This is a genomic window from Streptomyces sp. NPDC045470 (genome assembly GCF_040646595.1).
Lineage (GTDB): Bacteria > Actinomycetota > Actinomycetes > Streptomycetales > Streptomycetaceae > Streptomyces.
Window position 1 is genome coordinate 55,640 of record NZ_JBEZAN010000004.1, and the last position, 56,680, is coordinate 112,319.

Sequence of the window (56,680 nt, forward strand, 5' to 3'; positions counted from 1 at the left end):
GGTCTCCTTCTTCTCGCCCTGCGTGCTGCCGCTGGTCCCCGGCTACATGTCCTACGTCACCGGCGTGACCGGTACGGACCTCGCCGACGCCAAGCGCGGCCGGATGCTCGCCGGCGCCTCCCTCTTCGTCCTCGGCTTCACCGCCGTCTTCGTCTCCACCGGCGCGCTCTTCGGGTTCTTCGGCAGCGTGCTCCAGGAACACCAGGACGTGCTCAACAAGGTCCTCGGCGTCCTGCTGATCCTGCTCGGCCTGGCCTTCGCCGGCATCCTGAAGAACTTCGGCCAGCGCGAGCTGCGCTTCCACAAGAAGCCCGCCATGGGCCTGGCCGGCGCGCCGGTCCTCGGCGTGCTCTTCGGCGTCGGCTGGACGCCGTGCCTGGGCCCGACCCTCACCGCGGTCAGCTCGCTCGCCATCGACCAGGCCAGTGCCGGACGCGGCGCCCTGCTGACCGTGGCCTACTGTCTGGGACTGGGCCTGCCCTTCATCGCCGTCGCGCTGGCCTTCCGCAAGGTGCTCGGCGCCTTCGGCTGGGTCAAGCGCCACTACGTGTGGGTGATGCGGCTGGGCGGCGGCATGATGGTCGTGCTCGGCGTCCTGCTCCTCACCGGCGCGTGGGCCGATCTGATGTCCGGCCTGCAGAGCTGGACCAACAGCTTCACCCCAGGGATCTGATCGATGACCACCAAGACCGACGCCGCCCGCGACGCCGACGACGCCGATGTCGGCGCCGCGGGCTCGCAGATGTCCACCGCGCCCGAGGAGGAGGCGTCCGGGGGAGTCACCCTCCCGTCCCTCGGGCCGATCGGCTGGGCCCGGTGGTTCTGGCGGCAGCTGACCTCGATGCGGGTCGCGCTGATCCTGCTGTTCCTGCTGTCCCTGGGGGCCATCCCCGGCTCGCTGGTCCCGCAGACCAGCATCGACCCGACCAAGGTCGAGCAGTTCCGGGCCGACCACACCACGCTGGCGCCGGTCTACGACAAGCTGGGACTCTTCCACGTCTACAGCTCGGTCTGGTTCTCCGCGATCTACCTGCTGCTGTTCATCTCGCTGATCGGCTGCATCGTGCCGCGTACGTGGCAGTTCGTCGGCCAGTTGCGCAGCCGCCCGCCGGGCGCCCCGCGCCGGCTGACCCGGCTGCCCGCGTACACCACGTGGCGTACGGACCGGGCGCCCGAGGAGGTGCTCGGCGCCGCGCAGCGGATGCTGAAGAAGCGCCGCTTCCGCGCGCACACGGTCGGCGACGCGGTCGCCGCCGAGAAGGGCTACCTGCGCGAGGCCGGCAACCTCGTCTTCCACATCTCACTGATCGTGATCCTGGTGGCGGTCGCCGTCGGCAGCCTGTGGAAGTCCGAGGGCGGCAAGCTGATCACCGAGGGCGACGGCTTCGCGAACAGCCTCACCCAGTACGACAACTTCAAGTCGGGCGCCTTCTACGACACCGACGACCTCGAACCCTTCGGCTTCTCCCTCAAGAGCTTCGACGCGTCCTACGAGCGCACCGGCCCCCAGAAGGGCACCCCGCGCGAGTTCCGCGCCAACATCACGTACTTCCGGGGTGCGGACGGCCAGGAGCACCAGGGCAAGATCGAGGTCAACCACCCGCTGGAGATCGCCGACTCCAAGATCTTCCTGCTCTCGCACGGCTACGCGCCGGTCGTCGAGGTCACCGACGGCCGCGGCAAGAAGGTCTACAGCGGCGCGGTGCCCTTCCTGCCGCAGGACATGCAGAACTACACCTCCACCGGTGTGGTCAAGGTGCCCAACGCGCTGACCCGGGACGGCAAGCGCAACCAGCTCGGCTTCTCGGGTTTCTTCGTGCCGACGTACGGCGGCAAGGGCTCGGGCTCGATGTTCTCCACGTTCCCCGCGCTGGACAATCCCCGGCTGACGCTGACCGCGTACCACGGCGACCTCGGCGTGGACTCCGGACTGCCGCAGAGCGTGTACCAGCTGGAGAAGAAGAACCTCAAGCAGTACAAGCAGGACGGCCGCGCCGTCGCCCAGATGATGCAGCCCGGCGAGACGATGAAGCTGCCCGGCGGCGACGGCAGCATCAAGTTCGTCGGCGTCAAGCAGTGGGCCACCTTCCAGGTCTCCCACCAGCCCGGCAACGGCCTCGCGCTGATCGGCGCGATCGCCGTGCTGCTCGGCCTGGCCGGCTCGCTGTTCATCCAGCGCCGCCGGGTGTGGGTACGGGCCGTCGAGGGCGCCGACGGGGTGACCGTCGTCGAACTCGCGGGCCTGGGCCGCAGCGAGTCCGCCCGCCTGCCGGAGGAACTGGCGGACCTGGCGGAAGCCCTGGGCCCGGACGCGCCGCAGGCCGCGGAACCCGCCCCCACTCCCACCCCCACCGAGCCCGAGAACGCGGCGAAGCCCTCCGACTCCGCCGATCCTGCTGATCCCTCCGAAGGAGCGCGCGCGTGAACCTCGCTGCCGCAGCCACCAACGAGAACCTGGCCAGTATCAGCAACGTGCTGATCTACTCGGCCATGGCCGTGTACACCCTCGCCTTCCTCGCGCACCTCGCCGAGTGGGCCTTCGGCAGCCGCAGCAAGGTCGGCCGTACGGCCGCGGCCCTGACCGCCACGGTGCCCGCCCCCGCCGGGGCGGCGGCCCGGACGGCGGAGCAGGGCGGCGGCACCGCCGTACTGGAGCGCCCCAAGGTCGTCACCCGCGCGGCCAACGGCAGCCGGGATGTCCCGGACGGCCCGGGCGCCGCGGGCGGCACCGAGAAGGGCGACCTGTACGGCCGGATCGCCATCTCGCTGACCACCCTCGCGTTCCTGATCCACCTCGGCGGGGTCCTCACCCGCGGCCTGTCCGTACAGCGCGCCCCCTGGGGCAACATGTACGAGTTCTCCACGACCTTCGGCATGGTCGCGGTGGCCGCGTACCTCGTCCTTCTCGCCCTGAAGAAGAACGTCCGCTGGATCGGCCTGCTGCTGACCGCCACCGTCCTGCTGGACCTGGGCGTGGCCGTCACCTGGCTCTACACCGACAGCTCCCAGCTGGTCCCGGCCCTGCACTCGTATTGGCTGTGGATCCACGTGAGCTGCGCGATCATCTCCGGCGCCTTCCTCTACCTCGGCGCCGTCTCCACGCTGCTCTACCTCTTCCGCGACCGCTACGAGAGCAAGCTGGCCGACCCGTCCGGCAAGCAGCCCGGCGCCTTCGCCACCTCCGTCATGGAGCGCCTGCCCGCGGCCGCCAGCCTGGACAAGTTCTCCTACCGGGTGAACGCCTCGATCTTCCCCCTGTGGACCTTCACGATCATCGCGGGCGCCGTCTGGGCCGGCGAGGCGTGGGGCCGCTACTGGGGCTGGGACTCCAAGGAGATCTGGTCCTTCGTCACCTGGGTCGCCTACGCCGCCTACCTCCACGCCCGCGCCACCGCCGGCTGGAAGGGCCGCAAGGCCGCCTACCTGGGCCTGTTCGCCTTCCTGACGTACATCTTCAATTACTACGTCGTGAATTACTTCTTCTCGGGGCTGCACTCCTACTCGGGGGTCTGACCCGGTCGGAGCAGTACCCCGGCGGAAACCCGTGCCGTACGCGACGGTGGCCTCATGGATCGTCTTGAGAGCCCCGTCCCGTACGGCACCGCCGTTTCCGTCGACGACGTCCACACCCTGCGGTACGAGCTGAACCTTCCCCAGGCTGTGGAGGAGGTCTGGTCCGCGGTGGCCACCCAGGAGGGCCTGCCGGGCTGGCTCGCTGCCGCCGATCCGTTCATCCGGCACGAGGGCGGCGCGATCACACTGCGCTGGCAGAACACCGACGAGCAGGGCGTCGCGACGGTGGCGCCCGGGCAGGTCACGGGCTGGGGGCCGACCCGGCTGGCCGAGTACACCGTCGATGTCCACGGCCGGATCCGTTTCGATCTCCAGTCGCGCGACGGTTCCGGCGCGCACGGCACCCGCCTCCGCTTCACCAACGAGTTCACCGGGCCGCCCGCCTTCCGCCTGGACTGCCTCGCGGGCTGGCACCAGCACTTTGAATTCCTCGTCGATGCCCTCGCCGGACGGCCCGAGGACTGGTCCACGTGGAACCTGGAACGGTGGCGGGAACTGCGCGCGGACTACGCGGCAGCCGGGCAGTAGAGGCCCGGGGTGCCGGCCGCAGCCGGGTAGGGACGTTCCTCGGGGAGGAGGGCGGCGGCGCTGGTCAGGTCGCCGCGGGCCACCAGGGCGTGGATCTCGTGGGCGAGTGGGGTGACGTCCCGGATGGCGACGGTCCACTCGTCGGCGTAACGGCGGGACGCCTCGCCGGACAGGCCGAGCTGGAGTGAGCGGTACGGGAGGGGCTTGAGGCACAGGTCGCGTTCGGGGTCCCACTGGATGCGGACGGGGGAGGCGTGCAACTGCCGCTTCCAGGCGTCCCGGTCGGAGTGGACGACGGGGTCGTAGTGGGACAGACAGGCGTGGCGCAGCGCCCAGTCGAAGCCCGTGCGGTCGATCTCGATGGCGAGGACACGCTCCTGGTCGGGCTTGGTGGCCCAGCCGCAGCGGTACATCATCCACAGGAACGACGGCTTGATCCACGTCATGCGCTCCCGTTTCCAGGCGGGCGGGAAGCGGCCGTCGCGGGCGGCGGGGAGGCCGAGGGACGGGCTGTACGCCTGGTAGACGGTGATGGTCGTGGCGGTGTGGACGGCCCGGACGCGGCGGAGCGGTTCGGGGTGGGCGGGCTCGGTGGTGTGGTTCAGACGGTTGTTCTCGCTGCTCATGGGCAGTCAGTCTGGGCGGGCGGCGGCTCGGGCGGCCACCGAATTCGGGCGGCGGCCCGGGGCGTCAGGAGGTGCCCTGCGTGTTGATGGCGTCGAGTTGGCCGCGTAGGTACGTGTGGGAGTCCGGCAGGTCGCCGACGCGGGTGCCGGGGTCGCACTCGTAGAAGTAGACCAGGGACATCAGCTCTTCGGTGGGGGCGTCCGGCGGGGGCGGCAGGACGCGGTGGCGGCCGGAGCGCCAGCGGCCGTCGGTCCAGTGGGCCATCAGGTCGCCGATGTTGACGGTGAGGGAGCCGGGTACGTACGGGGCGTCCTGCCAGCCGGTGCCGCCGTGCGCCGGGTCGGTCCAGATCTGGAGGCCGCCCTTGCCGTACTGCCGGTCCAGGACCGTGACCGTGCCGAAGTCGGTGTGCGGGCCGATGCGGAACTGGCCGGGCAGGGCCTCGCCCACCGTCTGCGTACCCGGATACCAGTTGATGTTGAAGCCCCAGGTGGGGTGGGTGGTGTGCCGGGTGAAACGGTCGGGGGCGGCGCCGAGGGCGGTGGCGAGGAGTTCCAGGAGCTGGTCGGAGAGGGCGCGCAGGGCGGTCAGGAGGTCCTGGACGTCGGTGCGGAGGGCGGGGACCTGGTGGGGCCAGACGTTGGGCAGGAACCACTCCGCGTCGACGGACGGGACGCCGGTCGGCTCCTCGGAGGCGAAGGACAGCGACTCCTTCAGGTCCGGCGGGGTCGTGGTGCCTTCGGCGGCGCCGTTGGCCTCGGCGCCGGGGCCGAGCCAGCCGCGGCCGCCGACCTCGGTGGCGTACGGCTGCTTCGCCGTGGCGGGCAGGGTGAAGAACGTGCGGGCGGTGCGGCGGATACGGGTCCGCAGCTCCTGGTCGATGCCGTGGCCGGTGACGAGGAGGAAGCCGGCGGCGCGCAGTCCGGTGTCGACGGCCTCGGCGATGCTGCGACGGGTGTCCGCATCGCCGGTCCGCCAGCGGGTGAGGTCGATGGTGGGGACGGGGGAGGCTGGAGAGGGGGAGGTGGTGGGGGAGGCTGGAGAGGTGGGCGTGGGGCGCGGGGGGTCACTCATGGCCGATGTCCTCGTTCCATACCTCGGGCCGGGCCGCGATGTACTCCCGCATGAGGGTGCGGCACTCCACGTCGTCCAGCAGCACGATCCGTATGCCGCTCTGCGCCAGCCAGTCGTGTCCGCCGTGGAAGGTGCGGGTCTCGCCGATCAGGACGCGCGGGATGCCGAACTGACGGATCAGGCCGCTGCAGAACCAGCAGGGGGACAGGGTGGTGACCATCGTCGTGCCGCGGTAGCCGCGCTGCCGGCCGGCGGCCCGGAAGGCGGTGGTCTCGGCGTGCGCGGACGGGTCGCCGTCCTGGACGCGCCGGTTGCGGCCCCGTCCGAGGACGGTGCCGTCGGGCCCGTACAGCGCGGCGCCGATGGGGATGCCGCCCTCCGCCAGTCCGGCCCGTGCCTCGGCGACCGCCGTCGCCAGCATCTTCCGCTCCCGGTCCCTCACGACGGCCACTCTCCTCGCCTCGGGACGGCCGGGCAACGCGTGGGACGTGATCAGGCCGGGGTGTCCGGTGGCGGGGCGTGCGGGGAGGGCGTGCGGGTACGGGGGCACGCGCCGGGGCCCGGGGTGGAGCGCCGGTAGACGGGCGGGGCTGGCCGGTAAGGCGGGCAGAGGCGTGCCGGTAGGCGGGCCGGGCGGCCCGTAAGGCGGGCGGGGCGCGCCGGTACGCGGCGGGGCGTCAGCCCTTCGGCGGCGGGGTGCCGCCCTCGCCGTCCGCCGAACCGTTTTCCTTGCGCCGCAGTTCCTCCTCGCGGCGCCGCAGGTCGGCCTCCCAGTCCTTCAGGAGCGCCTCGTCCCGCTTGCCCTCGTCCTTCTTGTCCTCGTCCTTCTTGCCGTCCTCCTTCTTGCCCTCGTCCTTGAGCGAGCGCAGGAAGTCGGGGTTGTCGTCCGGTGCGACCCACTTCCGGGCCGCGCCGCGCCCGCCGCGCGGCCACGGCGACGCGGCGCCGCCCCCGGCGTGCTCACGGCGGGGCCGGCCGGCCACCAGCCACGCGACCGGCCCGATCAGCACCTCGCCGAAGAGCAGGATGATGAAGACCCAGGCGATCTTCGGCAGGCCGCGGACCTGGTTCTCCGGCGTGTTCAGGCAGTCGATGAACGCATAGATCCACAGCGCCAGGATCACGAGGAACGGCAGATACCTGAGCATTGCGGAAGCAGCCCCCCAGAGCTGACGGGCGGGCCTCGGCGGGGCCCGGTGACCCGTCCAGGGTAGTGCGTACCGGATACTGGAACGCATGGCTTATGACGACCTTCGCTCGTTCCTGCGCGCGCTCGACCGGGAGGGCGACCTCAAGCGGATCAAGGCCGAGGTCGACCCGCACCTGGAAGTCGGCGAGATCGTGGACCGGGTGCAGAAGTCCGGCGGTCCCGCGCTGCTCTTCGAGAACGTCAAGGGCTCGTCGATGCCGCTGGCGATGAACGTGTACGGCACCGACCGCCGGCTGCTCAAGGCGCTCGGCCTGACGTCGTACGACGACATCAGCGACAAGATCGGCGGACTGCTCCGGCCCGAGCTGCCGCAGGGCTTCGTCGGGGTGCGGGAGGCGTTCGGCAAGCTCGCCAACATGACGCACGTACCGCCGAAGAAGGTCAAGGGCGACAGCGCCCCGGTCCAGGAGGTCGTGCTCCAGGGCGACGACGTCGACCTGGACACGCTCCCCGCGCTGTTCACCTGGCCGCAGGACGGCGGGTCGTTCTTCAATCTGGGCCTGACCCACACCAAGGACCCGGAGAGCGGCGTACGCAACCTGGGCCTGTACCGCCTCCAGCGCCACGACAAGCGCACCATCGGCATGCACTGGCAGATCCACAAGGACAGCCGCAACCACTACCAGGTGGCCGCCAAGCGCGGCGAGAAGCTGCCGGTCGCCATCGCCTTCGGCTGCCCGCCGGCCGTGACGTACGCCTCCACCGCGCCGCTGCCCGGCGACATCGACGAATACCTCTTCGCCGGGTTCGTCCAGGGCAAGCGGATCGAGATGGTGGACTGCAAGACCGTGCCGCTCCAGGTCCCGGCCAACGCCGAGGTCGTGCTGGAGGGCTGGCTGGAGCCGGGCGAGATGCTGCCGGAGGGCCCCTTCGGCGACCACACCGGCTTCTACACGCCGCAGGAGCCGTTCCCCGCGCTGACCATCGACTGCGTCACGATGCGCAGGCGGCCGCTGCTCCAGTCGATCGTCGTCGGCCGGCCGCCGACGGAGGACGGGCCGCTGGGCCGGGCAACGGAACGGTTCTTCCTGCCGCTGCTGAAGATCATCGTGCCGGACATCGTGGACTACCACCTGCCCGAGTCGGGCGGCTTCCACAACTGCGCGATCGTCTCGATCGACAAGAAGTACCCCAAGCACGCCCAGAAGGTGATGCACGCCATCTGGGGCGCGCACATGATGTCGCTGACCAAGCTGATCATCGTGGTCGACGCCGACTGCGACGTGCACAACCTGCACGAGGTGTCCTGGCGGGCCCTCGGCAACACGGACTACGCGCGCGACCTGACCGTCGTCGAGGGGCCGGTCGACCACCTCGACCACGCCTCCTACCAGCAGTTCTGGGGCGGCAAGGCGGGCATCGACGCGACGCGCAAGCTGCCCGAGGAGGGCTACACGAGGGACGGCGGCTGGCCGGAGATGGTCGAGTCGGACCGCGAGACGGCGGCGAAGGTCGACCGCCGCTGGAAGGAGTACGGGTTCTAGACATGAGCGCCGATTCAGCCACACCGGATCTCTTCGCCCCCGAACCCGCACCGCCCGGCAAGATCAAAGCCTTCCTCCGCCTGGTGATGATCGAGCACTCGGTCTTCGCGCTGCCCTTCGCCTACATCGCCTCGCTGACCGCGATGCACGGGACGGACCGGAGCGTCCACTGGGTCGAGATGCTGCTGGTCACGGTCGCGATGGTGGGCCTGCGGACGTTCGCGATGGCCGCCAACCGCATCATCGACCGGGAGATCGACGCCCGTAATCCGCGCACCGCGGGCCGCGAGCTGGTCACCGGCGCGGTGAGCGTGCGTTCGGCGTGGACCGGCGCGCTGATCGCCGTGGTGTTCTTCCTGGGCGCCGCGGCGCTGCTCAACCCGCTGTGCCTGGCGCTGGCCCCGATCGCCGTGATCCCGATGGTGGTCTATCCGTACGGGAAGCGGTTCACGAACTTCCCGCACGCGATCCTGGGCCTCGCCCAGGCGATCGGTCCGATCGGCGCCTGGATAGCCGTCACGGGGTCCTGGTCCTGGGACGCGGTGATCCTCGGGGTCGCCGTCGGCGTCTGGATCGGCGGCTTCGACCTGATCTTCGCCTGCCAGGACGTGCAGGCCGACCGGGCGCACGGCGTGAAGTCCGTCCCGGCCCGCTTCGGCATCCCGGGAGCGCTGCACGGCGCCCGCGCCTGCCACGCCGTCACCACGGCCCTGCTGGTCTGGTACGCGCTCGCGACCCACGCCGGAGCGTTCTTCTGGGTCGGTCTGGTGATCGTCGTCGGTGCCTTCCTCTACGAGCACACGATCGTGCGGCCGCACGACCTCTCCCGGCTCAACCGGGCCTTCTTCCAGGTCAACGGGTTCATCGGGATAGCGCTGTTCGTCTGCGCGCTGCTCGACCTGTTCGTCCGCGGCCTGACGGTCTGACGGTCCGAGCCGTAGCGCTCCGGGGGGACGGCTGCCTCCGGAGCGCCGTACGCCGTGACCATCACCGCCACCGGCCACCGCTCAGCCGCCCGGACGCCGGGCCGCCACGGTCCGCCTACGGGACCGCCCGCGTGCCCACGCCGGATATCCGCTCGGCCGGGCGCTGCCGGAAGGCGCATGCCGCCAGGACGCCGCCCACCAGCCCGAAGAGGTGGCCCTGCCAGCTGATGCCGCTGTCGGTGGGCAGCGCGCCCCACAGGATCGAGCCGTACACCACGGCGACCAGCACGCCGAGGCCGATGTCCAGCGGCTTGCGGTCGATGAAGCCGCGTATCAGGAGATAGCCGAAGAGGCCGAAGACGACGCCGGAGGCGCCGGCCGTGTTGCTCCCGGCGGGGGCGGTCAGCCAGACGCCCAGGCCGCTGGTCAGGGCTATCAGCAGGGCCACCCCGGCGAAGCGGCGCAGCCCGACGCGGAACGCGGCGAGGAAACCGAGGAGCAGCAGCGGCAGGGTGTTGGCCGTCAGGTGGTCGAAGCCGAAGTGGATGAAGGCGGCGGGCAGCACGTCGGCCAGCTCGCTCATCTCACGCGGCCGCACGCCGAAGGCGTCCAGCGCGTTGCCGGACGCGGCGTCGGCGATCTCCAGGACCCACAGCAGGGCGACCCAGCCGAGCATCAGTACGGCGGCGGGCCTGGCCCGCTCCAGCGCTCGCGTCATCATCCGCGGCACCTCCCCTTCCCCGTTCACTGGAACAAACGGCCGTGCGGGGTCCGATGGTTCCGCCGGATAGGCTCGAACCGTGGAACCGCAGGACAACAACCCCAGTCAGCCCGGTGTCACAAGGCCCGGCGGTCACTCCGCCCGCCCGGCCGCCGGGTCCGCCGACGTGCCCCGCCGCCCTTGGGTGGTGGGCGTCTCCGGCGCGTCCGGCACGCCGTACGCGGCGTCCGTGGTGCGCGGCCTGCTCGCGGCGGGCGAGGCGGTGGACCTGATCGTCAGCCGGGCCTCGCGGCTGACGCTGCTGGACGAGACGGGCATCTCCTTCCGGGACGCGCACTGGCGCGCGGACCTGCGGGAGTGGCTGGCGCGCGGCGCGGACGGCAAGCCGGGGACGTTCGGCGTCACGGACGCCGATCTGGACCTGGTGCGGTACTGGCCGGCCGGTGATCTGGCCGCGGGGCCGTCGTCGGGTTCGTACCCGGTCAAGGGGATGCTGATCGTGCCGGCCAGCACGGCGTGTGTGGCGGGTGTGGCGCTGGGCCTGTCGAAGGACCTGCTCCAGCGGGTGGCGAGCGTGACGCTCAAGGAACGCAGGAAGCTGGTGGTCGCGGTGCGGGAGACCCCGCTGAACGGGCAGACCCTCAGGCATCTGGTGACGCTGGACGAGGCGGGCGCCGTCGTGGTGCCCGCCTCGCCGGCGTTCTACGCGGGAGCGACGCACATCCAGGATCTGGTGGACTTCGTCGCGGGCCGGGTGCTGGACGCGGCGGATGTGCCGCACCGGCTCTACCGGCGGTGGGAAGGGGAGCTCGGATCGGGCTCCAAGGAGGGGAACTAGCGCTGCTTGGCGATGGAGCCGTTACGGCCGAAGCGGCGCTTGCCCTGGGCGGTGGCGGCGGGACGGTGAGCACGTGAACGATTGGCCAGCTCCTGCAGCTCGCGCATGCGGGCGTAGGCCATCTCGATCGAGTACACGGTGACATCTCCTGGGAAAGATCGTCTTTGATCAACTGGGATTGACGGTTCTACAGGGTCGCATCCCCTGTATGCCTTAGATTCTACATGTAAAAGCCGGGATTGCAGAGTGAATGGAAGGTCAGGGGCGTATGGATGCCGTAGATAGGCAGCTCATCCAGGCACTGCGGGAGAACGGCAGGGCCTCGTACGCGGAGCTGGGCCGGCTCGTGGGCCTGTCCGGGCCCAGCGTCACCGACCGGATCAACCGCCTGGAAGCGGCCGGCGTGATCACCGGTTACCGCGCGACCGTCGACGCGGCCTCGCTCGGCCTGGGCGTCACCGCCCTGGTCGGCATCTCCCTGTCGGACGCGGCCGACCACGAGGACGTGGCGATGCGGCTGCGCGACCTCGCGGAGATCGAGGACGCCTGGTTCATCGCGGGCGACGACTCGTACATGCTCAAGGTCCGGGTCGGCGACGTGGACGGGCTGGAGCGCACCATCCGCAGACTCTCGGGCACCAAGGGCGTCTCCCGGACGCGCACCACCATCGTGCTCTCCACCAAGTGGGAGAACCGCGTGGGCGAGCTGCCCGAGGACGCGTAGGCGGCCCGCCGCGCGACACGCGGAACACCGCCCCCGGGCCTGTACGGCGGGCTCCCGGCCGTACAGGCATGGGGGCCCGGCCGGGCCGGAAAACGGGGGAGTACGCTCGGTGAAGCCCGATTTTGGCAGAGATATGGGAGGCGGCCGGATGACTGCATCCATGGATGTGGGTCTCAAGCGCGAGCTGGAGGACAAGGTCCGGTCCGGGGAGCGGCTGACCCGTGAGGACGGCATCGCCCTCTACGCGTGCGACGACCTGGCGTGGCTGGGCGGTCTCGCCCACGAGGTGCGCACCCGCAAGAACGGCGACGTGGTGCACTTCAACGTCAACCGTCACCTCAACATGACCAACGTGTGCACCGCCTCGTGCGCGTACTGCTCCTTCCAGCGCAAGCCGGGCGAGAAGGACGCGTACACGATGCGCATCGAGGAGGCCGTCCGCCTCGCCAAGGCGATGGAGGGCGACAAGCTCACCGAGCTGCACATCGTCAACGGCCTGCACCCGACCCTGCCGTGGCGCTACTACCCGCGCTCGCTCAGCGCCCTCAAGGAGGCGCTGCCCGACACGGTCTCCCTCAAGGCGTTCACCGCCACCGAGATCCACCACTTCGAGAAGATCTCCGGGCTGCCCGCCTCCGAGATCCTCGACGAGCTGATCGACGCCGGCCTGGAGTCGCTGACCGGCGGCGGCGCGGAGATCTTCGACTGGGAGGTGCGCCAGCACATCGTCGACCACGACACCCACTGGGAGGACTGGTCGCGCATCCACCGCCTGGCGCACGAGAAGGGCCTGAAGACCCCGGCGACGATGCTGTACGGGCACATCGAGGAGCCCCGGCACCGCGTCGACCACGTCCTGCGGCTGCGGGAGCTGCAGGACGAGACCAACGGCTTCCAGGTCTTCATCCCGCTGCGCTACCAGCACGACTTCGTGGACATGAAGGACGGCAAGGTCCGCAACAAGCTCCAGGCGCGCACCACGATGGCGACCGGCGCCGAGGCGCTGAAGACCTTCGCGGTCTCCCGGCTGCTGTTCGACAACGTCCCGCACGTGAAGGTCTTCTGGGTCATGCACGGTGTGCAGACCGCGCAGCTCGCGCTCCAGCACGGAGCCGACGACATGGACGGCTCGGTCGTCGAGTACAAGATCACGCACGACGCGGACAACTACGGCACGCCGAACAAGCTCACCCGCGACGACCTGCTGGAACTGATCCGCGACGCGGGCTTCCGGCCGGTCGAGCGCAACACCCGCTACGAGATCATCCGGGAGTACCCGGGCCCGGACGCGGAGCGCCGCGAGGCACCGCAGCCGATGCGGGTGTGACACCAGGGGCAGAAGGGGCGCCGGAGTCGGCCGAGGCGGCAGACTCCGGCGATACGGCAGGCTCGGGCGAGACAGCAAGGGCGGGCGAGAGGGCGGAGACGGGCGAGACGGGTGTCACCCGAGGCGATTAGGGTCCGCACCATGGATCTCCGCTTCGACCTGGACCCCGCCGTCACCCCCGAACTGTCCGACGGCATCCGCACGCTGTGGGCCGAGGTGTCCAACGCGGGCGGCGCCGTCGGGTTCGTCCCGCCGGTGACGGCCGAGGACGTCCGCCCCGACCTGCTGACCCACCTGGTGGCGATGTCCGAGGGACGCGCCCGCCTGGTCGCGGGCCGCGACCCGCACGACGGCCGGGTGCTCGCCACCGCGTTCCTCCACCTCAACCAGCACCGCCTGATGAAGCACTGGCTGTGGGTCTACACCGTGATGGTGCACCCCTCCCTCCAGGGGCAGGGCGCCGGCCGCGCCCTGATGGCGGCCGTCGACGAGGCCGCCCGCGGGATCGACGGCATCAAGGGCATCCGCCTCACCTGCCGCGGCGGCACCGGCGTCGACGGCTTCTACACCTCCTGCGGCTACAAGGAGGTCGGCCGGGCCCCGTCGGCCATCAAACTGGCCGACGACGACTACCGGGACGACATCTCGATGTGGCGCGAACTGGCGTGACCGGCCGCACGCCGGGCCGCGACGGCCGCGCGGGGGCAGCGACCGCCCCGCCCGGTGCGCCGTGTCCGGCCCACGGCAGGGGCCCGAAAAGATCACGAATCGGGCTGTGCTTGACTGGAGACAGACCCTTTCGGTTGTCGTCGTGAAGAAGGTCCGCCCGTGAGTAGCCAGAAGTTCGCCACGCTCCGCTACACCGCCCTGCGACTGGGGATCTTCGTCGGGTGCTTCGCGCTGGTCTGGGCACTGGCGTACTTCCACGTCATCCCGCTCGGCGTGGGCAGCTCCAACGCCGTGTGGCTGCTGCTGCTCGCGGTCGTGATCTCCGCGCCGCTCAGCTTCGTGCTGCTGCGCAAGCAGCGGGACGCGATGTCCGAGCAGATCGTGGCGAAGGTGGACCGGCAGAAGGCCCGCATCGCGGCCAGCGCCCGCCAGGAGGACGGCCTCCTGTAGCCCGCCGGGAGACCGCTTCCGCGTTCCGCAGTCGTACGGCTACGGCCCGCCGCCCGTCACCGTACGCGGCCTTGACCCTCGCCTATCGCCGTACGCGGCCCCGGCCCCCGCCAGCCGGCGCTGTAAGGCGCCTCACAGTCGTACCGATGCCCCGCCGAGGAGAACCCCTCCACGGCGGGGCATCACGCGTTCCACCAGCCACTCCGGCCCTCTCCCGATCCCCCGGCCCAAAGAATGTCTTTGGGTTCCCCAAAGTTCAAGTGTTAACGTGTTCGCCATGAAGACAGCAGCAGCGCACCACCACCCCACGGGCGTCCCGCTCGTGGCGCGCCTGCACGTCGATCTTTGCCGCTGCATGTCCGCGGCCTGTTGCCGCCGCTGACCCCTTCACCGCAGCGGCCGGAGATCCCGTACGGATCGATACGGACCTCCTTTCTCCTGGCGCTGTCCGCCGTTTCCTTCCCGACGCCTGTCTGTCCCCGGAGTGTGTCCGTTGTCCACCACGTCTTCCGAGACCCCGCGGTCCGAGACCGCCAGAGCCACCCGCCGCATACCCAAGGTCCCGTTCTGGGCCCAGATCCTGCTCGGCCTCGTCCTGGGCGTGCTGCTCGGCTGGATCGCCAAGAGCGGTGACGTCTCCTGGCTGAAGACCACCCTCGACACCATCGGCAGCCTCTTCGTCCAGTTGCTCAAGCTGGCCGTGGCACCGCTGGTCTTCTTCGCCATCCTGGTCTCGATCACCAACCTGCGGCAGGTCAACAACGCGGCCCGGCTGGCCACCCGCACCCTGCTGTGGTTCATGGTCACCTCGCTGATCGCGGTCGCCATCGGCATGGCGATCGGCCTGATCAGCAACCCCGGCGCGGGCACCGGCCTGACCCCCAAGGACGGCAAGCTCCCCGAGCACGCCGGTTCCTGGATCGACTTCCTGACCGGCATCGTCCCCAAGGACGTCATCACGCCGTTCACCGACCTGAAGGTCATGCAGATCGTCTTCATGGCGACGGTGGCCGGCATCGCGGCCCTGAAGCTGGGCGACCGCGCCGAGCCGGTGCTGCGTCTGAGCCGTTCCGCGCTGGAGCTGCTGCAGAAGGCCCTGTGGTGGGTCATCCGCCTCGCCCCGATCGGCTCGCTCGGCCTGATCGGCTACGCCATCGCGGACTACGGCTGGGACCTGATCAGCAAGTACGCGACCTTCACCGTCGACATCTACGTCGGCTGCGCCATCGTCCTGTTCGGCGTCTACCCGCTGCTGCTGTCGGTCTTCGCCAAGGTGAGCCCGCTGCAGTTCTTCAAGGGCGCCTGGCCCGCCATCCAGCTCGCGTTCGTCTCCCGCTCCTCGGTCGGCACCATGCCGCTGACCCAGAAGGTCACCGAGCGCCTGGGCGTGCCGAAGGAGTACGCGTCCTTCGCGGTCCCGTTCGGCTCGACGACCAAGATGGACGGCTGCGCCTCGATCTACCCGGCGCTCGCCGCGATCTTCATCGCGCAGATCTTCAACGTCGACCTGGGCATCGGTGACTACATCCTGATCGCCTTCGTCTCGGTCATCGGCTCGGCGGCCACCGCCGGCCTGACCGGTGCCACCGTCATGCTGACCCTGACCCTGTCCACCCTCGGCCTCCCCCTGGAGGGCGTCGGCCTGCTGATGGCCATCGACCCGATCCTGGACATGATGCGGACGGCTACGAACGTGGCCGGCCAAGTCGTCGTGCCGATCCTGGTCTCGGCCAAGGAGAAGATCCTGGACCGTGACGCGTACGCCCGTGCGGCCGGCGTGGAGCTGGAGGACGGCGCGGTCACGGAGGCGGACGCGGAGCGGAAGGTGTCGGTACCGGCGCCTGCCGGAGCCTGAGCGCGGACACCGACCGCGGGACCGCATCGGCCTGAACGCCGGACGGGCCGGGGGTCACCCCGGCCCGTCCGGCGTTTCGCGTGCGGGCGGTACGCGCCCTTCCGTTCAGCCGGCCTTCGCCGTGTGTGCCAGGATCGCCTCCGCCAGCGGGCCCTGGACCTCCGGTGGCAGGGCGTGGCCCATGCCGGGGATCTCCACCAGGTGTGCGTGGCCGACGACCTGGGCGAGGTGGTGCGGGTGCGGTGGCGGGAAGACCGGTTCGGCCGGGGCGTTGACGACCAGGGTGGGCACCTGGTTGGCGGCCAGGGCTTCGGTGCGCAGCATTCCCGAGTGGTCGGCGCGGGCGGGGGCGGCGGAGACGTCGTAGCGGCCGGTGTGCTCGATGATCCGGCGTTCCAGGGCGCGGTAATGGGCGGGGTCGAAGGGGAGCTGTCCGCCGCTGAGGACCCGCCAGTGCTCCACGCGCCGGTCGAGTTCGGCCTCCAGGCCGTGGTCCTCGACGGGCCGGGCCCACATCTCCAGCACCTCCGGGGCGATGCCGGGCAGGTCGGCGGCGGGGACCTGGACGCCGTCCGGGCGGGTGTACGGGGCGGTGCTCAGCGCGTTGGTGCCCATCAGGGTGGCGCTCCGTATCCGCTCCGGGTGGTCGGCGAGGGCCAGTTGCGTCAGCATCCCGCCGAGCGACAGTCCCACCAGGTGCGCCCGCTCGACGCCGAGGCCGTCGAGGACACGGACGATGTCCTGCGCCAGGTCCGTGATGCGGTACGGCTGTTCGTCGAAGGACCAGGTGGAGCGGCCCGTGTCGCGGTGGTCGTAACGGATGACCCGGTGCTGGACGGCGAGCGCGTCCACGAACGGCTCCGGCCAGCCCAGGCCGGACGCCTGCGCACCCATGACCAGCAGCAGCGGGGGCGCGTCGGCCGGTCCGCGCCGGTCGGTCCACAGGCGCACGCCGGGAGCCGCCTCGATGTACTGCTGGTGCGGCTGGTGCATGGGGAGTTCCTTTCGGACGCATGACGAGACGAGTCGTATCGTCTCGCTAGCGGGCGGATCGCGTCAAGAGGCGGCGGACAAGGCGGGAAAACGTAAACTTACTTGGCGGTAAAGGGGCGGGACGGAAGGGCATGGGGCGTGGGAGCTGTGAAGAGCAAGCGGATGCCGCGGGCCGTACGGGAGCAGCAGATGCTCGACGCGGCCGTGCTGACCTTCGCGCGGCGCGGTTACCGTGCGGCCTCGATGGACGAGATCGCCGAGGTGGCGGGGGTGTCGAAGCCGCTGGTCTATCTGTACCTGAACTCCAAGGAGGAGCTGTTCAGCGCCGTGATCCGGCGGGAGTCGGCGGCGCTCACGGAGGCCGTACGGGCCGCGGTGGAGCCGGACGCGCCCGCCGACCGGCAGCTCTGGAGCGGGCTGAAAGGATTCTTCGCACATACGGCCGAGAATCCGGACGGCTGGGCGGTACTGCACCAGCAGGCCCGTACACAGGGGGAACCGTTCGCGGTCGAAGTCGCCGCGATGCGGGCGGAGATCGTCGAGTTCGTCACGGCGATGATCGGCGCGGCCGCCCAGGAGGCGGGCTGCGACCCGGAACCGGCCGCGCGCGAAGTCTCCGGCCTGGCGCACGCGCTGGTGGGGGCCGCCGAATCACTGGCCGACTGGGCCAACGGCCGCGGCAGCGGGACGGCGCCGGGGGAGCGCCCGTCGGCCAAGGAGACGGCGGCGACGCTGATGAACTTCGCCTGGGCCGGGCTGGGCCGGCTGATGGACGGGGAGCGTTGGTCGCCGGGCGGGTGACAGCACGCCGTGCCGCGGGCCCGGGGCGGCTTTCGCGCTCCCGGGCCGAGCCGGGCCGCGGGCGTCACACGTCCGTCTCCACCCTCCCCTCCAGGTGGACGCGGGCCCGCCCCTCGGGGGTGCCGCGCAGTTGGAACGCGCCGCCGCTGCGCGTGGTCTCGTAGGCGTACGCGACGGTGGCGGGCAGCAGGACCGGGGAGCGGAATTCCGCCGAGATGCGCAGCGTCGCCGTACCCGGCAGCACCGCTTCGGCGGCGCAGCGCGCGAAGGTCCACATGCCGTGCGCGATGGCGCGCGGGAAGCCGAGCGGGCGGGCCGTCAGGGCGTGCAGATGGATCGGGTTGTAGTCGCCGGAGACGGCGGCGTGGCGGCGGCCGAGGTCGGCGGGCAGGCGCCAACGGGCCCGTACGGGCAGGTCGCGGGCGCGGGAAGGGCCGGGGGAGTCGAGGGGGCCGGGCGCTCCGCGTACTCCGGGTGACCCGGGGGAGGCGGAGGGGCCGTCCGGGAGGGGCTCGCGGCCCCCGGACGCCCGGTGCCGCGCCAGATAGGTGCTCCGGTCGTGCCACACCAGCGCGCCCCCACGGCGCGCCTCGGTGGTCATCACCACCTCGGTGCCGCGGTGGTGCGCCCGCAACGCGCCCGCGAACACCGTCAGTTCGAGCGTGTCGGTCGGGTGCAGCGGCGCGTACTGGGTGATCTCGATGCCGGTGTGCACCAGGCCGAGCATCGGCAGCGGGAAGTCCCGCGCGCTCATCAGCCGGGCGGCCAGCGGAAATCCGAGGATGTGCGGATAGGTGACGGGCAGCGGTTCGGTGGCGTCGTACCCGCAGACCCGGGCGTACGTGGCGGCCCGGCCCAGCCCGATGCGGACGGCGGGCAGGACGAGGCGGGTGCGCGGCAGTGCGGCGTCCGGCCGCGGGTGCTTGCCGAAGCCGGTCAGCACGCCCTTGGCCAGTACGGGCATCAGCCGCGGTGCGCGGGACAGGCCGGTGGTCGCGCCGCCCGGGACGTCGGCCGCCATCAGGCGCCCGGCCGACGTGGTGCGGTCGGCGGACGGTCCGTGCGAGGGGTGCGGAGGAGGCCCGGGGCCGCGGCGGTGGGAGGAAGACGGTGTTCGGGCATTGGCCAACTCCTGGTCCTCGCGTAAATTTACTTCGAAGTAAGGTTACTGTCGGGTCAGGTGTTGGTCGAGAGCGCGAACCTGTGGGCCGCGCGCCACCCCGGCCGCCCAACGGGCCTGCTCCTCGGGCCCGTTGGGATGCGCCGGCCGCTGTGCCGCGCCGGCCGCCGCGCCGCGCACACCCTGCGACCACCGTGAGACGAGGAGCCGCTCGTGTCCAGTCAGCAACGGCAAGGCGGGCCACCGGTGCCCGCTCCGGCGGAGCCATGCACCCGGCAGCGGGACGGGGTCGTGCGGGAGGTGTCCGTACCGCCGCTGGTGGCGCCGGTGCGCACCGGTTCCCTGGGAGACATCCCCTTCGACAACGCCGCGCAAGCGCCCGGCGAGGCCGTACTGGCGCGCAAGAAGGCGGGAGGTGATGCCGGGGGCGCATGGCGGGACGTGAGCGCCGCCGAGTTCGCCGCCGAGGTGCTCGCCGTGGCCAAGGGCCTGATCGCGCACGGGCTGCGGGCGGGTGACCGGCTGGCCATCATGGCCCGTACGACGTACGAGTGGACGCTGATCGACTTCGCCGCGTGGGCGGCCGGCCTGGTCACCGTGCCCGTGTACCCGACCTCCTCGGCCCACCAGGCGCACTGGATCCTCCAGGACTCGGGGGCGGCGGCCTGCGTCGTGGAGAGCGTCGCGGAGGCCCGGCTGGTGAGCGGCGTCCGGTCCGGGCTGCCCGGACTGCGCCACCTGTGGCAGTTGGACACCGGCGCCGTACCGCAGATCGTGGCCGCCGGACGGCCGGTCCCGGACGCGCTGGTGAGCGAACGGCGGGCGGCCACCGGCCCGTCGGGCATCGCCACCCTCGTCTACACCTCCGGCACCACCGGCCGCCCCAAGGGCTGCGTCCTGACCCACGGCAACTTCTTCGCCGAGGTGGACAACGCGATCGAACTGCTGCACCCGGTCTTCAAATCGGTCAGCAGCGAGCCCGCCTCCACGCTGCTCTTCCTGCCCCTGTCGCACGTCTTCGGCCGGATGGTCGCGGTCGGCTGTCTGCGCGCCCGGGTACGGCTCGGCCACGCGCCCAGCATCCGTACCGAGGACCTCCTCGCCGACCTGGCCGCCTTCCGCCCGACGTTCCTGCTCGCCATCCCCTACGTCCTGGAGAAGGTCTACAACACCGGCCGCGCCACGGCCGAGAAGATGGGCCGGGCCGCCTCCTTCGACCGCGCCGCCACGGTCGCGCGGCGCTACGGGGAAGCCGTCGAGGCGAAGGAGCACGGCGCGGGCGGCGGGCCCGGTGTGGCGCTGAAGGCGGCCCGGCGGATGTACGACCCGCTGGTCTACCGCCGTATCCGGGCCGCGCTCGGCGGCAAGGTCCGCTACGTGATCTGCGGCGGCTCCCCGCTCGGGCGGCGGCTCGCGGCCTTCTACGCCGGCGCGGGCATCGAGATCTTCGAGGGGTACGGGCTCACCGAGACCACCGCGGCGGCCACCCTCACCCCGCCGCTCAAGCCCCGGATCGGCACGGTCGGCCGGCCGCTGCCCGGCACCGCCGTACGGATAGCGGAGGACGGGGAGGTGCTGCTGCGCGGCGGGCAGGTCTTCAGCGGCTACTGGGACGCCGCGACCGGCGGACCGCTGCCGGCCGGGGACGTGGACGGGAGCCGAGCGGGAGGGAGGGACGGAGGAAGAGCGGGACCGGGAGCGGAGGGCGGAGGCTGGCTGGCGACCGGGGACATCGGCGCCCTGGACGCGGACGGCTATCTGACCATCACCGGCCGCAAGAAGGAGCTGATCGTCACCTCCGGCGGCAAGAACGTCGCCCCGGCCCCGCTGGAGGACCGGCTGCGCGTGCATCCGCTGGTCGGCCAGTGCATGGTCGTCGGTGACGGCCGCCCGTACATCACCGCGCTGGTCACGCTGGAGCCGGACGGGCTGGCGCACTGGCGGCAGATGCGGAAGAAGCAGCAGGTGCCGTTGGCGCGACTGGTCCACGACGAGGCCCTTCTGGCCGACATCCAGGACGCCGTGGACGACGCCAACCAGTTGGTCTCGCGCGCCGAATCGATACGCCGGTTCACCGTGCTGCCGGTCGACTTCACGGAGGAGGCCGGCCACCTCACCCCGTCCCTGAAACTGCGGCGGGCCGCCATCGCGCGTGACTTCGGGGCGGAGATAAAGGAGTTGTACGGAAACGGGCGGGGGGACGGGGCGGGGTACTGATGCTCCGTTAACTGACCGCCGGGTAACCTCGTACGAGGCCCAGCCGGTTCGGCCGGCCCGGCAGACCGGAGCCCCGTGTCACCTCTGTGGGGGAAGTGGCACGGGGTTCCTCCGGATGCCTGTCGCCGTCCGCTCAGCCGCAGTTGCCGTGCGCCGGCTTCCCGGCGAAGCGGTCCGCGAGCCAGTCGGCGGCCGGTACGGCGCCCGCGACCGCGCCGACGACGTGCTCACCCAGCGGGATCGGGGCCCACCGCACCTCGGCGCCCTTGGCGCACCAGTCCGCACGCAACTGCTTGCCGACGCCGTACGGAATCAGCTCGTCGAGCGTGCCGTGGTAGAGGAACACCGGCGCGTCCGGCCGGCGCGTCCCGAGGTCCGACTCCCGCAGCCGCTGCTGCCAGTCGGCCTCGTACAGCGGGTTCTTGACCGTGACGTCGGAGATTTTCTTGAAGGCGCCGGCGATGGCGTCGACGGCCACGCAGTTCTTCTTCATGAAGCCGACGTAGTGCCGGCCCTTGTCGTTCAGGTACTTCGCCAGGTCCAGCTCCGGGAACGCGGCGTCCTGGCCGACGGCCGCCATCAGGATCAGGCCGGCGCCGATGTTGCCGTTGTTGAAGTCGGCGACCTTGAGCAGGTCGGCCGGGACACCGCCGGTCGCGGTGCCCTTGACCTTGAGTTCGGGCGCGTACGTACGGTGCAGCTCGGCCGCCCAGCCGGAGGCTTGGCCGCCCTGCGAGTAGCCCATGATCCCGACCGGGGAGTCCTGGGTGACGCCCGCGCGCACGGCACCGGGCAGCCGCTGCGCGGCGCGCGCGGCGTCCAGGACGGCCTGCCCCTCGGCGCGGCCGACGGTGTAGGTGTGCTCGCCGGGTGTGCCGAGGCCCTCGTAGTCGGTCACGGCGACCGCCCAGCCGCGGGCCGTGAGCTGCTGGATGAGGTTGGCCTCGACGGTGGTGCCCTTGGGGAAGCCGGCCGACGGCGCGCAGGTGTCGGCGAGGCCGACCGTGCCGACGGCGTACGTGACCAGCGGGCGCGGCCCGGTACGGCCGTCGTCCGGGACGATGACGGTGCCGGAGACGACGTTCGGGGTGCCCTTGGCGGTGGTCGAGCGGTACTCCATGTGCCAGGCGCGGGTGCGGGTCGGCTGGCCCGGCAGGGGGTGGAAGGAGGTGGGGGAGGAGGCCACGATGTCACCCGGACGGGCGTTGTCCGTCTGGGCGGAAGAGGTGGGCGAGACGGACGGGGCGGACAAGGCGTGCGGGTTGGACGAGGCCTGCGGGGCCGACGTGACTGAGGGGACTCCGGGGGCTGAGGGGGCGGAACGCGCGGTGGCCGTGGCGCTCGGGAGGCCGAGCGAGAGGGCGAGTGCCGTGGCGGCGGTGAGGGCGGTAGTGCGCAGCGCGCGGGTGGCGCGGGGTTGCACCATGCGGCTCTCCCAACGGTCCGGGGGACGGTTCAGGACGGTTCAGCTGGGGTGACCGTAGGGACTCGGTGGTACGTACGGTGCTGACCGGAACGCTCAGCTTTGCTGACCGGTCGGAGCGCCCGCCGGCCCGCCCGCCGCCCGCGGTCGCAGCCGGTACGCGCCCGGGGTGGTCCCCGTCCACCGCCGGAACGCCCGGTGGAACGCGGTGTCCTCGGAGAAGCCGAGCCGCGCCGCCAGCTCGGCGATCGGCTCCCGGCCCGCCGCCAGCGAGCTGATCGCCGCGTCCCGGCGCACCGCGTCCTTCAGGCGCCGGTACGAGGTGCCCTCCTCCTGGAGCCGGCGGCGCAGCGTCGCCGGGCTCACCGCCAGCCGCGCCGCGACCTCGGCCGCCTCCGGCAGCCGGGCCGGGCCCGCGGCGCGCAGGGCGAGGACGAGCGTGCGCCGTACCCGCTCGGTGACGGTCGTGCCGTACTCCCGGCGGCTCAGCAGGTCGGCGGGCGCCCGCCGCAGCATCGCCGTCAGTGCCGCCTCGTCCCGGACGACCGGCGCCGCCAGCCAGCGGGCGTCGAAGACCGCCGCGGTGCGTGGGGCACCGAAGCGCACCGCACAGCCGAAGAGCAGCTCGTACTCGTGCGCGTGTGCGGGGGCGGGGTGGGCGAAGCGGGCGTGGCGCAGCGGGATGCGGCGGCCGACGAGCCAGCTGGAGAGCCGGTGCCAGATGATCATCACGGACTCGGCGAGGAAGGTGGCCTCGGGGTACGGACGCAGATCGGTACGGATCGAGAACTCGGCGGAGAGCGCGGCGGAGGCGGCACCGGGGCCGGGGTCGGGGCCGGACGCGGGGCCGGAACGGGCCCCCGCCCCGCCCTCCGCCGTCACGGCCATCTCCGGCCCGCCCGGGAACAGTCCGTAGAACCGTACGGCCCGCTCCAGCGCCGTACCGAGATCGGGGCAGCCCAGACAGGCGAGGCCCATCATGGCGAACGTGCCCCGGCGGCTGGGCAGCGGCCCGAGCCCCAGGAACTCGTCGCCCGTCGCCCGCTGCACCTCCTTGACCAGCCGGGCGAACCGGTCGGCACCGATCCGGGCCCGCTCGTCCCCGATCAGCAGCGGAGAGATCCGCGCCGCCTGCAACAGCGGCACGGTGTCCACACCCGCCCGCCGCGCACCGCTGAGCACGGCCCGCACGTGGTGCACCGCGATGGTCGGACCCGTCATGACTCTGCACGGTAGCCGCGGGGGCCGAAGAGGTCAGGGGGTGCGGCAGCGATGCATTCCGCGGGCCGGTGGTGCGGGAAAGGGCAGCGCCCGCCGGTGCGGGAAAGGGCGGCGGCCGCACATGCGGGAAAGGACAGTGGCCGGCGGTACGGGAAAAGGCAGGAGCCCCGTCCCCTTCCCCGAAAGGAAGGAGCGGGGCTCCTTGGGTACTGCTAAGTCGACCGCGATCGGTCGGACCGGGCAACTCAGACCGGCGTGACGTTCTCCGCCTGCGGACCCTTCGGGCCCTGCGTGACGTCGAAGTTCACCTGCTGGTTCTCTTCCAGGGAACGGAAGCCAGAGGCGTTGATCGCAGAGTAGTGAACGAAGACATCCGGGCCGCCGCCGTCCTGGGCGATGAAGCCGAAGCCCTTTTCAGCGTTGAACCACTTCACGGTTCCGGTAGCCATAAGCCCTCCTTGGGCCAAAGGGTTGCCCTGCTCCAGAACCTGCGAGAAGTCTGAAAACTACAAAAGCCTGCGGCGTCACATGCTCCGCAGGCTCTGTACTGCAAGGGAAACCAAACTGCAACTTGCGCTGAGCGTAGCACGGGGCGCTTGGAGGGCGGAAGAGCCAAAGATCACGTTTACCCGTGCGGTGCAGTGGCCACAGGCGGCCCCGCCGCACCGTCCGGCAGCCTCCGGGGCTAGCCTCCGCATGTGGACAATTCAACCGTTGGAGACGCATCCGCAGGAGCCGCAGCCGACCACCGTCGGAGCCGGCCGCGGGTGGGCCACATCCAGTTCCTGAACTGTATGCCCCTGTACTGGGGCCTCGCGCGTACGGGCACGCTGCTCGACCTGGAGCTCACGAAGGACACCCCGGAAAAGCTCAGCGAACAGCTGGTGCGCGGCGATCTCGACATCGCACCGGTCACCCTCGTGGAGTTCCTGCGGGCCTCCGACGACCTGGTCGCCTTTCCCGACCTGGCGGTCGGCTGTGACGGCCCGGTCATGTCGTGCGTGATCGTGTCGCAGAAGCCCCTGGAGGAGCTGGACGGGGCACGGGTCGCACTCGGCTCGACCTCCCGTACATCCGTACGACTGGCCCAACTGCTGCTGGCCGAGAAGATCGGCGTCACTCCTGACTACTACACCTGCCCGCCCGACCTCGGCGTGATGATGCAGGAGGCGGAGGCCGCCGTGCTGATCGGGGACGCGGCGCTGCGCGCGAACCTGCACGACGCGCCGCGGCTCGGCCTCCAGGTGCACGACCTGGGACAGATGTGGAAGGACTGGACGGGGCTGCCGTTCGTCTTCGCCGTCTGGGCGACCCGCCGGGACTACCTGGAGCGTGAACCCCTCGTCGTGCGCAAGGTGCACGAGGCGTTCCTGGCCTCCCGCGACCTGTCGCTCGAAGAGGTCGGCAAGGTGGCCGAGCAGGCCGCACGCTGGGAGACCTTCGACGAGAAGGTGCTGGAACGCTACTTCACGACACTGGACTTCCGGTTCGGCCCGGACCAGTTGCGCGGCGTGACGGAATTCGCCCGCAGGACGGGAGAATCGACCGGCTATCCGGCGGACGTGCGGGTCGACCTGCTGGAGAACCCGTCGGCCTGACCCCGATTCCGGCGGCGAATTCCGCGCGCGTACGGAACCCATACGGAACCCGTACGAACACCTATGGATCGTGTACGGCACCTGAACAGAAACCGTACGGAACACGAGCGGAAGACCCGCGCGAGTGGTACGTGAGCTGGGTGGGAAGTGCGCGAAAGGTATGCGAAAAGTGCACGAAAGGCACGGGCAGCGCGTACGGAGAAGTGCGGAAGTCGTACGGGGGGCGTACGGAAGCCGCACGGAAGTCCGCACGGAGGACCGCGCGGCAGTCAGCCGGGAAAAGTGCGAAAGGCGTACGACATGCCCGGCCGACGCGTCAGGGTGCGGGCGTCGGGCCCGACATCACCTTGCTGATCCATTCCATGGTTCCGTCATTCATGCCGCGGACGTACCCCCTGGCGTTGTGACCGCCGTCTTGGATCACTTGCAGGCGGGTTTTGATCGGTCCCTTGCCGTATTTCTTCATGAAGGATTCCAGCTTGGCCCGGCCACTCTCCTTGGTGCCGATCTGGAAGGCGATGTGCACGTCCGGGGCCCCGGGCCGGGCGATCAGCTTCCTGGCCAGCTGCTCCGGGTCGTTGGCGCGCTGCTCCTTCTCGTGGCCGCGCCACAGCGGCGAGTCCGGCCGGGTGTCGGGACCGCTCGCGATCACGGCCTTGAACCGGTCGGGGTGCTGGAGCACCTGCTTGAGGCCCACGAAGGCGCCCGAGGAGGAGCCCATGAAGGCCCAGCCGTCCCGGGACGCGAAGGTACGGAAGTTGGCCTTCACCAGGTCGGGGACGTCGTCGGACATCCAGGTGCCCATCTTCGGCTGCCCCGGGATGTCACTGCCGTCGTAGTAGTTCTTGTCGTCCGCGTTCAGGACCGGCATGACGACGATGAACGGCTTGCTCTTGCCCGACTTCGACCACTCGCTGATGCTGCTCTGCAACTTCAGGTCGGTCCCCATCCAGTAGTTGACCGGATAGCCGGGACCGCCGGGCAGCGCGATGAGCACCGGGAACGCGCTCTTCGCGTACTTCTGCTCGTAGTACTCCTTGGGCGCCCACACCCAGACCCGGCCCGTGAACCCGGACTTCTTGCCGTGCAGCGTGGTCACGCCGATCTTGGTGCCGTCGTCCAGCGTGTTCGCCGTCGTGAACTGCGCCTGCGGCCCGGTGGGCATCCGCACCCCCGGCGCGGACCCGTCGGACGGCCCGCCCGCGCCGCCGGAGCCGCCGCCGTCCGTGCGGGGCTGGTCGAAGGACATCGGCTCGCCGTTGTCGGAGAAGACGTCGAAGGCGTTCAGTACGGGCACGGCGGCCAGGCCCAGCACGGCCACGACCGCTCCCGCCAGCCAGAGCCGCTTGCGCCGGCCCGTCCGGCGGCGCGGCGCGCGGTGCTCCCGGGCGGGGCCGTACGCGGGCCCGCCGTCGGACCCGTACCCGTACGCGGGCCGGCCCCCGGGGCCGTTCGGGGGCTGCTCCCCGGACTGGTGCTGCACGAAGGTCTCCGGATGGGTGCGCTGCCCCGCAGGACAAGTCGGACGGTTGCTGGCGTTCCATCTCTTTGATGGCGAATGCCGCTGTGCGGGTTCACCGGACCGGGCATGACCTGGGTCATAGGCTGTGCCGTGATCCGGGCCGGCAGGGGGAGGCGAAGCCATGGAGCCGCTGGGGGCGGACGATCCGCGCGTCATCGGTACGTACCGGCTGCTGGGCCGGCTCGGCGCGGGCGGCATGGGCCGCGTCTATCTCGGGCGCAGCGCCGGCGGCCGTACCGTCGCGGTGAAGTCCGTACACGCGCAGTTCGCGGCCGACGACCAGTTCCGGGCCCGCTTCCGGCGCGAGGTGGAGTCCGCGCGCCGGGTCGGCGGCGCCTGGACCGCGCCCGTACTGGACGCCGACCCCGACGCCCCCGTCCCCTGGGTGGCCACCGGGTACGTGGCGGGCCCCTCGCTCACCCGCGCCGTCGAGGACTTCGGCCCGCTGGACGGCACCGCCGTACGGACGCTGGGCGCCGGACTCGCCCGGGCGCTGGCCGCCGTGCACACCCACGGGCTGGTCCACCGGGACGTCAAACCGTCCAACGTCCTGCTCACCCTCGACGGCCCGCTGCTGATCGACTTCGGCATCGCCCGCGCCACGGACGGCAGCGCCGCACTCACCGCCACCGGCGTCTCCGTCGGCTCCCCCGGCTACATGGCGCCCGAGCAGATCCTCGGCCAGGACGTCACCGGCGCCTGCGACGTCTTCTCGCTCGGCGCGGTACTGGTCTACGCGGCCACCGGCGCCGGCCCCTTCACCGGGGACAGCTCGGCCGCCCTCCTCTACAAGGTCGTCCACGGCGACCCCGAACTCGGCACCGCCCTCACGGGCGACCTCCGCGAGATCACCACGTCCTGTCTGGCGAAGCGCCCCGAGGACCGGCCCGCCCCGGAGGAGATCGCGCGGGGGCTGGGCGGGGCGGGCGCGGACGGTGAACCGGTGCGCGCCGGTTGGCTGCCGGCGCCGCTGGTCGAACGCGTGAGCAGGCAGGCGGTGGAACTGCTGAACCTGGACGCGCGGGCGGGGGAGGGTGTGGGGGGCTTCGGGGGCGCCGGCGCGTCTGCGGTGCCTGCTGTGCCCGCTGCTCCTGCTCCTGCGTACGGAGAGCCCGCGGCTGATGGGTACGGGGCGCCCGGCACCCCTCCATCCGGGGCGCCGTCCGGCCTCGTTCCGTTCGACGCTCCGACCGATCCCGGCGCTTCCGCCCCCGCTGCCTCCGGACAGCAACCGACCTGCATCCCTCCCCAGCCTCACCCCCACCCCGCGTACCCCTCCCAGCCCTCGCATCCCTCCTGGCCGACCGCCGGTGCCGTCCCCACCCGGCCACCGAACCCGCCGGAAGCCCCCGCCCCGCCCAAGGAACGCCGCCTCACCCTGAGGGGCGTCCTCGCCGGTGGTACCACCGGGCGCCGCCGGATGAGCTGCACACTGGTCCTGTCCGTGGCCGGTGCGCTCGCCGTCGCGACGACGGCCGCGTTCGTCTTCCGTCTGCTGCCCGGCCAGGGCGAGGGTGACGGCAGGGACGCAGCCGCGAAGCCGCCCGGCAGCGGTCAGACCCCGTCGCCGGGCGGCTCCCGGCCCGGGGAGCCGGCCGTCCCGAAGTCCTTCCTCGGTACCTGGACCGGTACGGTCGTCACCCGCCACGACGTCCCCAACGGCACCATCACCAGCACCATCGCCCCCGGCAGCAAGGGTGATTACGTCGTCCACACCTCGTACGACTTCCTGATCGCCCGGTGCGCGGCCAAGGCGAAACTGGTGTCCGCCACCGCCACCACGCTGACCCTCAGGGAGCGCACGGACGGCAAGCCCGGACCCGGCTGTACGGGCGCCGAGGCAGCCGTCACGTACACCCTCGGCAAGGACGGCACGCTCTCCTTCGCCTCCGACGACGAGGCGGGCGGGCGGCCCCGCGCCACCATGAAGAAGACCGGCGGCTGACCGCCCAGAGGCCGCTTCCCTGCCCGCTGGAAAGCCGTTTTCCCGGCCGCCGTCCAGCCGTCGCTTCGCCCGCCCTCCAGCCGCCGCCCCACCCTCCACCCGGCGCCCGACCCGGCCGCCGCCAGGCATGTCGTACCGCTGGCGTACGCTGGTTCGGTCGTTATGCCCGCCTCCGAAGGGACGCCCGGTGACCGAGAACGCCGACCTTCAGTCCGTACTCGACCGCGCCGCGGGGGGCGGGCGGATCACGCCCGAGGAAGCGCTGGACCTGTACCGTTCCGCGCCGCTGCACGCGCTGGGCGCGGCGGCCGACGCCGTACGCCGCCGCCGTTACGCCGGTACGGAGCACATCGCGACGTACATCATCGAGCGCAACATCAACTACACCAACGTGTGCGTGACGGCCTGCAAGTTCTGCGCCTTCTACGCCGCGCCCAAGGACACCGCCAAGGGCTGGTCCCGCGACCTCGACGACATCCTGCGCCGCTGCGCCGAGACCGTCGAGCTGGGCGGCACCCAGATCATGTTCCAGGGCGGCCACCACCCCGACTACGGCGTCGAGTACTACGAAGAGCACTTCTCCGCCATCAAGAAGGCGTTCCCGCAACTGGTGATCCACTCCCTCGGCGCCTCCGAGGTCGAGCACATGGCCCGGATCTCCAAGACCTCCGTCGAGGACGCCATCCGCCGCATCCACGCCGCGGGCCTGGACTCCTTCGCCGGCGCCGGCGCGGAGCTGCTGCCCGAGCGACCGCGCAAGGCCATCGCCCCGCTGAAGGAGTCCGGCGAGCGCTGGCTGGAGATCATGGAGACCGCCCACAACCTGGGCGTCGAATCGACCTCCACCATGCTCATGGGCACCGGCGAGACCAACGCCGAGCGCATCGAGCACCTGCGCATGATCCGCGACGTGCAGGACCGTACGGGCGGCTTCCGCGCCTTCATCCCGTACACCTACCAGCCCGAGAACAACCACCTCAAGGGCCGCACCCAGGCGACGATCTTCGAGTACCTGCGCATGATCGCCATCGCCCGGATCTTCCTCGACAACGTCGCCCACATCCAGGGCTCCTGGCTGACCACCGGCAAGGAGATCGGCCAGCTCTCCCTGCACTACGGCGCCGACGACCTCGGCTCGATCATGCTGGAGGAGAACGTGGTCTCCTCCGCCGGCGCCAAGCACCGCTCCAACCGCCAGGAGATCATCGACCTGATCCGCAAGGCGGGCCGTGTCCCGGCGCAGCGCGCGACCACGTACGAGCACCTGGTCGTGCACGACGACCCGGCGAACGACCCGGTCGACGACCGCGTCACCTCGCACATCTCCTCCACGGCCATCGAGGGCGGCACGGCGCACCCCGAGCTGAAGCTCGTCGAGGCCAACTGAAACGCCTGAGACATCTGGGGCTCACGTGCTGACGATCCACCGCGTGCACGGTGTCCGCCGCGCCCCCGACGGCGTCGCGGCCCCCGGGCACGCGGTCGTCGTCTCCGGCGACCGCGTCGAGGCCGTCGGCCCGTACGAGGAGCTGTACGAGCGCTACGGCGAGCGGGCCCGCGTACGCGAGTGGAACGGCGTCCTGACCCCAGGACGCCACGAGCCCGACGGCGCCGCGCTGCTCGAATCCGCCTACCACCCCGATCCGCGCGAAGCCGACGCCCTGGGCACGGTCCCGCTCACGGGCGACGCGCTCACCGCGCTCGGCATGACCGACACCCGCTGGGGCGCGAGCGCCCGCAGGGGCGTGCAGCGGCTGCTCGCCACCGGTACGACATCGGTCTCCGGCCCCTTCACCCGCCCCGCCGTCCGCACCGCGGTCACCCGCTCCGGCCTCCGCGACCGCCCGGCCCCGCAGCCTCTCGCCCCCGGCGCCCCGGCCGACTTCGCGGTACTCGCGGAAGACGGACGCTGCCTGGTCACGGTGGTGGGCGGACGCCTGGTGTACCGGGGCCGCTGAGCGTCACCACCGTCAACGCCGAGAAGCCCGTCCGTCACTCCGTGTGACGGTACTGTCGTATGCAGGACCGTGATCCGCACCCGCGTCCACACTTGTGTCCATGGGAGCAGTGATGAGCACTGACCGGCGGCTGGAGAAGGCGACTCCGGAGACCTGGATGAACCCGCCCGGGGGACAGTGGACGTTCGACCAGGTCAAGGATCTGGAGCTGCCCTTCGACTGGGAACTCATGGACGGAATGATCGTGGTTCGGGGGATGGCGGAATAGTGGCACGACCAAGTCCGGGATGAGCTGTTCTTCCGTATCAAGCAGGTGAAACCCGACCTGTACGGCGTCAATGCCGAACGGTGTCTGGTGCTCGACACTTACAGCTCCGTCAAGCCCGACATCGTCGTCTTCGACAAGAGCGGGATCGACGTCGCCTCGTCGGCGGCCACGCCGGCTGCCATCGTGAAGCTCGCGGTGGAAGTGGTGTCGCCCGGCTCCCAGGTCCGGGACCGGAGCAGCAAGCCGTTCTTGTACGCCGAGGCGGGCATCCCGTACTTCTGGCGTGTGGAACATGGTGAGGGCGACCGGCCGGTAGTGCACGAGTTCTGGCTGCGTCGCGACGTGGGCGAGTACGTTCCCGCCCCCGAGCACCCTCGTCACACCGAGAAGCTGGAGACGGACCGGCCCTTCCCCATCGGCATCGACCTGGCGAGTCTGCTGGAGCTGTGAGGCCGGGCGTCAACGATCCGTGAAGGCCGGCGTGTCCTGCGTCAGGACCCCGTCAACGCAACCGGAACCTCCGCCTCCACCCGGCAAGATCTTTCCCGCGGGGACGGCCCATTCGGCCGCTCACGATGCTCAGCGCATGACGCAGCACCGCTGGACCGCCCGGATGTTCTGAGGGGGGCATCGGGCCGTCCCCGTCCAAAGCCTTCCGGAGCCGTAGGGAACAATGGCCGGGTGACCCGAGCCTCTCTGGACAAGCAGCCGCAGGACGTCGCCGCGATGTTCGACGACGTGGCGGCGCGCTACGACCTCACCAACGACGTGCTGTCCCTCGGGCAGGCGCGGCTGTGGCGCAAGGAGGTGGAGCGGGCCGTCGCGGCGCGCCCCGCCGAGCGCGTGCTCGACCTCGCCGCCGGTACGGGCACCTCCTCGCTGCCCTTCACCCGCACCGGCGCCTACGTCGTCCCGTGCGACTTCTCCGTCGGCATGCTGGGCGAGGGCAAGAAGCGCCGCCCGTGGATGCCGTTCGTGGCCGGTGACGGGATGCAACTGCCCTTCGCCGACGGCGTGTTCGACGCCGTGACCATCTCCTTCGGGCTGCGCAACGTCCAGGACACGGACGCCGCCCTGCGGGAGCTGTACCGGGTCACCAAGCCCGGCGGCCGGGTCGTCATCTGCGAGTTCAGCGAGCCGACGTGGGGCCCGTTCCGTACGGTCTACACCGAGTACCTGATGCGGGCCCTGCCGCCCGTCGCGCGTGCGGTGAGCAGCAACCCGGACGCGTACGTGTACCTCGCCGAGTCCATCCGCTCCTGGCCCAACCAGCCGGCCCTGGCGGCGCGCCTCCAGGGGGTGGGCTGGTCGAAGGTGGCCTGGCGCAACCTGACGGGCGGCATCGTCGCCCTGCACCGGGGGACGAAGCCGGACGCGTGACGGCGGAGGGGGCCCCGGCCCGGCCGGCGGCCCCCTCACCCGTACGTCTTCCTCACAGCTCCAGCCGGAAGCAGTACCCCTCCCGTCCGGACGGCGTACGGAACGTTTCCGCGTGCCGCATCCCGAGCCGTCGCGTCACCGCCACCGACCGCTCGTTCCCGGCCGCCACCATCGCGACCACGCTCCGCACCCCCGCGGCCCGCACCACCTCCAGCGCGGCCCGGGCCGCCTGCGTCGCGTACCCCTTGCCCCAGTACGCCCGCCCCAGCCGCCACCCGATCTCGATCTCGCCCACCGGCCCCCAGTCGTTCGGCCACGGCTGCGCGCCCGTGAAGCCCAGGACGGCGTCGGTCTCCTCCTCCGCCGTACCGATCATCGAGTACATGCAGAATCCGTGTTCCGCGTGATGGCGGCGCTGCCGTGCGGTCAGCTCCTGGTACTCGGACAGTTCGGCCGGGGCGCGGCCGTGGAACTCCATCACGTCGGGGTGCGCGAACACCCGGTGCCAGTGCAGCGCGTCCTCCTCGGACGGCACCCGGAGCGTGAAACCCGCCGCGGAAGGCGGTTGCGGCAGTGGCCGTGCGGCCGGAGACGGTTGTGGCTGTGGCTCGTGCATGGACCGGCCAACCCTTCAGATCCTGATCACCTGGGCCCCCATAGACTGACGTGGCCCAGTGCCGGTCGGCACCCAGATATCGACTTCCGGGAGATCCCGCCGTGACCGAGTCCGCGACTGAGTCCGTGAGCGCGTCCGTGACCACCCCCCGCTCCGAGCACCGCGCGGACGTCATCGTCGTCGGGGCCGGTCCCGCCGGCTCGGCGACCGCGTACCACCTCGCCAAGTCCGGCCTGGACGTCCTCCTCCTGGAGAAGACCGCCTTCCCGCGCGAGAAGGTCTGCGGCGACGGCCTCACGCCCCGCGCCACCAAGCAGCTGATCTCCATGGGGATCGACATCTCCGAAGAGGCGGGCTGGCTGCGCAACAAGGGCCTGCGCATCATCGGCGGCGGCAACCGCCTCCAGCTCGACTGGCCGGACCTCGCCTCGTACCCGGACTACGGCCTGGTCCGCAAGCGTGACGACTTCGACGAGCAGCTGGCGCGCCAGGCGCAGAAGGCCGGCGCGCGCCTGTACGAGCGCTGCAACGTCGGTGCGCCGATCATCAACGAGCTGACCGGCCGCATCGAGGGCGTCGAGGCCAAGCTCGGCGAGGAGAAGACGCCGGTCACCTTCCACGCCCCCATCGTGGTGGCCGCGGACGGCAACTCCACCCGACTCTCCCTGGCGATGGGCCTGCACCGCCGCGAGGACCGCCCGATGGGCGTCGCGGTCCGTACGTACTTCACCTCGCCCCGCCACGACGACGACTACCTCGAATCGTGGCTGGAGCTGTGGGACCGCCGCGGCGCCGAGGACCGCCTGCTGCCCGGTTACGGCTGGATCTTCGGCATGGGCGACGGTACGAGCAACGTCGGCCTCGGCGTCCTCAACACGTCGTCCTCCTTCAAGGAGCTGGACTGGCGCGAGATCCTCAAGGCGTGGTGCGCCTCCATGCCCGCCGACTGGGGCTACACGCCGGAGAACATGACCGGCCCGATCCGCGGCGCCGCCCTCCCCATGGCCTTCAACCGTCAGCCGCACTACACCAAGGGCCTGCTGCTCGTCGGTGACGCGGGCGGCCTGGTCAACCCGTTCAACGGCGAGGGCATCGCGTACGCCATGGAGTCCGGCTCGATCGCCGCCGAGGTCATCGTCCAGGCCCACGCCCGTTCCACGTACGCCCAGCGCGAGCTGGCCCTCCAGCGCTACCCGAAGATCCTCAAGGACACCTACGGCGGCTACTACTCCCTCGGCCGCGCCTTCGTGAAGCTCATCGGCAACCCGAAGGTCATGAAGATCGCCACCCAGCGCGGCCTCACCCACCCCGTGCTGATGCGCTTCACCCTCAAGATGCTCGCCAACCTCACCGACCCCACGGGTGGCGACGCGATGGACCGCATCATCAACGGGCTGAGCAAGGTGGCGCCGCGAGCCTGATCGTCCGATGCCGGGCCGCGGGGCACAGAGCCGAGCGGCCCGGCGTACGGCGTATCAGACGTCGGCGATCGCTCGTTGAGAGGGCGGAAGCGCGTACTCGCCCTCACCGGGGGCGGGTGGGCACAACGTGGATGTTCCAGGGAGCGCGGTGCCCGGGTAACGCGCGGTGAGGGAAATGCGGTGTGTCCGAGCCCGCAAGTTGTGGGCTGAGGGGACTGTGCACGCCGCGAGACCCGACCGGAGCCCCCCGACGCGTTGCGGCTGTCACTGGCCCGCCTTGCGCCGCACCGGCTGCCCGAGATGGAGCAGCAGAAGAACGAGGCATTCGAACTCGCAGCCAGGACGGGGAGCCTTGGCCCGATCCGCGGGTGGCTGACCGTGTGGGCCGGCGAGATCGAGATCGAGCGTCGCCCCGATCTGCTGTCCCGACGCCGTGCCGCCGAACACGCCCTCCAGACACTCGACCACGACGATCCGGCGTGGAGCGCCGCGCGGGACGAGAGCTGGTGGCCGTCCTGCGTGAGGACCGCGAGGCGGCAGGGTGAGCTGGAGCTGGGAGTACAGCCCGAGTGAGGGGTACGTCGCTGCGGGCGCCCCTCCGGCCCTGCTGGTTCAGATCTGGGAGAAGGCTGCCGAGCTGCTGCGTGCCGCTGAAGCTCTTCACGCGCGGCACGGCGTACGAAGGGCTGTCGCCACAGGGCGGTGTCGCCTTCGTCGAAGGCGGCATGTTCGACTACCAGGTGCTGCCCAGGCACGAGCGGGTCCACATCTTTCAGGTGACCGCTCGGTAGAACCGCCGCTGCATCGAACGGTGTAGTCGTTTCTCGTCGTCGCGGACGAAGAATCGCGATCTCCCCGACCCGACCATGGTGGGAAAGCGGGCATCGGGGGAGGGAGGCGGCGTGACGGAGACGCAGGTACGGGGGGTTGTGCCGGGGGCGGCTGGTCCGGGCGGGGTGGGGCGGGCCGGGCGGTTGCCGTTGCTGGACGTGCTGCGCGGGGTGGCGATCCTGGGGACGTTGATGACCAACGTCTGGATCTTCGCGGCGCCGGGCGCGGAGTGGGGTGTGCTGAACGGGAACGTCACCTCGGCGTCGTTCGGCGCATCGTGGGCCGGGGCCGTGGAGGGCGTCTTCCGGTTTCTCGCGGACGGCAAGTTCCTCTCGATGCTGACGGTTCTCTTCGGCGTCGGTCTGGCCATCCAGTTCGGGTCCGCCGCGAAGCACGGCCGCCCGTGGCCCGGCCGGTACAAGTGGCGGGCCCTGTTCCTCTTCGCCGAGGGCACCGTGCACTTCGTGCTCGTCTTCGCGTGGGACGTACTGATGGGGTACGCGGTCGTCGCCCTCCTGGTGGCCTGGCAGTTGACACGCACGGCGCGCACGCAGCGGGTGCTGATGTGGGTGGCGGGCGGGGTGCACGGTGTGGTGCTCGGGCTGATGACGCTGGCTGCCGTGGCCGGGCCCGGAGCCGGCTCGGGCACCGAGAGCGCGCCGAGCCGTGGCGTCAATCCGCGCGTGGTCGACCTGTACGCCGACGGAAGCCACCTCGATCAGATCGCCTTCCGGCTGCAGAACGCGATCGCCCTGCGCATGGAACCCGTCATCTCCTTCGCCCTGCTCGTCTTCCTCTTCCATCTCGGTGTACGGCTGTACCGGGCGGGCGCCTTCCGTCCGGACGCGCACGGGCAGCGCATCCGGCGCCGTATGTGCGGTTGGGGCCTGGGCATCGGCATTCCGCTCAACGTGGCCGCGGTGGCGGCCGGCCCCGGCCTGGCCATGGTGGCCCGGTACGGGGCCGCGCCCGTCGTCGCCGTCGGCTACCTGGGCCTCGTCGGCCTGATCGTCGACCGCGTACGCCGGCCGGGCCCGCTGACCGCCGGGCTCACCGCGGTCGGCCGTACGGCGCTGTCCTGCTACGTCCTCCAGAACGTGCTGTGCCTCCTGGCCTGTTACGGCCTCGGCCTCGGCCTGGCCGCGCGGTGGGCGGACCAGGGGCCTTGGTGGGTGCTGGGCCTGTGGGCGGTGGTGTGCGCGGTACTGGTCAGCGGGGCAAGGCTCTGGTTGCGGCGCTTCGAGCACGGGCCGCTGGAATCCGTCCAGAAGCGGCTGCTCCGGTCCTGAGGCGGGTGGGCGCCTGGACGTTGCGCAGTGCGGACGGCCGGGGCGCCGCCGCGGTCCACGCCTCGGCCGTACGGCAGCGGGGGCAGCGGACCAAAGACGTTGAGGGGGCCGGGGCCGGGGGATCGGGCGGGGAAGCGAAGGGGAGGCCGCACAACTGGCACTCCTGGACGGCGTCGCGCACGCGCCGCGGCTCCTCGGCGGGCCGGACGGGCAGGGGCGGCGGCAGCCACTCGGTCAGCCGGTGCTCCAGGAACGCGACCGGGCGGAAGATGGCGCCGCCGGGGAGGTCCGAGGTGAGCGTACGGAGGACGTGCGCCGCCGGTACGCCACGGTCAAACCAGGCCGAGACGGCCGGGACCAGACGGTTCACGTCCCGCACGGAGAGCGTCAGGCGCGCGTCGGCGAGCCGCAGACCGCAGAGCAGGTCGGCGGCCGGGGAGGGGACGAGGGCGGAGGGTACGGCAGGCGCTCGGGGTGGCGGGGCCCCCTGGGGTGGCTGGGCCCCCTGGGGTGGCGGAGCTACCTGAGGCGGCGGCGCTATCCGGGGAGACGGGGCCAGTTGTGGTGGCGGGGCCACCTCGATTGCGGCAGGTGTCTCGGGCGCCTTGGGAGCCTTGGGAGCCTTGGGTGTCTCGGGCGTCTCAGGGGCCTCGGGTGTTCCCGGCGCAGCGGGCGTGTCCGCCTGTGGGGGCTCGTGGGTGTCCACAGGCTGTGGGGGAGGCGGGGGCGCGGGCGGAGGCGGCGGGGCCTGCCGCTGCGGCGACGACGTCGGCGCGGCCGACCGTAAACGGTCTGCCGGGTTCTCGTAGTACGTGGTTCGGGTGACGATGCGCTGGCCGCCGACGCGCACCCGCTCCCGTACCAGGTAGCCCTCGGCCTCCAGCTCCTTGAGCGCCTCGCCGATCTTGTACTCCGTCTCCGGGTACTGCTTGGCGAGCTCCCGGATGCTGACGTTGGCGCCGTCGGGCAGGGCCTGGACGCGTACGGCGTAGCCGAGGGCGATGGCGGAGATCCTCGGGTTGAGGGCCAGGTGGTTGCCGACGACCGTGAAGCTGACCGTGTGGTGGTGCCGTACGTGGATCACTCCGGAGAACGGCCGAATCGCAGCGACGGAACGGACGAGCGCGTTAGACTCAAGACGAGTCATGGGGAAGCAGCTTCTTCCTCTTGGCGATCATGGGGAAGCGGCTTCTTCCTCTTGATCGGGCCCTCGGCACATGGGATGGCAAGTCCCGCCGGGGGCCGTTCTTTTTGGGTTGTGGCGCGAACGTACATCCTCCGGACCCCCGCAAGCGAACGCTTCACCTGATCAGGTGACAAGCGGAAATGAGGGGACAGGGAGGGGAGGTTGGTTCAGTTCTTACCGGGTTCTTTTCAGGACCTCGGGGCGCACCGCGTCCTCGCTCACCGGGTCGTGGAAACCCGCGACCCGGTGAGCACGCCGCCAGCACGGCCGACTTCCCGCCCGCGCTCCAGGGCCTGTGGGCGGGCACCCGGACCGCGAGCGGGAAAGGACGGGAGGGGGAGTTGACCGGCGCCTATCGTGTGGGGGGTTCGTACGCCGTGAAGGTGTTGCGGGCCATGACCGGTACGGACCGTACGTAGTGCCGCCCGTTCACGACCTTGCGTACCGCGGAGCGGCGGCGGGGGCCGTTGAGGAGCTGGGAGCCCGCGGGACAGGGGACCGAGGTGTAGATCCGGTTCATCTGGCCCTGGATCTGTGCCCGGCGCTGGGAACTCGTATTGGAGCGGTGGGCCTCTTCGTACAGGACCCGGCTCTGGCGTTGGGCCGCCCGGCTCTTCGGGGTGTGGAATTGGAGTTCGTACGGGTGGCCTGAATTGTTGGCGCGCCAGGCGGTGTTGATGCCCTTGTAGCCACGGGGGCGGGCCCAGGTGTTGGACCAGCGGAGATTCGCGTTCTTCCACCCGGCCAGCAGCTTGGTGGTGTCCTGGACACCCTTGACGTAGGACCTGTCCGGCCACTGGAGGATGTAGCGGACGGAGTCGTTGATTCTGCCGAGGGCCTCGTCCGCGGTCATGGTGGGATTGCCCTGCATGGTGCGGGCGACCGCGCGCTTGATCGATTCCGGTTTTCTCAGCCGGTCCTCGAAGCCGACCACGGTGGCCTTGGTCCGGCGGGCGATGCTGCGCACCTGGGGGCTGATGGTGCGTTCGGCCTTTTTGGCACGGGCCAGGAAGACATTGACCTTGCGCAGGTCGGCGGCGTCGATGTAGAGCCCTTCGTAACTCCAGCCGTGGTCCTTCTTCAACTGCTTCCGCTGGGCCGGGGGCTTCTTGGCGGGCGGCCGCTTGGCCGGTGGCCGCTTCCTCGGGGGCCGCTGGGTGGTCGGCTTCTGCGGGGAGGGCTTCCGCGACGCCTGCTTCTCGGCGGCCGGTTTCTTCGCGGCCGGCTTCCGGGGGACGGTCTGGCAGGTGGCGGCGGGCTTGGGCTTCGGCGGGCGGCAGGCCACCGTCGGCGCCTGAGGGGTCTGCTTCCGCGCGGCCTGCTTCTCCGCTGCCTGCTTCCGTGCGGCCTGCTTCTCCGCCGCCTGCTTCCGTGCGGCTTGCTTCTCCGCTGCTTGCTTCCGTGCCGCCTGCTTCCGTGCGGCCTGTTTCTTCGCGGCGGCCTGCTTGTCACTGGTCTGCTTCTTGGCAGTGGGCTTTCTGGGGGCCTGCTTTTTGGCCGCCTGCTTCTTCGCGGACGGCGCGGGACAGGTATTGGCGGGCTTCTGCTGTGGCTCGGCCGGCGGGCAGACGGGTTCGGCGGCGGCGACCGGGCCCAGGCTGAGAGTGGAGGCAAGTGCGGTGGCCGTCACCGTCCAGGCGACGGCCCGAAAAGTATGGGCACGGTGGATTTTCATGTAAGTAAGTGCTTCCTCTCGTCAGCCGCTGTCCGGTGCCACGAAAATGAGGGTGCGGGCATTACGGGGCGGAAGGGATGAGTACGGCGAGAGGTACAACTGGGACAGAGCCGTTACGGTAGTTGTGCCGAACGGGCGTCTATTTATCGAATGGGCGATGGCGTTTGGCCGATGATCGGCCATCAGGTGGGGCGTGCGGGTACTTTGCTCGCGCAACGCGCGAGGGCCGCCGTTCCCGAGCGGTGGGAACAGCGGCCCTCGGCCGTGCGTGCGGGCGCCTTACAGGACGCGGACCGCGCCGGTCGGCTGGCTGTAGCTCAGCGGCTTCTCCACGATGCCGGTGCTGGAGTTCTGGGCACCGATGAAGTTGCCGTTACCGACGTAGACACCGACGTGGTACGCGCTGCCCGCGCTGCCCCAGTACAGGATGTCGCCGACCTGGAGGTTGCCCAGGCCCACCTGGGTACCGGCGGTGGACTGCGGCTGCGAGGTGCGCGGCAGGTCGATACCGATGGTGCGGTAGGCGGCCTGCACCAGGCTGGAGCAGTCGTACGCGGACGGGCCGGAGGCGCCGAGCACGTAGGACTTGCCGAGCTGGGCGCGGAGGAAGCTGACCAGGGAGGCGGTGCTGCCGGTCGCGCCGGTGACGGGGGAGTCGTCGGACGCGGCAGCCAGGGAGCGCAGCGAGGTGCGCTCGGAGGAGCGGGAGGCGCGCTGCTGGGCGGCCTCCTCCTGCTCCTTCTCCTTGGCCTTGCGGGCCTCTTCGGCCTTCTTCTCGGCCGCGGCCTTCTTGTCGGCCTCGTCCTTCGCCTTGGTGGCGGCCTCGGTGGCCTCGGCGGTGGCGGTGTCCTGCGCGGCCTGGCGCTCGTAGTCCAGCGCCATCTGCTGGGCGGTGTCCGCGCTCTTGGCCAGGCTGGTGGCCAGTGCCGACGTGATGGTCGGCATTTCCTGGGTCTCGGAGACGGGCTTCTCCGCGGCGCCGGCCGGCATGCTCGCGCCGGTCACCGCCAGGGTGATGATGCCACCGGTGACCCCTGCGCGCAGTGCCCGCGAGGACGCGGAACGGCGGGGCTTCCGGTGGCTGGGTATGACTGCGTTCGGGGACATGGCACCACGGCTATCAGGAGCCACAGGTTGCTGCCAACAAAGGTGGCGTGCGCCACACTTGACGCGTACGCGATGAATAAAAGGGACTTTTCGTCGGTCGGTGAGCGAGCGGCGGCCGGTCCGGATTTCGTGATCATGTTCTTACGCATGGCATTTACGGGCCGATGCGCCCCCCGGGGGCGCTTATCACCTACTGATCCGCCACGCCAAGGCTTCCCGAAGGTCAAGCATTCAAGACAGCAAGCCGCGTGGGATAGGTCACTCGTGAGTGCCCGTTATGTTCCCGTGATGCGGCCGTGACGGGAGTGCTCGTGAACGCGAGCACGTACTGATGATCACGGGACGGTCACGACGGTCTCGGGACGGTCACGGCGGACGGTGCCCCGCTCTTCCGCGCCTGCGGCCCCGCGCGCGCTAGCAGTTGACCCCGCCCAGCGCCAATTTGCTTGCAGTCCGCACCTCTTGATAGTGGCGACCCCGTTCTGACCAGCGGCAACGCCGGAAATTGTCACCTCCAGTGATCATCCGCGCGCTTGCCGTACGAAGATCGACGCTCATCGGACCAGATGACCGGCCGTCAGGTGGTGGAGATCACAAAGGCGTTGTCGCACCCCGTGTCGCAGATCACAGACCGGCGGGCATAAGATGCAGGCGGCTCGGGCTTGTGAACTGCCTCACATAGGCGCGATCTTCGTGGGGCCGTTGAGCGGGACCGGGCGGACCGCCATCCAGTCATCGTCGACTGAAGGGAGCGGGGACGGTGAACGCTTACGCGCCCATCCTCGTACTGGGAGCCCTCGGGGCAGGCTTTGCGATCTTCTCTGTCGTGATGGCCACGCTCGTCGGACCCAAGCGCTACAACCGGGCGAAGCTAGAGGCGTACGAATGCGGAATCGAGCCGACGCCACAGCCGGCCGGCGGCGGTCGATTTCCGATCAAGTACTACCTCACGGCGATGCTCTTCATCATTTTCGATATCGAGATCGTCTTCCTCTACCCCTGGGCCGTCACCTTCGACGCGCTCGGGCTTTTCGGGCTCGTGGAGATGCTCCTCTTCGCGCTCACCGTCTTCGTCGCCTACGCCTACGTATGGCGTCGTGGCGGCCTGGAATGGGACTAGGGGCCACCAATGGGACTTGAAGAGAAGCTGCCGAGCGGCTTTCTGCTTTCCACCGTCGAACAGGCCGCGGGCTGGGTGCGCAAGTCATCGGTCTTCCCCGCCACCTTCGGCCTCGCCTGCTGCGCCATCGAGATGATGACGACCGGTGCCGGGCGCTACGATCTCGCCCGCTTCGGCATGGAGGTCTTCCGCGGGTCGCCGCGCCAGGCCGATCTGATGATCGTGGCGGGCCGGGTGAGCCAGAAGATGGCGCCCGTGCTGCGGCAGGTGTACGACCAGATGCCGAACCCGAAATGGGTCATCTCGATGGGCGTGTGCGCCTCGTCGGGCGGGATGTTCAACAACTACGCGATCGTCCAGGGCGTCGACCACATCGTCCCGGTGGACATTTATCTGCCCGGCTGCCCGCCGCGTCCGGAAATGCTGATGGACGCCATTCTCAAGCTGCACCAGAAGATCCAGGGCACCAAGCTCGGGGTCAACCAGCAGCAGGCGGCCCGCGAGGCGGAGGAAGCGGCGCTCAAGGCGCTCCCGACGATCGAGATGAAGGGGCTGCTGCGGTGAGCGACGGCACCAAGGGAACCTCCGGGAACGGTGACACCAACGGCACTGGCGGTGTCAACGGGAACGGCGGGACCGGAGCGGCCAAAGGGCCCAACGGCGTCAACCCCGACAAGGACCTGAACGCACAGAACCTCCCCGGCCAGCGCGGCGACCACGGCGAGGTCATCGGCACCCGCCGCGGCATGTTCGGCGCGAGCGGCGGCGGCGACACCTCCGGGTACGGCGGGCTCGTCCGGTCCGTACGGATGCCGGGCGCCGCACGGCGGCCGTACGGCGGCTGGTTCGACGAGGTCGCGGACGAACTGGAAGGCGCGCTGGACGAGCAGGGGCTGGTCCCCGAGAACGTCATCGAGAAGACCGTCGTCGACCGCGGTGAGCTGACCTTCCACATCGAGCGGGAGTACCTGCCGGCCGTCGCCAAGACCCTCCGCGACGACCCCGCGCTCCGCTTCGAGCTGTGCACCGGCGTCAGCGGGGTGCACTTCCCCGGCGACCAGGGCCGCGAACTGCACGCCGTCTACCACCTGCGCTCGATCACCCACAACCGGCTGATCCGGCTGGAGGTGTCCGCGCCGGACGCCGACCCGCACGTGCCGTCCCTCGTGAGCGTCTACCCGACCAACGACTGGCACGAGCGCGAGACGTACGACTTCTTCGGACTGATCTTCGACGGCCACCCGGCGCTCACCCGGATCATGATGCCGGACGACTGGCAGGGCTTCCCGCAGCGCAAGGACTACCCGCTCGGCGGCATCCCCGTCGAGTACAAGGGCGCCCAGATCCCGGCTCCCGACCAGCGGAGGTCGTACACCTGATGTCCACCAGCCATGCGACCCCTCGGGAGACGACCGAGGGCACCGTCTACACGGTCACCGGCGGCGACTGGGACGAGATCGCGGCCGCCGCGGCCCGCACCGACGACGAGCGGATCATCGTCAACATGGGCCCGCAGCACCCCTCCACGCACGGCGTGCTGCGGCTGATCCTGGAGATCGACGGCGAGACCGTCACCGAGGCCCGCTGCGGCATCGGCTACCTGCACACGGGGATCGAGAAGAACCTCGAATTCCGTACGTGGACGCAGGGCACCACCTTCGTGACCCGGATGGACTACCTGACGCCGTTCTTCAACGAGACGGCGTACTGCCTGGCCGTGGAGAGGCTGCTCGGCATCACCGACGACGTCCCGGACCGGGCCTCCGTCATCCGCGTGATGCTGATGGAGCTCAACCGGCTCTCCTCCCACCTGGTGGCCATCGCCACCGGCGGCATGGAGCTGGGCGCCACCACCATCATGATCTACGGCTTCCGGGACCGGGAGCTGATCCTGGACATCTACGAGCTGATCACCGGCCTGCGGATGAACCACGCGTACATCCGGCCCGGCGGGCTCGCCCAGGACCTGCCGCCGGGCGCGGTCGACCAGGTGCGCGAGTTCGTGAAGAAGATGCGCAAGAACCTGGTCGAGTACGACAAGCTCGCCACCGGCAATCCGGTCTTCAAGGGCCGGATGCAGGACATCGGCTACCTCGACCTCGCCGGCTGTTTGGCCACCGGCGCCACCGGACCGGTGCTGCGCTCCGCCGGCCTCCCGCACGACCTGCGCAAGACCCAGCCGTACTGCGGGTACGAGCACTACGACTTCGAGGTGCCGACCGCCGACACCTGCGACTCCTACGGGCGCTTCCTGATCCGCCTGGAGGAGATGCGGCAGTCGCTGCGCATCGTCGAACAGTGCCTGGACCGGCTGACGCCCGGACCGGTGATGGTCGGCGACAAGAAGATCGCCTGGCCCGCCCAGCTGGCCATGGGCCCGGACGGGCTCGGCAACTCGCTCGACCACATCAAGAAGATCATGGGGACCTCGATGGAGGCCCTGATCCACCACTTCAAGCTGGTGACGGAGGGCTTCCGGGTGCCGCCCGGCCAGGCGTACGCGGCCGTGGAGTCCCCCAAGGGCGAGCTGGGCGTGCACGCCGTCAGCGACGGCGGGACCCGCCCCTACCGGGTCCACTTCCGCGACCCGTCCTTCACCAACCTCCAGGCCATGGCGGCGATGTGCGAGGGCGGCCAGGTGGCCGACGTCATCGTCGCCGTCGCGTCCATCGACCCCGTGATGGGAGGCGTCGACCGGTGACAGACGTCAGTTTGGGGATGCCGCAGCTCCCCGCCCCCGACTATCCCGCCGAGGTCAGGGCCCGGCTCGAAGCGGACGCCAAGGAGGTGATCGCCCGCTACCCCGGCGCGCGCTCCGCGCTGCTGCCGCTGCTGCACCTCGTCCAGGCGGAGGAAGGGCACGTCACCCGCACCGGCGTCCGCTTCTGCGCGGAGATGCTGGACCTGACGACGGCGGAGGTCACGGCGGTCTCCACCTTCTACTCCATGTACCGGCGCGGACCCGGCGGCGACTACCAGGTGGGGGTGTGCACCAACACCCTGTGCGCGGTGATGGGCGGCGACGCGATCTTCGAGACGCTGCAGAAGCACCTGGGCGTCGGCAACGGCGGGACGACCGAGGACGGCAAGGTCACGCTGGAGCACATCGAGTGCAACGCGGCCTGCGACTTCGCGCCCGTGGTGATGGTCAACTGGGAGTTCTTCGACAACCAGACGCCGGACAGCGCCAAGCGGCTCGTGGACGACCTGCGGGAGGGCCGGGCCGTCGCGCCGACCCGGGGCGCGCCGCTGTGCACGTACAAGGAGACGGCCCGCATCCTCGCCGGGTTCCCGGATCAGCGCCCCGGCGCGGTCGAGGCCACCGGCGGCGCCGGGCCCGCCTCGCTGGTGGGGCTGCGGCTGGCCAAGGGCGAGGCCGTACCGGGCGCGGGCCCGGCCGCCGACCATGTCGTACCGCAGCGGGGCGCGGGCCCCGCCGAGGCCGAGGGTGAGCACGCCGGACGGGCACCGGGCGAAGCGCCGGCCACCCACCCCAGCTCGCACGACGCGCCGCGCGACACCTCGGCCTCCGACCCCTCGCACCCCGCTGGTCCGACCGCCGAGGAGGGGGAGTGATGACCATGGCCGCCGAGGTCAGCAAGGCCAACCCGGAGAAACTGCTCGCGCCCGTGCTGTCCGCCTTCTGGGACCAGCCCGGGTCCTGGACGCTGGACACCTACCTGCGGCACGAGGGCTACGAGGGCATGCGCAAGGCCCTCGCGATGCCGCCGGACGACGTGATCGCGTACGTCAAGGACGCCGGACTGCGCGGCCGCGGCGGCGCCGGCTTCCCCACCGGGATGAAGTGGCAGTTCATCCCGCAGGGCGACGGCAAGCCGCACTACCTCGTCGTCAACGCCGACGAGTCCGAGCCGGGCACCTGCAAGGACATCCCGCTGCTCTTCGCCAATCCGCACTCCTTGATCGAGGGCATCGTCATCGCGTGTCACGCGATCCGGTCGCACCACGCCTTCATCTACCTGCGCGGTGAAGTCGTGCCTGTCCTGCGGCGGTTGCACGAGGCCGTCCGGGAGGCGTACGCCGCGGGCTACCTCGGCCGCGACATCCTCGGCTCGGGCCTGGACCTGGACGTCGTCGTGCACGCGGGGGCGGGCGCGTACATCTGCGGCGAGGAGACCGCGCTGCTGGACTCCCTGGAGGGCCGTCGCGGACAGCCCCGGCTGCGTCCTCCCTTCCCGGCGGTGGCGGGCCTGTACGCCTGCCCCACTGTCGTGAACAACGTCGAGTCCATCGCGTCGGTTCCCGCCATCATGAACAAGGGCAAGGACTGGTTCAGGACCATGGGCAGCGAGAAGTCCCCGGGCTTCACGCTGTACTCGCTCAGCGGCCACGTCGCCAACCCCGGCCAGTACGAGGCACCGCTGGGCATCACCCTGCGCCAACTGCTCGACATGAGCGGCGGCATGCGGCCGGGCCACCGGCTGAAGTTCTGGACGCCCGGCGGCTCCTCCACCCCGATGTTCACCGACGAGCACCTCGACGTACCGCTCGACTACGAAGGCGTCGGCGCCGCGGGCTCGATGCTCGGCACCAAGGCACTCCAGTGCTTCGACGAGACCACCTGCGTCGTACGGGCCGTCACCCGCTGGACCGAGTTCTACGCGCACGAGTCCTGCGGCAAGTGCACCCCCTGCCGCGAAGGCACCTACTGGCTGGTCCAGTTGCTGCGCGACATCGAGGCGGGCAAGGGCCGCATGAGCGACCTCGACAAGCTCAACGACATCGCCGACCACATCAACGGCAAGTCCTTCTGCGCACTGGGCGACGGCGCCGCCTCACCGATCTTCTCCTCGCTGAAGTACTTCCGCCCGGAGTACGAGCAGCACATCACCGGCAAGGGCTGCCCCTTCGACCCCGCCAGGTCGACCGCCTGGGCCGACACCGACGCTCACCTGGGGGTGAACGCATGACCGTCACCAGTGACGCCCCCACCGGGGCCGGCGGGGCGGCCGTACCGCCCGACGACCTCGTCACGCTGACGATCGACGGCATCGAGATCTCCGTGCCCAAGGGGACGCTGGTCATCCGGGCCGCCGAACTCCTCGGTATCGAGATCCCGCGCTTCTGCGACCATCCGCTGCTGGACCCGGCCGGCGCCTGCCGCCAGTGCATCGTGGAGGTGGAGGGGCAGCGCAAGCCGATGGCCTCCTGCACCATCACCTGCACCGACGGCATGGTGGTCAAGTCGCAGCTCACCTCGCCCGTCGCCGAGAAGGCGCAGCGCGGCGTGATGGAACTGCTGCTGATCAACCACCCGCTGGACTGCCCGGTCTGCGACAAGGGCGGCGAGTGCCCACTGCAGAACCAGGCGATGTCCGCCGGACAGGCCGACACCCGGTTCGAGGGGAAGAAGCGCACCTTCGAGAAGCCGGTGCCGATCTCCAAGCAGGTGCTGCTGGACCGCGAGCGGTGCGTGCTGTGCGCGCGCTGCACCCGCTTCTCCAACCAGGTCGCGGGCGACCCGATGATCGAACTGATCGAGCGGGGCGCGCTCCAGCAGGTCGGTACGGGCGAAGGCGACCCGTTCCAGTCGTACTTCTCCGGCAACACCATCCAGATCTGCCCGGTCGGCGCGCTGACCTCGGCCGCTTACCGCTTCCGGTCGCGCCCCTTCGACCTGGTGTCCTCGCCGAGCGTCTGCGAACACTGCGCGGGCGGCTGCGCGACCCGCACGGACCACCGGCGCGGCAAGATCATGCGGCGGCTGGCCGCCGAGGACCCCGAGGTCAACGAGGAGTGGATCTGCGACAAGGGGCGCTTCGCCTTCCGGTACGCGCAGCAGCGCGACCGGCTGGAGCACCCGATGGTGCGGGACACCGCGACCGGCGAACTGGTCACGGCGAGCTGGCCGGAGGCGCTGGAGGCGGCGGCGCGCGGGCTGGGCGCCGCCAGGGGCCGCACCGGCGTGCTGACCGGCGGCCGGCTGACCGTCGAGGACGCGTACGCCTACGCCAAGTTCGCACGGATCGCGCTGGACACCAACGACATCGACTTCCGCGCCCGGGCGCACAGCGCCGAGGAGGCCGACTTCCTGGCGGCACGGGTCGCCGGACGCGGCCGTGACCTGGACAACGACGGGGCCGGGGTCACGTACGAGACCCTGGAGAAGGCACCGGCCGTCCTCCTCGCCGGTATCGAGGCGGAGGAGGAGGCGCCCGGCGTCTTCCTGCGGCTGCGCAAGGCCCACCGCAAGCGCGGCCAGCGCACCTTCGGGCTCGCGCCGTACGCGACGCGCGGCCTGGTCAAGGCGGGCGGCACGCTGCTGCCCGCCGCGCCCGGTACGGAGACGGAGTGGCTGGACGCGCTGGCCGGCCATGAGGCAGCAGGCGCGGAGCGCCTTCCCGTGGAGGGCGGGCGACGGGCGGGCGGACTGGAAGGCGCGGGGCAGACCGCGGCCGAGGCGCTGCGCGGCGCCGGTTCGGTGATCGTCGTCGGCGAGCGGCTGGCCGCGGTCCCGGGCGCGCTGACCGCGGCCGTACGGGCCGCCACCGCGACCGGCGCCCGGCTGGTGTGGATTCCCCGGCGGGCCGGGGAGCGCGGCGCCGTCGAGGCGGGCGCGCTGCCGGGACTGCTGCCCGGCGGCCGTCCTGCGACCGACCCGCGTGCCCGTGAGGAGGTCGCCGCCGCCTGGGGCGTCGCCGGCCTGCCGCAGCGGCACGGCCGGGACACCGGCCAGATCGTCGCCGCCGCGGCCGCCGGGGAACTGAGCGCCCTGCTGGTGGCGGGCGTCGACCCGGCGGACCTGCCGGACCCGGCGCGGGCCCTGGAGGCGCTGGACGCGGTGGGCTTCCTGGTGAGCCTGGAGCAGCGCCCGTCGGCCGTGACGGAGCGGGCGGACGTCGTCCTGCCGGTCGCGGCGGCCGTCGAGAAGTCCGGCACCTTCCTCAACTGGGAAGGCCGGGCCCGGCTGTTCGAGGCCGCGCTCAAACCGGACCAGATGTCCCGGCGGCACCTGCTGCCGGACGTCCGGGTGCTGCACATGCTCGCCGACGCGATGGACGTCCACCTGGCGCTGCCCGACGTACGGGCGGTGCGGCGGGAGCTGACCGCGCTGGGGACGTGGGACGGAACGTACGCCGCCGATCCGCTGGAGACCGGGCGCGCGCTGCCGCGTCCGGAGCCCGGCGAGGCCGTACTGGCGGGCCACCGGCTGCTGCTCGACCAGGGGCGGATGCAGGAGGGCGACGAGGCGCTGGCCGGCACGCGGCACGCGGCCGTCGCCCGGATGTCGCCGGCCACCGCCGAGGAGACCGGCGTCAAGGACGGCGACCTGCTGGCGGTCACCGGGCCCGCCGGGTCCGTACGGCTGCCGCTGGCGGTCACACAGATGCCCGACCGGGTGGTGTGGCTGCCGCTGAACTCGGTGGGCGGCGGAGTGACGGCCGACACCGGGGCGCGGCCCGGGGAGTTGGTGAAGGTCGCGGCGGTGGCCGGGACCGGTGCGCCGTCCGGTGCGGCCGGTACGCCCGGTGCGGCGTCCGGCCCGGTCGAGGAGGTGGACGCGTGATGCGGGAACTGGCCCTGACCGGCCTTCCGCTGGCCCAGGAAGACCTGTCGATGTTCGGCCGCGACCCGTGGTGGCTGATCGCGGTCAAGGCGGTCTTCTGCTTCGCGTTCCTCATGCTGACCGTGCTCTTCTCGATCGTCTGGGAACGCAAGGTCGTCGCGTGGATGCAACTGCGCATCGGCCCCAACCGGCACGGCCCCTGGGGCATGCTCCAGTCCCTCGCGGACGGCATCAAGCTGATGCTCAAGGAGGACTTGGTCGTCAAGCGGGCCGACAAGGCGGTGTACGTGCTCGCGCCGATCGTGGCGGCCGTACCGGCCTTCATGGCCGTCGCGGTGATCCCCTTCGGCCCGGCCGGCAACGAGATCTCGATCTTCGGCCAGCGCACCACGATGCAGCTCACCGACCTGCCGATCGGCGTGCTGTACATCCTGGCCACCGCCTCCGTCGGCATCTACGGCATCGTGCTGGCGGGCTGGTCCTCCGGCTCGACGTACCCGCTGCTCGGCGGCCTGCGCTCGTGCGCGCAGATGATCTCGTACGAGATCGCGATGGGCATGTCCTTCGCGGCGGTCTTCCTCTACTCGGGGTCGATGTCGACCTCGACGATCGTGGAGTCGCAGCAGGACCGGTGGTACGTGCTGCTGCTGCCGGTCTCCTTCATCATCTACATCGTCGCCATGGTGGGCGAGACCAACCGGGCGCCGTTCGACATGCCGGAGTCCGAGGGCGACCTGGTCGGCGGCTTCAACACCGAGTACTCGTCGATCAAGTTCGCGATGTTCATGCTCGCCGAGTACATCAACATGGTGACCGTCTCGGCGGTCGCGGTGACCCTCTTCCTGGGCGGCTGGAAGGCCCCGTACCCGGTCAGCAGCTTCTGGGAAGGCGCCAACCACGGCTGGTGGCCGCTGCTCTGGTTCGTCATCAAGGTGCAGTTGCTGCTGTTCTTCTTCATCTGGCTGCGCGGCACGCTGCCCCGCGTGCGCTACGACCAGTTCATGAAGCTGGGGTGGAAGGTCCTCATCCCGGTCTCGATGGTCTGGCTGATGCTCGTCGCGACCGTACGGGCCCTGAAGAACGAGGGCTACGACTTCCAGCGGATCGTGATGTTCGTGGGCGGCGCGGCCATCGCCGTCCTGCTGGTCTCGCTCGTCGCCGACTTCTTCCGGCGGGGCGAGAAGGAGGAGCCGGCCGAGGAGCCGGCCTTCGACCCCATGGCGGGCGGCTTCCCCGTGCCGCCGCTGCCCGGACAGACGCTGCCGCCGGTGCCGAGGCGACGGCCGCGCCGGGACCGGGAGTTGATTGTCAGTGGCGGGGTGGACACTGTCAGTGACCGAATCGAGACGGACGGAAAGGGGGGCGACGGTGCCTGACTTCCAGAACCCCGTGGCCGGCTTCGGTGTGACCTTCAAGGCCATGTTCAAGAAGCGGCTGACCGAGCAGTATCCGGAGGAGAAGAAACCGACGGCGCCGCGCTTCCACGGCCGCCACCAGCTCAACCGGCATCCCGACGGGCTGGAGAAGTGCGTCGGCTGCGAGCTGTGCGCCTGGGCCTGCCCGGCCGACGCGATCTACGTCGAGGGCGCCGACAACACCGACGAGGAGCGCTACAGCCCCGGCGAGCGCTACGGCCGCGTCTACCAGATCAACTACCTGCGCTGCATCCTGTGCGGCCTGTGCGTCGAGGCGTGTCCCACCCGGGCACTGACCATGACCAACGAGTACGAACTCGCCGACCGGTCCCGCGAATCGCTCATCTACACCAAGGAGGAGCTGCTCGCGGGGCTGGAGGAGACCATGGTCGACAGCCCGCACGCCATCTTCCCCGGGATGACGGAAAAGGACTACTACCGCGGCCTGGTGACCGAGGCCGCACCGGGGACGGTGCGGCAAGTCGCCGTCTCCAAGGGCGAGACGGCCGAAGGGGAGGGCGGCGCGGACACCGCGGCGCCCCAGGAGGCCGCGGCCACCTTCGGGCCTGACGAGCCGGCCGCCCGGGAGGTGACCCGGTGACCACGACCTCCCTGGCCGCAGCGGCCTCCACCGGTGAGGCGGTGCAGTTCTGGATCCTCGGCACGGTCGCGGTGATCGGCGCGCTGTGCACGATCCTGATGCGGCGCGCCGTGCACAGCGCCCTGTCGCTCGCCGGCACCATGATCGTCCTGGCGGTGTTCTACCTCGCCAACGGCGCGTACTTCCTCGGCATCGTGCAGATCGTCGTCTACACCGGCGCGATCATGATGCTGTTCCTCTTCGTCGTCATGCTCGTCGGCGTCACGGCGGCCGACTCCCTCAAGGAGACACTCAAGGGCCAGCGCTGGCTGGCCGCCGCCTGTGGTCTCGGCTTCGGCATCCTGCTGATCGCCGGTATCGGCAACGCCTCGCTCCGGCACTTCAACGGCCTCGGCGAGGCCAACGCCGGGGGCAATGTGCAGGGCCTGGCGGCGCTGATCTTCACCAAGTACGTCTTCGCCTTCGAGGTCACCGGCGCGCTGCTGATCACGGCGGCGGTCGGCGCGATGGTGCTGACGCACCGCGAGCGTACGGAGCGCGCCAAGACGCAGCGCGAGCAGTCCGAGGCCCGGATCCGCGAGGGCAAGCAGATCCCGCCGCTGCCCGCCCCTGGCGTCTACGCCCGGCACAACGCCGTCGACGTCCCCGGCCTGCTCCCCGACGGCACGCCGTCCGAGCTGACCGTCAACCCGACGCTGCGCGGGCGCGGCCAGATCCGCGACGTCTCCGGTGCGGCGCTGGACGAGCTGAAGGCGCTGGAGCAGCGTTCCGAAGAGCGGCTGGGCCGCAGCGAGGAGGCGAAGCGGTGAACCCGGTCAACTACCTCTACCTCGCCGCCCTGTTGTTCACCATCGGCGCGGCCGGGGTGCTGATCAGGCGGAACGCCATCGTGGTGTTCATGTGCATCGAGCTGATGCTCAACGCCTGCAACCTCGCCTTCGTGGCCTTCTCGCGGATGCACGGAAACCTGGACGGGCAGATCATCGCGTTCTTCACCATGGTCGTCGCAGCGGCCGAGGTCGTGGTGGGCCTGGCGATCATCGTGTCCATCTTCCGCACCCGCCACACGGCCTCGGTCGACGACGCCAGCCTGATGAAGCTGTAAGGGGTCGTAAACGTGGAGAACTTGATCGCCCTGCTCGTCGCGGCCCCCCTGGCCGGCGCGGCCCTGCTGCTGTGCGGCGGCAGGAGACTGGACCGGGCCGGCCACTGGCTCGGCACGCTGCTCGCGCTGGCGTCCTTCGCCCTGGCCGTCCCCCTGTTCACGGAGCTGCTGGGCCGCGACGCCGAGCACCGCACCCTGCACCAGCACCTGTTCAGCTGGATTCCGGTGGGCGGCTTCCAGGCGGACGTGGCCTTCCAGCTCGACCAACTGTCCATGACGTTCGTCCTGCTGATCACCGGTGTCGGATCGCTGATCCACATCTACTCGATCGGCTACATGGAGCACGACGAGCGGCGCCGCCGCTTCTTCGGCTACCTGAACCTCTTCCTGGCGGCCATGCTGCTGCTCGTCCTGGCCGACAACTACCTCCTGCTGTACGTCGGCTGGGAGGGCGTGGGCCTGGCCTCGTACCTGCTCATCGGCTTCTGGCAGCACAAGCCCAGCGCGGCGACGGCGGCGAAGAAGGCGTTCCTCGTCAACCGTGTCGGGGACGTCGGCCTGTCCATCGCCATCATGTTGATGTTCACCACGTTCGGGACGTTCGCGTTCGGACCGGTGCTGGGTTCGGCGGGCGGGACGTCCGAGGGCAAGCTGACCGCCATCGGCGTGATGCTGCTGCTCGCCGCCTGCGGCAAGTCGGCACAGGTCCCGCTCCAGTCCTGGCTGGGCGACGCGATGGAGGGCCCGACCCCGGTCTCCGCCCTGATCCACGCGGCGACCATGGTGACCGCCGGCGTCTACCTGATCACCCGCTCCGGCGCGATCTTCAACGGGGCGCCGGACGCGCAGACCGCCGTCGTGGTGGTCGGCGCGGTGACGCTGCTGTTCGGCGCGATCGTCGGTTGTGCGAAGGACGACATCAAGAAGGCCCTGGCGGGTTCGACGATGTCGCAGATCGGCTACATGATCCTGGCCGCCGGGCTCGGCCCGATCGGCTACGCCTTCGCCATCATGCACCTGGTCACCCACGGCTTCTTCAAGGCGGGCCTCTTCCTCGGGGCCGGCTCGGTGATGCACGGGATGAACGACGAGGTGGACATGCGCCGCTACGGCGGCCTGCGGAAGTACATGCCGGTCACCTTCATCACCTTCGGCCTCGGCTATCTGGCGATCATCGGCTTCCCCGGTCTGTCCGGGTTCTTCTCCAAGGACAAAATCATCGAGGCGGCGTTCGCCAAGGGCGGCACGGAAGGCTGGATCCTCGGCGGCGCGGCCCTGCTGGGCGCCGCGATCACCGCGTTCTACATGACACGGGTGATGCTGATGACGTTCTTCGGCGAGGAGCGCTGGCGCAAGGCGCCGACGCCGTCACCCGCCGAGCCGTCCGTGGAGCCCGCGGCCGAGACGAGGGGCGAGTACACCCCGCCGCACCCGCACGAGTCGCCCAGGTCCATGACGATCCCGATGATCCTGCTGGCCGTCGGCTCGGTCTTCGCGGGCGGACTGTTCAGTCTCAACGAGGCGTTCGTGACCTGGCTGGAGCCGGTCACGTCCTTCGACCACGGGCACCCGCCGCTCAGCGCTGGGGCGATCACCACGGCCACCGTCGTGGTGATGGTCCTCGGCGTCGGCCTGGCCTACCTCCAGTACGGGCGCAAGCCGGTGCCCGCCGTCGCGCCGCGCGGCTCGTTGCTGACCCGGGCGGCCCGCCGTGATCTGCTCCAGGACGACTTCAACCATGCCGTGCTGGTGCGCGGCGGCGGCGAGCTGACCCGCGCCCTGGTCCGGCTGGACCACTCCGTCGTGGACGGCGCGGTCAACGGCACGGCGGCGTCGATGGGCGGCCTCTCCGGCCGGCTGCGCCAGGTGCAGAACGGCTTCGCCCGCTCGTACGCGGTACAGATGTTGGGCGGTGCGGCCGTGCTGATCGCCGCGACCCTGCTGATGAGGGGTGTCTGAGCCATGTCGTTTCCCCTTCTGACGGCCACCGCGGCGGTCCCGGCGATCGGCGCGATCGCCACCGCCGCGGTGCCCGCCGCCCGGCGCGCCGTCGCCAAATGGCTGGCGCTGCTCTTCTCGCTGGTCACCCTGGGGCTGGCCGCGGTGGTCGCGGTCCGCTTCGACCCGGGGGCGAAGGGCCCGTTCCAGCTCACCGAGTCACACGCCTGGATCAGGGACTTCGGCGTCCGCTACGAACTGGGCGTGGACGGCATCGCGGTGGCGCTGATCGCGCTCACCGCGCTGCTGATCCCGTTCGTCATCCTGGCGGGCTGGCACGACGCCGATCCTCTGGAGGACACCAGCCCCAACCGGCGCTGGCGCCCCACCCAGGGCTTCTTCGCGCTGGTCCTCGCCGTCGAGGCGATGGTGGTCATCTCCTTCGAGGCCACCGACGTCTTCCTCTTCTACATCTTCTTCGAAGCCATGCTCATCCCGATGTACTTCCTCATCGGCGGCTTCGGGGACCGGGCCGGGGCGGACGGCGAGGAGCGCAGCGCCACGCTGCGTTCGCAGGCCGCCGTGAAGTTCCTGCTCTACAACCTGGCCGGCGGTCTGATCATGCTGGCCGCGGTGATCGGGCTGTACGCGGCCACCGCCGACCAGCTCGGCAGCGGCACGTTCTCGCTGACGGAGATCGTCCAGGCCCGGGCCGACGGCAAGCTGGAGCTGGGCACCGGCACGGAACGGCTGCTGTTCCTCGGCTTCTTCTTCGCCTTCGCGGTGAAGGCACCGCTGTGGCCGCTGCACACCTGGCTGCCCGGCTCGATGGGCGAGTCCACGGCGCCCGTGGCCGTACTGATCACCGCGGTGGTCGACAAGGTCGGCACCTTCGCGATGCTGCGCTTCTGCCTCCAGCTCTTCCCGGAGGCCAGCGGCTGGGCCACCCCGGTCGTGCTCGTCCTCGCGCTGATCAGCATTCTGTACGGCGCGCTGCTCGCGGTCGGCCAGCGGGACATCAAGCGGCTGATCGCGTACGCGTCCATCTCGCACTTCGGCTTCATCATCATGGGCATCTTCGCGATGACGAGCCAGGGCCAGGGCGGCGCGACGCTCTACATGGTCAACCACGGCATCTCGACGGCGGCGCTGATGCTGGTCGCCGGGTTCCTGATCTCGCGGCGCGGCTCCCGGCTGATCGCCGACTACGGCGGCGTGCAGAAGGTCGCCCCGGTGCTGGCCGGCACCTTCCTGGTCGGTGGACTGGCGACGCTGTCACTGCCGGGCCTGGCGCCGTTCGTCAGCGAATTCCTCGTGCTGGTCGGCACGTTCAGCCGCTACCCGGCGGTGGGGATCGTGGCCACCGTCGGCATCGTGCTCGCCGCGCTGTACGTCCTCGTCCTCTACCAGCGGACGATGACCGGCCCGGTGAAGGCGGAGGTGCGGACGATGCCCGACCTCAAGGCGCGGGAGCTGGCGGTCGTCGCCCCGCTGATCGCGCTGCTGCTGTTCCTAGGCGTCTACCCCAAGCCGCTGACGGACCTCGTCAACCCGGCGGTGGACCACACCCTGTCCGTCGTCGACCAGCACGATCCCCGCCCCGACGTAGCCGTGAAGGCAGATGCGGAGGCCGCGAAGTGAGTTCCGTGGCGAGCGTCCACAGCCTGTGGACCATTGCGGCCGAGGCGCCGGCCAGGATCCCGGCTCCGAAGATCGAGTATGCCCAGTTGGCCCCGGCGCTGATTGTGCTGGGTGCCGCGGTCGTCGGCGTCGTCCTGGAGGCGTTCCTGCCGCGGCGCAGCCGCTACCACGCCCAGCTGCTGCTGTCCGTGCTCGCGCTGGCCGCCGGCTTCGCGGCCGTCGTGGGACTGGCGGCGGGCGGCTTCGGCACCAGCAAGGCGAAGATCACGGCGATGGGCGCCATCGCCGTGGACGGACCGGCGCTCTTCCTCCAGGGCACGATCCTGCTGGTGGCGCTGGTCGCCACGTTCACCTTCGCCGAGCGGCGGCTCGATCCGGCCGCGCACGGCAAGAAGGTGGACTCCTTCGTGGCGCAGGCCGCCGCGGTGCCCGGCGGGGAAGCCGAACAGGCCGCGGTCAAGGCCGGGTTCACCACCACCGAGGTGTTCCCGATCGCGCTGTTCGCGGTCGGCGGGATGCTGGTCTTCCCCGCCGCCAACGACCTGCTGACCCTCTTCATCGCGCTGGAGGTCTTCTCCCTCCCGCTGTACATCCTGTGCGCACTGGCCCGCCGCCAGCGGCTGCTGTCGCAGGAAGCCGCGGTGAAGTACTTCCTGCTCGGCGCGTTCTCCTCGGCGTTCCTGCTGTTCGGCATCGCCCTGCTGTACGGGTACGCGGGCACGGTCACGTACTCCGGCATCGCCCAGGTCGTCAGC

54 protein-coding genes and 1 pseudogene (2 of these 55 cut by a window edge) are annotated in these 56,680 nt (G+C 70.8%); 39 read left to right on the plus strand and 16 right to left on the minus strand.

Features of this window, described 5'->3' with window-relative positions:
• The 4 genes in view from AB0A97_RS14520 to AB0A97_RS14535 are tightly spaced (at most 54 nt apart) and all read left to right on the plus strand, a layout consistent with a single transcriptional unit that may run on beyond the window.
• Positions 1–673: the 3' portion of a cytochrome c biogenesis protein CcdA gene (locus AB0A97_RS14520; protein WP_361148956.1), read on the plus strand. 95 nt of this gene lie to the left of the window's left edge; the window shows 673 of its 768 coding nt (coding positions 96–768); its start codon lies off the left edge, out of view; the stop codon is at positions 671–673.
• A 3-nt stretch (positions 674–676) separates the two neighbouring features.
• Positions 677–2,425, plus strand: coding sequence for a cytochrome c biogenesis protein ResB (locus AB0A97_RS14525; protein WP_361148958.1), 1,749 nt, complete (start codon positions 677–679; stop codon positions 2,423–2,425).
• A complete protein-coding gene (gene ccsB, locus AB0A97_RS14530) occupies positions 2,422–3,513 on the plus strand; it encodes a c-type cytochrome biogenesis protein CcsB (RefSeq protein ID WP_361148961.1) in 1,092 nt (363 codons plus the stop codon). Before AB0A97_RS14525 ends, ccsB begins: the two co-directional genes overlap by 4 nt.
• A 54-nt stretch (positions 3,514–3,567) precedes the next feature.
• A complete protein-coding gene (locus AB0A97_RS14535; RefSeq protein ID WP_361148964.1) occupies positions 3,568–4,101 on the plus strand; it encodes an SRPBCC domain-containing protein in 534 nt (177 codons plus the stop codon).
• On the opposite strand, the gene AB0A97_RS14540 is transcribed toward AB0A97_RS14535, so the two are convergent.
• The 4 genes from AB0A97_RS14540 to AB0A97_RS14555 form a co-directional block, all read right to left on the minus strand.
• The gene (locus AB0A97_RS14540) at positions 4,080–4,727 is read right to left on the minus strand and encodes a DUF4291 domain-containing protein (protein WP_361148967.1); all 648 of its coding nucleotides are present in this window, start codon (positions 4,725–4,727) and stop codon (positions 4,080–4,082) included. The two genes, AB0A97_RS14535 and AB0A97_RS14540, sit on opposite strands and share 22 nt — an antisense overlap.
• 64 nt (positions 4,728–4,791) lie before the next feature.
• The gene (locus AB0A97_RS14545; protein WP_361148969.1) at positions 4,792–5,802 is read right to left on the minus strand and encodes a 2-oxoglutarate and iron-dependent oxygenase domain-containing protein; all 1,011 of its coding nucleotides are present in this window, start codon (positions 5,800–5,802) and stop codon (positions 4,792–4,794) included.
• Positions 5,795–6,223, minus strand: a complete 429-nt coding sequence (locus AB0A97_RS14550; RefSeq protein ID WP_361150126.1) for a nucleoside deaminase — start codon at positions 6,221–6,223, stop codon at positions 5,795–5,797. The genes AB0A97_RS14545 and AB0A97_RS14550 overlap by 8 nt, the downstream gene beginning before the upstream one ends.
• 256 nt (positions 6,224–6,479) lie before the next feature.
• On the minus strand, positions 6,480–6,950 hold the full coding sequence (locus tag AB0A97_RS14555) for a PLD nuclease N-terminal domain-containing protein (RefSeq protein ID WP_361148971.1): 471 nt from the start codon (positions 6,948–6,950) through the stop codon (positions 6,480–6,482).
• An 88-nt stretch (positions 6,951–7,038) separates the two neighbouring features.
• Between AB0A97_RS14555 and AB0A97_RS14560 the strand changes: the two genes are divergently transcribed.
• On the plus strand, positions 7,039–8,496 hold the full coding sequence (locus AB0A97_RS14560) for a menaquinone biosynthesis decarboxylase (RefSeq protein WP_361148974.1): 1,458 nt from the start codon (positions 7,039–7,041) through the stop codon (positions 8,494–8,496).
• Between the two features lie 2 nt (positions 8,497–8,498).
• Positions 8,499–9,422, plus strand: coding sequence for a menaquinone biosynthesis prenyltransferase MqnP (gene mqnP / locus AB0A97_RS14565; RefSeq protein WP_361148977.1), 924 nt, complete (start codon positions 8,499–8,501; stop codon positions 9,420–9,422).
• Between the two features lie 115 nt (positions 9,423–9,537).
• On the opposite strand, the gene AB0A97_RS14570 is transcribed toward mqnP, so the two are convergent.
• On the minus strand, positions 9,538–10,143 hold the full coding sequence (locus tag AB0A97_RS14570) for a rhomboid family intramembrane serine protease (protein WP_361148979.1): 606 nt from the start codon (positions 10,141–10,143) through the stop codon (positions 9,538–9,540).
• 166 nt (positions 10,144–10,309) lie between these two features.
• Between AB0A97_RS14570 and AB0A97_RS14575 the strand changes: the two genes are divergently transcribed.
• Positions 10,310–10,981, plus strand: coding sequence for a UbiX family flavin prenyltransferase (locus tag AB0A97_RS14575; RefSeq protein ID WP_361150128.1), 672 nt, complete (start codon positions 10,310–10,312; stop codon positions 10,979–10,981).
• Here the strand turns inward: AB0A97_RS14575 and AB0A97_RS14580 are convergent.
• Entirely contained in the window at positions 10,978–11,118 is a 141-nt protein-coding gene (locus AB0A97_RS14580) for a hypothetical protein (RefSeq protein ID WP_361150231.1), read from the minus strand. The genes AB0A97_RS14575 and AB0A97_RS14580 overlap by 4 nt on opposite strands.
• Before the next feature lie 131 nt (positions 11,119–11,249).
• On the opposite strand from AB0A97_RS14580, the gene AB0A97_RS14585 reads away from it, so the two are divergent.
• The 5 genes from AB0A97_RS14585 (at position 11,250) to AB0A97_RS14605 (ending at position 16,006) form a co-directional block, all read left to right on the plus strand.
• Positions 11,250–11,705, plus strand: a complete 456-nt coding sequence (locus AB0A97_RS14585) for an Lrp/AsnC family transcriptional regulator (protein WP_030017842.1) — start codon at positions 11,250–11,252, stop codon at positions 11,703–11,705.
• A 160-nt stretch (positions 11,706–11,865) separates the two neighbouring features.
• Positions 11,866–13,032, plus strand: coding sequence for an aminofutalosine synthase MqnE (mqnE, locus tag AB0A97_RS14590; RefSeq protein ID WP_361150130.1), 1,167 nt, complete (start codon positions 11,866–11,868; stop codon positions 13,030–13,032).
• 141 nt (positions 13,033–13,173) lie between these two features.
• Entirely contained in the window at positions 13,174–13,701 is a 528-nt protein-coding gene (locus AB0A97_RS14595; RefSeq protein WP_361148982.1) for a GNAT family N-acetyltransferase, read from the plus strand.
• Positions 13,702–13,860: 159 nt separating this feature from the next.
• Entirely contained in the window at positions 13,861–14,151 is a 291-nt protein-coding gene (locus AB0A97_RS14600) for a DUF4229 domain-containing protein (protein WP_361148985.1), read from the plus strand.
• A 493-nt stretch (positions 14,152–14,644) separates the two neighbouring features.
• A complete protein-coding gene (locus tag AB0A97_RS14605) occupies positions 14,645–16,006 on the plus strand; it encodes a dicarboxylate/amino acid:cation symporter (RefSeq protein WP_361148988.1) in 1,362 nt (453 codons plus the stop codon).
• A 105-nt stretch (positions 16,007–16,111) separates the two neighbouring features.
• Here the strand turns inward: AB0A97_RS14605 and AB0A97_RS14610 are convergent, their stop codons facing one another.
• The gene (locus tag AB0A97_RS14610) at positions 16,112–16,999 is read right to left on the minus strand and encodes an alpha/beta hydrolase (protein ID WP_361148991.1); all 888 of its coding nucleotides are present in this window, start codon (positions 16,997–16,999) and stop codon (positions 16,112–16,114) included.
• Positions 17,000–17,137: 138 nt separating this feature from the next.
• Between AB0A97_RS14610 and AB0A97_RS14615 the strand changes: the two genes are divergently transcribed.
• Entirely contained in the window at positions 17,138–17,800 is a 663-nt protein-coding gene (locus AB0A97_RS14615; protein ID WP_361148994.1) for a TetR/AcrR family transcriptional regulator, read from the plus strand.
• 64 nt (positions 17,801–17,864) lie between these two features.
• Here the strand turns inward: AB0A97_RS14615 and AB0A97_RS14620 are convergent, their stop codons facing one another.
• On the minus strand, positions 17,865–18,821 hold the full coding sequence (locus tag AB0A97_RS14620) for a MaoC/PaaZ C-terminal domain-containing protein (RefSeq protein WP_361148997.1): 957 nt from the start codon (positions 18,819–18,821) through the stop codon (positions 17,865–17,867).
• A 345-nt stretch (positions 18,822–19,166) separates the two neighbouring features.
• Between AB0A97_RS14620 and AB0A97_RS14625 the strand changes: the two genes are divergently transcribed.
• On the plus strand, positions 19,167–21,137 hold the full coding sequence (locus AB0A97_RS14625) for an AMP-dependent synthetase/ligase (RefSeq protein ID WP_361150133.1): 1,971 nt from the start codon (positions 19,167–19,169) through the stop codon (positions 21,135–21,137).
• Between the two features lie 133 nt (positions 21,138–21,270).
• Here the strand turns inward: AB0A97_RS14625 and AB0A97_RS14630 are convergent, their stop codons facing one another.
• From AB0A97_RS14630 to AB0A97_RS14640, 3 genes are all read right to left on the minus strand, one after another.
• Positions 21,271–22,563, minus strand: a complete 1,293-nt coding sequence (locus AB0A97_RS14630; protein ID WP_361148999.1) for a lipase family protein — start codon at positions 22,561–22,563, stop codon at positions 21,271–21,273.
• Positions 22,564–22,656: 93 nt separating this feature from the next.
• On the minus strand, positions 22,657–23,781 hold the full coding sequence (locus AB0A97_RS14635; RefSeq protein WP_361149002.1) for an AraC family transcriptional regulator: 1,125 nt from the start codon (positions 23,779–23,781) through the stop codon (positions 22,657–22,659).
• A 245-nt stretch (positions 23,782–24,026) separates the two neighbouring features.
• Entirely contained in the window at positions 24,027–24,230 is a 204-nt protein-coding gene (locus AB0A97_RS14640; protein WP_003984261.1) for a cold-shock protein, read from the minus strand.
• A gap of 249 nt (positions 24,231–24,479) precedes the next feature.
• Here AB0A97_RS14640 and AB0A97_RS14645 point away from each other — a divergent pair, with 249 nt between their 5' ends.
• Positions 24,480–25,379 (plus strand): menaquinone biosynthesis protein, encoded by a 900-nt coding sequence (locus tag AB0A97_RS14645; RefSeq protein ID WP_361149005.1) that lies wholly within the window; start codon positions 24,480–24,482, stop codon positions 25,377–25,379.
• A 316-nt stretch (positions 25,380–25,695) separates the two neighbouring features.
• Here the strand turns inward: AB0A97_RS14645 and AB0A97_RS14650 are convergent, their stop codons facing one another.
• Positions 25,696–26,862 (minus strand): alpha/beta hydrolase-fold protein, encoded by a 1,167-nt coding sequence (locus tag AB0A97_RS14650; RefSeq protein WP_361149007.1) that lies wholly within the window; start codon positions 26,860–26,862, stop codon positions 25,696–25,698.
• A 160-nt stretch (positions 26,863–27,022) separates the two neighbouring features.
• Here AB0A97_RS14650 and AB0A97_RS14655 point away from each other — a divergent pair, with 160 nt between their 5' ends.
• The 6 genes and pseudogenes from AB0A97_RS14655 to AB0A97_RS14680 all read left to right on the plus strand — a co-directional run bounded on the left by AB0A97_RS14655 (position 27,023) and on the right by AB0A97_RS14680 (position 32,452).
• On the plus strand, positions 27,023–28,846 hold the full coding sequence (locus AB0A97_RS14655) for a serine/threonine-protein kinase (protein WP_361149010.1): 1,824 nt from the start codon (positions 27,023–27,025) through the stop codon (positions 28,844–28,846).
• A gap of 187 nt (positions 28,847–29,033) precedes the next feature.
• The gene (gene mqnC / locus AB0A97_RS14660) at positions 29,034–30,233 is read left to right on the plus strand and encodes a cyclic dehypoxanthinyl futalosine synthase (RefSeq protein WP_125055591.1); all 1,200 of its coding nucleotides are present in this window, start codon (positions 29,034–29,036) and stop codon (positions 30,231–30,233) included.
• Positions 30,234–30,258: 25 nt separating this feature from the next.
• Positions 30,259–30,804 (plus strand): hypothetical protein, encoded by a 546-nt coding sequence (locus AB0A97_RS14665; protein WP_361149013.1) that lies wholly within the window; start codon positions 30,259–30,261, stop codon positions 30,802–30,804.
• 112 nt (positions 30,805–30,916) lie between these two features.
• Complete coding sequence (locus AB0A97_RS14670; RefSeq protein WP_361149015.1) at positions 30,917–31,072, plus strand: hypothetical protein; 156 nt, start codon at positions 30,917–30,919, stop codon at positions 31,070–31,072.
• Positions 31,073–31,087: 15 nt separating this feature from the next.
• Positions 31,088–31,522 (plus strand): annotated as a pseudogene (locus AB0A97_RS14675) (Uma2 family endonuclease); the annotation flags it as partial.
• Between the two features lie 231 nt (positions 31,523–31,753).
• Entirely contained in the window at positions 31,754–32,452 is a 699-nt protein-coding gene (locus AB0A97_RS14680) for a demethylmenaquinone methyltransferase (RefSeq protein ID WP_361149018.1), read from the plus strand.
• 52 nt (positions 32,453–32,504) lie between these two features.
• On the opposite strand, the gene AB0A97_RS14685 is transcribed toward AB0A97_RS14680, so the two are convergent.
• On the minus strand, positions 32,505–33,068 hold the full coding sequence (locus tag AB0A97_RS14685; RefSeq protein ID WP_361149021.1) for a GNAT family N-acetyltransferase: 564 nt from the start codon (positions 33,066–33,068) through the stop codon (positions 32,505–32,507).
• A 137-nt stretch (positions 33,069–33,205) separates the two neighbouring features.
• On the opposite strand from AB0A97_RS14685, the gene AB0A97_RS14690 reads away from it, so the two are divergent.
• The 4 genes from AB0A97_RS14690 to AB0A97_RS14705 all read left to right on the plus strand — a co-directional run bounded on the left by AB0A97_RS14690 (position 33,206) and on the right by AB0A97_RS14705 (position 36,609).
• Positions 33,206–34,489 carry a geranylgeranyl reductase family protein gene (locus AB0A97_RS14690; protein ID WP_361149024.1) on the plus strand — a complete coding sequence of 428 codons (1,284 nt, stop codon included), beginning with the start codon at positions 33,206–33,208 and terminating at the stop codon, positions 34,487–34,489.
• A gap of 255 nt (positions 34,490–34,744) precedes the next feature.
• Complete coding sequence (locus AB0A97_RS14695) at positions 34,745–35,062, plus strand: hypothetical protein (protein ID WP_361149026.1); 318 nt, start codon at positions 34,745–34,747, stop codon at positions 35,060–35,062.
• A 71-nt stretch (positions 35,063–35,133) separates the two neighbouring features.
• Positions 35,134–35,280, plus strand: a complete 147-nt coding sequence (locus tag AB0A97_RS14700) for a hypothetical protein (RefSeq protein ID WP_361149029.1) — start codon at positions 35,134–35,136, stop codon at positions 35,278–35,280.
• Between the two features lie 138 nt (positions 35,281–35,418).
• Positions 35,419–36,609 (plus strand): DUF418 domain-containing protein, encoded by a 1,191-nt coding sequence (locus tag AB0A97_RS14705; protein ID WP_361150136.1) that lies wholly within the window; start codon positions 35,419–35,421, stop codon positions 36,607–36,609.
• Here the strand turns inward: AB0A97_RS14705 and AB0A97_RS14710 are convergent.
• From AB0A97_RS14710 to AB0A97_RS14720, 3 genes are all read right to left on the minus strand, one after another.
• Positions 36,530–37,756: a hypothetical protein gene (locus AB0A97_RS14710; protein ID WP_361149032.1), complete on the minus strand. Its 1,227-nt coding sequence runs from the start codon at positions 37,754–37,756 to the stop codon at positions 36,530–36,532. The genes AB0A97_RS14705 and AB0A97_RS14710 overlap by 80 nt on opposite strands.
• A gap of 391 nt (positions 37,757–38,147) precedes the next feature.
• Positions 38,148–39,470 (minus strand): hypothetical protein, encoded by a 1,323-nt coding sequence (locus AB0A97_RS14715; RefSeq protein WP_361149034.1) that lies wholly within the window; start codon positions 39,468–39,470, stop codon positions 38,148–38,150.
• Between the two features lie 279 nt (positions 39,471–39,749).
• Positions 39,750–40,577 (minus strand): NlpC/P60 family protein, encoded by an 828-nt coding sequence (locus AB0A97_RS14720; RefSeq protein WP_361149036.1) that lies wholly within the window; start codon positions 40,575–40,577, stop codon positions 39,750–39,752.
• A gap of 760 nt (positions 40,578–41,337) precedes the next feature.
• Between AB0A97_RS14720 and AB0A97_RS14725 the strand changes: the two genes are divergently transcribed.
• The 14 genes from AB0A97_RS14725 to nuoN all read left to right on the plus strand — a co-directional run.
• Positions 41,338–41,697, plus strand: a complete 360-nt coding sequence (locus AB0A97_RS14725; RefSeq protein ID WP_030022241.1) for an NADH-quinone oxidoreductase subunit A — start codon at positions 41,338–41,340, stop codon at positions 41,695–41,697.
• Between the two features lie 9 nt (positions 41,698–41,706).
• The gene (locus tag AB0A97_RS14730) at positions 41,707–42,261 is read left to right on the plus strand and encodes an NADH-quinone oxidoreductase subunit B (protein ID WP_031002905.1); all 555 of its coding nucleotides are present in this window, start codon (positions 41,707–41,709) and stop codon (positions 42,259–42,261) included.
• 116 nt (positions 42,262–42,377) lie between these two features.
• Positions 42,378–43,076 carry an NADH-quinone oxidoreductase subunit C gene (locus tag AB0A97_RS14735; protein WP_361150139.1) on the plus strand — a complete coding sequence of 233 codons (699 nt, stop codon included), beginning with the start codon at positions 42,378–42,380 and terminating at the stop codon, positions 43,074–43,076.
• Positions 43,076–44,398: an NADH-quinone oxidoreductase subunit D gene (locus tag AB0A97_RS14740; RefSeq protein ID WP_361149038.1), complete on the plus strand. Its 1,323-nt coding sequence runs from the start codon at positions 43,076–43,078 to the stop codon at positions 44,396–44,398. Before AB0A97_RS14735 ends, AB0A97_RS14740 begins: the two co-directional genes overlap by 1 nt.
• Before the next feature lie 17 nt (positions 44,399–44,415).
• Positions 44,416–45,273: an NADH-quinone oxidoreductase subunit NuoE gene (nuoE, locus tag AB0A97_RS14745; RefSeq protein WP_361150142.1), complete on the plus strand. Its 858-nt coding sequence runs from the start codon at positions 44,416–44,418 to the stop codon at positions 45,271–45,273.
• Positions 45,270–46,628 (plus strand): NADH-quinone oxidoreductase subunit NuoF, encoded by a 1,359-nt coding sequence (gene nuoF, locus AB0A97_RS14750; protein ID WP_361149041.1) that lies wholly within the window; start codon positions 45,270–45,272, stop codon positions 46,626–46,628. The genes nuoE and nuoF overlap by 4 nt, the downstream gene beginning before the upstream one ends.
• Positions 46,625–49,225: an NADH-quinone oxidoreductase subunit G gene (locus AB0A97_RS14755; RefSeq protein WP_361149044.1), complete on the plus strand. Its 2,601-nt coding sequence runs from the start codon at positions 46,625–46,627 to the stop codon at positions 49,223–49,225. The genes nuoF and AB0A97_RS14755 overlap by 4 nt, the downstream gene beginning before the upstream one ends.
• On the plus strand, positions 49,225–50,601 hold the full coding sequence (gene nuoH / locus AB0A97_RS14760; protein ID WP_361149046.1) for an NADH-quinone oxidoreductase subunit NuoH: 1,377 nt from the start codon (positions 49,225–49,227) through the stop codon (positions 50,599–50,601). Before AB0A97_RS14755 ends, nuoH begins: the two co-directional genes overlap by 1 nt.
• A complete protein-coding gene (gene nuoI / locus AB0A97_RS14765) occupies positions 50,594–51,241 on the plus strand; it encodes an NADH-quinone oxidoreductase subunit NuoI (protein ID WP_361149048.1) in 648 nt (215 codons plus the stop codon). The genes nuoH and nuoI overlap by 8 nt, the downstream gene beginning before the upstream one ends.
• Positions 51,238–52,050, plus strand: a complete 813-nt coding sequence (locus tag AB0A97_RS14770) for an NADH-quinone oxidoreductase subunit J (RefSeq protein WP_361149051.1) — start codon at positions 51,238–51,240, stop codon at positions 52,048–52,050. The genes nuoI and AB0A97_RS14770 overlap by 4 nt, the downstream gene beginning before the upstream one ends.
• Positions 52,047–52,346, plus strand: coding sequence for an NADH-quinone oxidoreductase subunit NuoK (nuoK, locus tag AB0A97_RS14775; RefSeq protein WP_003983361.1), 300 nt, complete (start codon positions 52,047–52,049; stop codon positions 52,344–52,346). The genes AB0A97_RS14770 and nuoK overlap by 4 nt, the downstream gene beginning before the upstream one ends.
• A gap of 12 nt (positions 52,347–52,358) precedes the next feature.
• A complete protein-coding gene (gene nuoL / locus AB0A97_RS14780) occupies positions 52,359–54,305 on the plus strand; it encodes an NADH-quinone oxidoreductase subunit L (protein WP_361149054.1) in 1,947 nt (648 codons plus the stop codon).
• A 3-nt stretch (positions 54,306–54,308) separates the two neighbouring features.
• Complete coding sequence (locus AB0A97_RS14785; protein WP_361149056.1) at positions 54,309–55,925, plus strand: NADH-quinone oxidoreductase subunit M; 1,617 nt, start codon at positions 54,309–54,311, stop codon at positions 55,923–55,925.
• Positions 55,922–56,680 carry the start of an NADH-quinone oxidoreductase subunit NuoN gene (nuoN, locus tag AB0A97_RS14790; protein WP_361149058.1) on the plus strand. 894 nt of this gene lie beyond the right edge of the window, so 759 of the gene's 1,653 nt are visible here — the first part of the coding sequence; the start codon lies at positions 55,922–55,924; its stop codon lies beyond the right edge, outside the window. Before AB0A97_RS14785 ends, nuoN begins: the two co-directional genes overlap by 4 nt.

Coding starts and splice junctions, on each gene's coding strand:
- AB0A97_RS14525 (WP_361148958.1), top strand. CDS start 677: ATGACCACCAAGACCGACGCCGCCCGCGACGCCGACGACGCCGATGTC.
- AB0A97_RS14535 (WP_361148964.1), top strand. CDS start 3,568: ATGGATCGTCTTGAGAGCCCCGTCCCGTACGGCACCGCCGTTTCCGTC.
- AB0A97_RS14540 (WP_361148967.1), bottom strand. CDS start 4,727: ATGAGCAGCGAGAACAACCGTCTGAACCACACCACCGAGCCCGCCCAC.
- AB0A97_RS14545 (WP_361148969.1), bottom strand. CDS start 5,802: ATGAGTGACCCCCCGCGCCCCACGCCCACCTCTCCAGCCTCCCCCACC.
- AB0A97_RS14550 (WP_361150126.1), bottom strand. CDS start 6,223: ATGCTGGCGACGGCGGTCGCCGAGGCACGGGCCGGACTGGCGGAGGGC.
- AB0A97_RS14555 (WP_361148971.1), bottom strand. CDS start 6,950: ATGCTCAGGTATCTGCCGTTCCTCGTGATCCTGGCGCTGTGGATCTAT.
- AB0A97_RS14560 (WP_361148974.1), top strand. CDS start 7,039: ATGGCTTATGACGACCTTCGCTCGTTCCTGCGCGCGCTCGACCGGGAG.
- mqnP (WP_361148977.1), top strand. CDS start 8,499: ATGAGCGCCGATTCAGCCACACCGGATCTCTTCGCCCCCGAACCCGCA.
- AB0A97_RS14570 (WP_361148979.1), bottom strand. CDS start 10,143: ATGATGACGCGAGCGCTGGAGCGGGCCAGGCCCGCCGCCGTACTGATG.
- AB0A97_RS14585 (WP_030017842.1), top strand. CDS start 11,250: ATGGATGCCGTAGATAGGCAGCTCATCCAGGCACTGCGGGAGAACGGC.
- mqnE (WP_361150130.1), top strand. CDS start 11,866: ATGGATGTGGGTCTCAAGCGCGAGCTGGAGGACAAGGTCCGGTCCGGG.
- AB0A97_RS14595 (WP_361148982.1), top strand. CDS start 13,174: ATGGATCTCCGCTTCGACCTGGACCCCGCCGTCACCCCCGAACTGTCC.
- AB0A97_RS14610 (WP_361148991.1), bottom strand. CDS start 16,999: ATGCACCAGCCGCACCAGCAGTACATCGAGGCGGCTCCCGGCGTGCGC.
- AB0A97_RS14620 (WP_361148997.1), bottom strand. CDS start 18,821: ATGGCGGCCGACGTCCCGGGCGGCGCGACCACCGGCCTGTCCCGCGCA.
- AB0A97_RS14630 (WP_361148999.1), bottom strand. CDS start 22,563: ATGGTGCAACCCCGCGCCACCCGCGCGCTGCGCACTACCGCCCTCACC.
- AB0A97_RS14635 (WP_361149002.1), bottom strand. CDS start 23,781: ATGACGGGTCCGACCATCGCGGTGCACCACGTGCGGGCCGTGCTCAGC.
- AB0A97_RS14640 (WP_003984261.1), bottom strand. CDS start 24,230: ATGGCTACCGGAACCGTGAAGTGGTTCAACGCTGAAAAGGGCTTCGGC.
- AB0A97_RS14655 (WP_361149010.1), top strand. CDS start 27,023: ATGGAGCCGCTGGGGGCGGACGATCCGCGCGTCATCGGTACGTACCGG.
- AB0A97_RS14670 (WP_361149015.1), top strand. CDS start 30,917: ATGAGCACTGACCGGCGGCTGGAGAAGGCGACTCCGGAGACCTGGATG.
- AB0A97_RS14685 (WP_361149021.1), bottom strand. CDS start 33,068: ATGCACGAGCCACAGCCACAACCGTCTCCGGCCGCACGGCCACTGCCG.
- AB0A97_RS14710 (WP_361149032.1), bottom strand. CDS start 37,756: ATGACTCGTCTTGAGTCTAACGCGCTCGTCCGTTCCGTCGCTGCGATT.
- AB0A97_RS14715 (WP_361149034.1), bottom strand. CDS start 39,470: ATGAAAATCCACCGTGCCCATACTTTTCGGGCCGTCGCCTGGACGGTG.
- AB0A97_RS14720 (WP_361149036.1), bottom strand. CDS start 40,577: ATGTCCCCGAACGCAGTCATACCCAGCCACCGGAAGCCCCGCCGTTCC.
- AB0A97_RS14730 (WP_031002905.1), top strand. CDS start 41,707: ATGGGACTTGAAGAGAAGCTGCCGAGCGGCTTTCTGCTTTCCACCGTC.
- AB0A97_RS14740 (WP_361149038.1), top strand. CDS start 43,076: ATGTCCACCAGCCATGCGACCCCTCGGGAGACGACCGAGGGCACCGTC.
- nuoE (WP_361150142.1), top strand. CDS start 44,416: ATGCCGCAGCTCCCCGCCCCCGACTATCCCGCCGAGGTCAGGGCCCGG.
- AB0A97_RS14755 (WP_361149044.1), top strand. CDS start 46,625: ATGACCGTCACCAGTGACGCCCCCACCGGGGCCGGCGGGGCGGCCGTA.
- nuoH (WP_361149046.1), top strand. CDS start 49,225: ATGCGGGAACTGGCCCTGACCGGCCTTCCGCTGGCCCAGGAAGACCTG.
- AB0A97_RS14785 (WP_361149056.1), top strand. CDS start 54,309: ATGTCGTTTCCCCTTCTGACGGCCACCGCGGCGGTCCCGGCGATCGGC.